Raw genomic sequence first — 56,353 nt, 5'->3', positions numbered from 1 at the left:
CAGGCCGCGCCTGCGCCCGCCGAGATTGAAGCCCTGCGCAGCCGCATCGGCTGGCCGCGCGTGCAGTTCGAAGGCGGGGGCCTGATCCAGCCGGGCGGCCTGTCCCTCGACTTGTCGGCCATCGCCAAGGGCCACGCCGTGGATCGCATCGCCGAGGCCCTGCGTGCGGCGGGCTATGTGGATCTGCTGATCGAGGTTGGCGGCGAGCTGCGCGCCCACGGCCAGCATCCGAATGGTCGACCCTGGCGCGTCGGTCTGGAGGGGCCGAGCGTGGAGGGCGCTGCCACCGGCATCGTGCTCAGCGATCAGGCCGTTGCCACCTCCGGCGACTACCGCCAGTTCTTCGAACAGGACGGACGCCGCTACTCGCACATGATCGATCCGCGCTCGGGCCAGCCGATCGCGCAGGCCGGTATCGCCGTCAGCGTGGTGCACGCGAGCTGCATGCAGGCCGATGGCCTGGCCACCACGCTGTCGGTGCTGGGGCCGGAGCAGGGCTTCGAGTGGGCCAGCGAGCGCGGCATTGCCGCCCGCTTCGTGTATCGCGCGGACGACGCATGGCAAGAGCGCCGCACGCCCGCCTTCGAAGCGCTGCAGGTCGTCGAGTGAGCCGGCTGCGACCGCTCTGGTGGCTGGCCCTGCTCGCGCTCGCCGCTTTACCCCTGCTATGGGCGCGCTGGCCTGCCGACGCAGCGCCGGCGGCCAGCACAGGCGCGCGGCCGCTGTCGGTCGAGCGCCTGATCGAGAGCTGGCGAGTCGCCGACGCCTCGACTGCGCGCGCCGACGCTCGGCATGTGCATGCGGGCCGCGCGCTCGACGCTCCCTCGACCCCTCCGATGGGCGCGCACGACCGCGGCGCGACCGGATTCAAGGCAGCCGTACCCACGCCCATCGCCTCGAATCGTCGTCCCCGCGAAGGCGGGGGCCCAGACAGCGCTGCGCCGACACAGCCCTCAGCCCATGAGGCGCACGCGCCCTCCGTCCGCGTTCTGTATGCCCGCGCCGGCGATGCCACGCGCGATGCCGAGGTCCGCTTCGAGCGTGAGGGTGTCCGCCTGCTGCAGCGTCTGGACGCCTTCAGTGGTGATTCGATCGGCCCACCAGAGCCGCTGCCCGCGCCAACGCGGATCCCACCTGAAGTCATGGCCGCGTTCGGCGGCTGCGCCTGGATCCTGCTGGCCGCCCCCTGGCTGCGCCGCCGCCTGCGCCCGACTGCGGGCCCATCGGCGAACGGTCGCGCGAGTGAGGCGTGGTGGGTGGTGCACGCCAGCCAGACCGGGCAGGCCCAGCAGCTCGCTGAACACACCGCAGTCCGTCTGCGCGCGCTCGGCGCCGAGGCCAGACTGCTTTCCATCGCCGAGCTGGACGCCGCCGGCCTGCACGCCGCGCGTCGCCTGCTGCTGGTCGCCAGCACCACGGGAGAAGGCGATGCCCCCGATACCGCCGCGGCCTTTGTGCGCCGATTGATGTCGCAGACGCCGGCGCTGCCCGATCTGCGCTTCGCCGTGCTCGCCCTGGGCGACCGCAGCTACCGCGACTACTGCGCCTTCGGGCGCGCGCTGGATGTCTGGCTGCAGCGCTGCGCGGCGCGTCCGCTCTTCGATCGCATCGAAGTCGACGACGGCGATCCGCAGGCGATCGAGGCCTGGCTGCAAGGGGTCGAGAGCGTGGCGAGGAGCGCGCTGGCCGCGGCAGCGGATGCGGTCCTGCTTGAGGCGTCATCGAGGCCGGCGCACCTCAGCGTCGGCGCAGGCCAGGGCGGGACAGCTGCCACACCATCAGTGTTGGCTCCGCTCGCCGTAGCGGGCGACAGCATGCCCGGCGTCACCCGGCAGGCGCGATCCTGGCAGCGCTGGCGCCTCCACTCGCGCAGTCGCCTGAATCCGCACAGCCTCTCACCAACCCTGTGGGAGATCGAGCTTGTACCGCTCGACGCGACGCATAGCTGGGAGCCCGGCGATGTGGCCGTGCTGCAGCCGCTGAATCCGCCCGCGGCAGTGCAGGCCTGGATCGCGGCACAGGGCCTCGATGGCGCCGAGCCGGTCGACGTCCAGGGCCGGCAGATGCTGCTGGGTGAAGCGCTGCGCGAGCGCGCGCTGGACGCGCTGCCGATGGCGGACCGCCCTGTTGCCGATGGCCACGCCCACGCGCCTGACGGTGTGCAGGCGCTCGAAGTGGAAACGATCGAGCGGATCGACCTCGACCTGCTCGAAAGGCTGCCGCGCCTGCCGCCTCGCGAGTACTCGATCGCCAGCACGCCAGCCAGCGGCCGCCTGCGCCTGATCGTGCGCCGGCAGAACCACGCCGACGGTCGACCCGGGCTCGGCTCTGGCACCCTGCTGGACAGCCCGATCGGCAGCGAACTCTCGCTGCGCGTGCGCAACAACCCCGCCTTCCGCCCGCCGCCGCCCGAGGCACCGCTGATCCTGATCGGCGCCGGCAGCGGACTCGCCGGTCTGCTCGGCCTGCTCGATGCGCGCATCGAACAGGGCCTGCACGCGAACTGGCTGCTGTTCGGTGAGCGTGATCCCAAGCTCGACCGCGTGCTGGCCGATGAACTGCAGTCTCATCTCGACGCCGGGCGCCTGCAGCACCTCGACCTGTGCTTCTCGCGCGATCCCCACGCGCCGGCCTACGTGCAGGACGCGCTGCGCGCACAGGCCACCCGATTGCAGGACTGGCTGGCCCGCGGCGCGCACCTGCGCGTCTGCGGCAGCCGCCGAGGGATGGGCGAGGGCGTGCACGCCTGTCTGATCGAGTTGCTGGGCGAAGGCGCAGTCGATGTGCTGCTGGCCGAGGGGCGGTATCGGCGGGAGGTGTTTTGACGGCCGGGATTCGGGATTGGGGAGTCGGGATTCGTGGGTCGAACCGCATCGACTGCATCATTGCAGCGCTGCGAACCGCGCCCATTGCCGGGAGCTCAATGACCCGCACTTGCGAATCCCGAATCCCGACTCCCCAATCCCGTTCACGCCGCGCAGCGGCGTGAATACGTATGCACCCCCGGGTTGGCGCCAGCCCAGCGGCTAAGCTGTCGACCGGTCGCGGCGGCCTGCTGTCGCGGCCTGGAAGGCAGCTCCCGGGGAGGGCGGGGCGCACGCGGCGCGTTCAAGAACGCTGCGGCGGCCCGGACGGGTGAACGCGAAGCGCACGTGGGTGCGCGTCGACGTGCGGCATCCCCTGGACTGCGTCTCGCCCGGGCCTGCGTGCCCTGGCACCGACCGTCGCAGCGAGGGAGCGAGATGTCGAACCGCAACACGCCGAAGCTGGGCTTCTGGCAAATCTGGAACATGTGCTTCGGCTTCCTGGGCATCCAGTTCGGATTCGCCCTGCAGGGCGGCAGCATGTCGCGCATCTTCCAGACGCTGGGCGCCGAGAAGGATGCGCTGCCCCTGCTGTGGATCGCGGCGCCGCTGACCGGCCTGATCGTGCAGCCGATCATCGGCTATCTCTCGGATCGGACCTGGCATCCCATTCTTGGCCGGCGCCGGCCCTACTTCGTGATCGGCGCGGTGCTGGCCTCGATCGCGCTGCTCGCCATGCCGCATTCGCCGACGCTGTGGATGGCGGTGGGCCTGCTGTGGGTACTGGATGCCTCGATCAACATCAGCATGGAGCCCTTCCGCGCGCTGGTCGCCGACAAGCTGCCGGAGGAGCAGCGTTCCTATGGCTTCGTGGTGCAGACGCTGATCATCGGTATCGGCACCTGGGTGGCCAGCAACCTGCCCTGGTTCGTGAGCTGGCTGGGCGTGTCCAACGAGGCCGGCCCCGGCGTGGTGCCGCCCTCGGTGCAGATCGCCTTCGCCATCGGCGCCTTCGTGTTTCTCGCCAGCATCCTGGTGACCGTGTTCACCACGACCGAAGAGCCGCCCGAGGACATGCAGCGCTTCCTGCAGGAGCGTCGCGAGGGCAATTTCTTCGTCAACATCGCGCGCGACATCCTGCAGATGCCCGGGCAGATGCTGAAGATCGGCATCGTCCAGTTCTTCAGCTGGCTGTCCTTCTTCACCATGTGGAGCATGGCCACGCCGGCGCTGACTGGCCATGTGTTCAAGGCCCCGGCGCCCGACCCCAGTGCGTTCGACATGTCAGTGCCGGCGCAGGCGCAAGCGTTCACCGAAGCCAATGCGGCCTTCCAGAATGCGGCGGATCTGGTCGGCGCCTATATGGGCTACTACGGCCTGTCCTCGATGGCGGTGGCGCTGCTGCTGGCCTTCTACGCCTCGCGCTTCGTGCTGAACCGTCGGCTGGTGCACTTCGTGTCGCTGCTGCTGGGCGGCGTGGGCTTCCTGTCGATGGCCGTGGTGTCCCAGCCGGCCTGGCTGATCGGCAGCTTCGCCCTGGTGGGTGTGGCCTGGGCCAGCATCCTGTCGATGCCGTATGCGCTGCTGTCCAGCGTGGTCGAGGCGAAGAAGATGGGCGTGTACATGGGCATCTTCAACATGTTCATCGTGATCCCGCAAATCGTCGCCGCCACCCTGCTGGGGCTTGTGCTGCGGACGTTCTTCGGTGGTGAGCCGATCTATGCGCTGATCATCGCCGGCGGCAGCCTGGTCGTCGGCGCGCTGTGTCTCGCCTTCGTCCGCGAGCCGCGCTCCTCGCCTGCCGCTGCGATGGCGGCCGCCCATTGAGGCCTCGGGCCACAGCCCCGAACAAACCTTACGTGAGTATCCAACCGGCGCCGTGCGCCCACCCTGGAGTCGCCCATGCAGATCCGTCCGCTCGTCCTCGCCCTCTCGGCCACCCTGCTGGCCGCCTGCGGCAGTGAAGCCCCTGCGCCTGAAGCTGCAGCCCCCGCGGCCCCTGCTGTTGCGCCGGTCGACCGCTTCGTCGGCACCACCGAGCCCTTCGCCTCAGAAGCGGTCTATTTCGTGGTCACCGACCGCTTCGTCAACGGCGATCCGTCGAACGATCACCGCGACCAGGGCGGCGCGAACCGTACCTTCGACATCCCGCTGAAGTGGGACGATGGCCGCACCGACAACGTCGGCTACCTTGGCGGCGACTTCAAGGGCCTGCTCGACCACGCGGGCTACATCCGCGAGATGGGCTTCTCGGCGCTGTGGATCACGCCGATCGTCGACAACCCCGATGAAGCCTTCACCGGCGGCGATCCGATCACCCAGACCAGCTTTCTGACCGACCGCGGCAAGTCGGGCTACCACGGCTACTGGGCCAAGAACTTCTACACCCTGGACGAGCACCTGCCGAGCGAGGGTTTGGACTTCCGTGCGTTCACCGCAGCGATGCAGAACGCCGGGCTCAAGATCGTGCTCGACATCGTCGCCAACCACGGTTCGCCGGGCTGGTCGATGCCGGTCGACCAGAAGGAATTCGGTCGCCTCTACGACGCCAGCGGGAACCTCATCGCCGACCACGGCAACCTGCCGCCGGAGCAGCTCGATCCGGCCAACAACCCGCTGCACGTCTTCTACAACGTCAAGCCCGATCTGGCCCAGCTGTCGGACTTCAACGAAGACAACCCGGCGGTGATGGACCACCTGGTCGGCGCCTACCTGCAGTGGATCGAGCAGGGCGCCTACGCCTTCCGCGTCGACACCGTGCGCCATGTGAAGCCGGAGTTCTGGCGCCTGTTCGCCGAGCGCATCCGTGCCAAGCATCCGGGCTTCTTCATGTTCGGCGAGGTGTTCGACTACGAAGCCGCGAAGACGGCGATCTACACGCATCCCGAGAACGGCGGCATGAGCGTGCTCGACTTCGCGCTGAAGAAGGCCTTGCTGGAAGTCTTCGAGAACGAGGGTTCGGACTTCGCCACGCTGGCGCCGGCGCTGTATCTGAAGGACGGCCCGTACGCGAACCCCTACGAGCTGATGACCTTCTACGACAACCACGACATGGCGCGGATGAACGCCAGCGATGCCGGCTTCATCAACGCCCACCACTGGCTGTTCACCGCGCGCGGCATTCCGGTCATCTACTACGGCTCGGAGATCGGCTTCGAGCGCGGCGCGGTCGAGCACAACGGCAACCGCAACTACTTCGGCGTCGAGGGCATCGAAGCCGCGCGCACCCACCCCATCCGCCAGGGCCTGATCCGAGTCGCCCAGCTGCGCGCTCGCTTGCCGGCGCTGCAGCGCGGCCTGCAGTTCAATCTCAAGCTCGAAGGCGACGAGGCCGCGTTCTACCGCGTGCTGCAGACCGACGACACGCACCAGACCGCGCTGGTGCTGCTCAACAAGTCGGCCGAGCCGCGCGCGATCGCGCTGGGCCAGCACCTGCAGCCGGGTGAGTGGAAAGATGCCGAGAGTGGCGAAGTCATCAAGCTCGGCAGCGAGGCGCGCATCGAGGTGCCGGCCAACGGCCTGCGCGTGCTGCTGTGGGAGGCGCCGTTGACCGATGCCGCTCTGCTGGAGGCGCTGCGCGCGCAGGCGGGAGTTGCTCCCCTCTCCCTTGGGAGAGGGGCTGGGGGTGAGGGCGGGGTGTTGGACTGACCCACTGACGGCCAAGCATCGCTCTTGAAGTCGCATTGAGCGGTTGAGCTTCGCCCCGCCCTCACCCCAAGCCATGCCTTCGCTTCGCTCGGGCTCTCGGGGGGCATCGGCTGCCACCGGCAGCCGATCAACGCCCCGAACCGCTCCACGGGGAGAGGGGCTTTCAGCACGTAGCCCGCTGGCTACTGGTCATCGGCTGGAGCGTTGCGATGCTGGAACGCGCCAGCGACTGATCCCAACCTGCCTGCTGCCTGACTTGATAGGAGAGTCCGGGCTCAGTGCCCGTTGCCGTTCGCGCCTTTGAAGCGATCGGCAATCGGCTGCACTGCGCCTTCGAATCGCTCCTTCAGCAGTGGCTCGGGCAGGGGCTCGAACTGGATGTCGGGTTCGGGAGCGCTGTGCGTCGGCAGGTGGTCGATGAAGTGACGGATCAGGTTGAGGCGGCCGCGCTTCTGGTCGTTGAAGTCGACCAGCCACCAGGGCGCATGCGCGGTGTGGGTGGCGCGGAACATGGCTTCGCGCGCATTGCCGTACTCGGCGTACTTGGCGCGGGCGGCGAGGTCGACCGGGCTCAGCTTCCACCGCTTCAGCGGATCGGCGGCGCGCTCGGCGAAGCGCTGCTCCTGCTTGTCCTGGTCGACCGCCAGCCAGTATTTGAACAGCAGCACGCCGTCGTCGACCAGCATCTTCTCGAAGGCCGGGGCCTGCACCAGGAAGCGCTCGTACTCGACGTCCGAGCAGTAGCCCATGACCTTCTCGACGCCGGCACGGTTGTACCAGCTGCGATCGAACAGCACGATCTCGCCGGCCGCGGGCAGCTCGGCCACATAGCGCTGGAAGTACCACTGGGTGCGCTGGCGGTCGCTGGGCTTGGGCAGCGCCACGACCCGGCAGGCGCGCGGGTTCAGAGTGTTGGCGATGGCATTGATCACCCCGCCCTTGCCGGCCGCATCGCGGCCCTCCAGCAGCACCACCACGCGGTTGCCGGTGTTCTGCAGCCAGCGCTGCACCTGCACCAGCTCGCGCTGCATCGGCTTCAGCAGCTCTTCGTAGTCTTTCTTCTTGATCTTCATCGGCGCCTCCGGTGGACGCGCGATGGTAGCCCGATGCGCGCTACTGGCCGAGCAGCTTGAGCTCGTCGACCTGGGCCTCGCGGGTGAGCGTCTGGATCAGCTCGCCCAGGTCGCCCCCCATGATCTCGGGCAGGCGATACAGGGTCAGGTTGACGCGGTGGTCGGTGACCCGGCCCTGCGGGAAATTGTAGGTGCGGATGCGCTGGCTGCGATCACCCGAGCCCACCTGCAGGCGCCGCGACTCGGCCTGGGCCTGGGTCTGCTGGCTACGCTGATCGTCGAGCAGGCGCGCCTTCAGCAGGCTCAGCGCGCGGGCGCGGTTCTTGTGCTGGCTGCGCTCGTCCTGGCACTCGACCACGATCCCGGTGGGCAGATGGGTGATGCGGATCGCCGAGTCGGTCTTGTTGACGTGCTGGCCGCCCGCGCCGGAGGCGCGGAAGGTGTCGACCTTCAGGTCGGCGTCGCGGATCTCGATGTCCTCGATCTCGTCGAGTTCGGGCAGGATCGCCACGGTCGCCGCCGAGGTGTGGATGCGGCCCTGGCTTTCGGTTTCCGGCACGCGCTGCACGCGGTGGGTGCCGCTCTCGAACTTCAGCGCCGAGAACGCGCCAGCGCCCTCGACGCGGGCGATGACTTCCTTGAAGCCGCCGTGCTCGCCCTCGCTGGCCGACAGCAGCTCCACGTTCCAGCGCCGCGCCTCGGCGTAGCGCGTGTACATGCGGAACAGGTCACCCGCGAAGATCGCCGCCTCGTCGCCGCCGGTGCCGGCGCGGATCTCAAGGAAGATGTTGGCCTCGTCGCGCGGGTCGCGCGGCAGCAGGAGCAGCCCCAGCTCGGTGTCGAGCTCGACCAGCCGGGCTTCAAGTCGTTCGACCTCTTCCTGCGCCATGTCGCGCATGTCGGGGTCGGCGAGCAGGGCGCGCGCGGCCTCAAGCTCGGCCGTCGCGCCGTCGAATTCGCGCAGGGCGCGGGTCAGCGGCTCCAGCTGGGCGTACTCGCGCGAGAGCTCGCGGAAGCGCTTGTTGTCGGCCGCGACTTCAGGCGCGGCCAGCAGCAGGCCGACCTCTTCATGGCGCTCGGCCAATGCGTCGAGTTTTCTGCGGATGCTCGGGCTCATTGCGGCTCGCGTGTGGGTTCATCGCCAGCGCTGTCGCCGGCCTCGGCGCCCTGGAACAGCTGTTCGGCGGCGCGGAACAGCTCCAGCTCGCCGCGCTGCGCGGCCTGGCGCAGGCGCGCCGAGGGGGCGTGCAGCAGCTTGTTGGTGAGTGTGTTGGCGAGATAGCGCAGGGCCTCATCCGCCGGCTTGCCCTGGGCGAGCATCTGCTGCGCACGGGCCAGCACGGCATCGCGCTCGCGCTCGGCCTGGCTGCGGATGTCGCGGATCAGGCCCTGGCGGTCGGCCGCGCGCCACCAGCCGAGGAAATGCTCGACCTGCAGGTCGATGATGGCCTCGGCCTCGCGCGCCGCGGCTTGGCGCGAGCGGCGGTTCTCCTCGATCACCTGGTCGAGGTCGTCGACGGTGTACAGGAAGACGTCTTCCAGCGTGGCCACGTCCTCGGCGATGTCGCGCGGCACCGCCAGATCCAGCAGGAACATCGGCCGGTGCCGCCGCTGGCGCAGGGCCTGGGCGAGGTCGGCGCGGTGCAGGATCGGCTCGCGTGCGGCAGTGGCCGAGATCACGATATCGGCTTCATGCAGGTGCCGCGGCAGGTCCTCCAGCGCGAGCGCATAGCCGCCGATCCGCGTCGCCAGCGTCTGCGCGTTCTCCAGCGTGCGGTTGGCGATCAGCAGGCGCTTGGCCTTCTGCTCCAGCAGGTGGCGGGCGGTCAGCTCGATGGTCTCGCCGGCGCCGATCAGCAGCACGCTGGCTTCCTTGAGATCGCTGAACACCTGCTGGGCCAGGCGCACGCCGGCGAAAGCAACCGAGACCGGGTGCGCGCCGATCTCGGTGTCGGTGCGCACCCGCTTGGCCACGGCGAAGCCGTGCTGGAACAGGCGGTCCAGGCCTGAGCGCAGGCTGCCGGCGTCGCGGGCCTGCTGCCAGGCGTCCTTGACCTGTCCCAGGATCTGCGGCTCGCCGAGCACCAGCGAGTCGAGACCGGTGGCGACGCGAAACAGATGCCGCACGGCCTCGCCATCGTGATGCTGGTACAGGCAGCCATGCAGTTCGGTGAGCTGCAGGCCGTGGCACTCGGCCAGCCAGTGCGCGGGTTCGCCTTCGTGGCCATCGCCGACGCTGCAGTAGATCTCGGTGCGGTTGCAGGTCGAGACCAGGGCGGCCTCCTCCACGCCGGGGCGCGCCAGCAGCGAGGCCAGCGCCTCGGGCAGGCGCTCGGCCGCGAACGCCACCTTCTCGCGCAGGGCGACAGGTGCGGTCTGGTGGCTCAAGCCCAGCGCCAGCAAGCGTCGCTGCGGACGGTCGGAAGGGGGGTTCGGGTACACTGCGGGGCGTTGTTCCGGCCCGGTTCGCCGCAGCCTGCGGCGGGCGCCGGACACACATAAGAAGGTCGATGAACGCGCGCGCATTCTACCCGCTGATGCTTCTTGCGTTGCTCGCGTCGGCGCCCCGTGCGCTGGCGGACGATGCCCGGCCCGCGGTGCAGCCGCTGGGCGAGGCCCTGCTGCCGCTGCTGGAGGGCGAGTTCGCCCTCCAGCAGGGCGATTCCGCCGCGGCCGCGCAGGCTTATGTCGAAGCGGCGCGACAGTCCGCCGATCCCAGCGTCGCCGAGCGCGCCGCGCGCGTAGCCCTGCTGGCGGACGAGCGCCTGCTCCTGCTCGATGCCCTCGCGCGCTGGCGCGAGCTGGATCCGGCCTCGCTGGCAGGACGTCAGTTCCAGCAGGTCGCACTGATCCGCGAGCAGCGCTTCGACGAGGCTGCGGTCGGGCTGGTCGAGCTGATGAACGAGGGCGAGGAAGGGCGTCGTCTGGCGATCCAGGCCCTGGCTGGCAGCGGCCGACCCGCCCTGGAAGTGCTGGGGCGCGTGCTGGATGCGCCCGATCTGCCTGCGGAGTTCGGGCTGTGGGTCGCGCTCGGCGGCCTGGCCCAGCAGTGGGGGGATTCCGAACTCTCGGCCCGCGTGGTCGACCGCGCGGGCGAGCGCTTCCCGCAGGACCGCAGGGTCGGCCTGTGGCGGGCCGAGGTGCTGCTGCGCCAGCAGCGCGACGAGGCCGCCGTCGAGGCGCTGGATGCCGTACTGGCACTCGGGCTGACCGATATTCCCGAGCGCCTGCGCGCGGCCTCGTTGCTGGACGGCTTGGGCCAGACCGAGCGCGCGGTCGAGCTGCTGGCCCAGGGCGAGCAGACCGACGCCACCTTCGCCGGTCGGGCTGCCTATCTCGCCCGGATCGGCAAGTCCGAGGCGCTGCAGGCGCTGTATGGACTGATCAAGGCGGATGCGGTGGCCGCGATCGGCCCCGAGGCCGATGCCGGAACGACGGTGTTCGATGCCGAGATCAGCGATGACCGGCGTTTCCTGCTCGGCCAGATCGCCGAGGTGCTGGAGTCCACCGAGGACGCGCTGCGCTGGTACGGCGCGGTCAGCGATCCGGCCCGGCGGCTGCCCGCGCAGCTGCGCATCGCGGTGCTGCACGAGGGCGCCAAGCGCCCCGAGCAGGCCATCGCGACGCTGCGCGAGGTCCAGACCAGCGACAGCGAGGATGGCGAAACCCTGCGCAACGCCTTCCTGCTGGAGGGTGAGCTGCTCAACCGTCGCGGCGATCTCGTGGCTTCGGTGGATGCGCTGAATCGCGGGCTGCAGATCTTCGAGGACGACCGCGCTCTTCTTTATGCCCGCGCCCTGACCTACGAGCGCCTGGATCGCGTGCCCGAGGCGATCATCGATCTGCAGGTGCTGGTGGCGGAGGATCCCGAGGATGCGGACGCCCTGAACGCGCTGGGCTACACCATGGCCGATCGGACCACCGACTACGAGGAAGCGCTGGGCTACATCGAACGCGCCTTGGCGCTGTCGCCCGAGCAGCCGGCCATCCTCGACAGCATGGGCTGGGTGCTGTTCAAGCTCGGCCGTGCGGAAGAAGCCCTCGATTACCTGCAGCGCGCGTTTGCGGGGCAGGAAGATGCCGAGATCGCAGCCCACCTCGCCGAGGTGCTGGCCGCCCTCGGGCGTGAAGGCGAGGCCCGCGAGATCTGGCAGAAGGGCGCCGGGCTCGACCCCGACAATCGCGCCATCCAGCGCCTGCGCGAGCAGTTCGGCCCGTGAGCGGACGCATGCCGGTGGTCCATTGGCGGCGCTTGCTGCTGCTCGTGGTCCTTCTGCTGCTGGGCGCCTGCGCACGGGCGCCGCTGCGCGCTCCCGATGACACCCTGCTCGCTGTCCAGGCGGGCCGGGAGTCGGCGCTGGCTGCTGCCGACGCGTGGCGGTTCACCGGCCGCATCGCCGTTTCCGGGGAAGGCGAGGGCGGCAGCGGTCGCATCGAGTGGCAGCAGCGCGGCGAGGCCTATGTGATCGAGCTCAGCGCGCCGGTCAGCCGGCAGAGCTGGCGCCTCAGCGGTGACGCCAACGGCGCGCGCCTTGAAGGACATGGCCACGGTGTGCTGGAGGACCGTGATGCCGAGGCGCTGCTGCGGCGTGCCGCGGGCTGGTCGATGCCGCTTGAGCCACTGCGGGCCTGGGTGCGCGGCGCGCGCGCCGGCGGCGATGCGGAGCTCGTGTTTGGCGCGGAAGGGCTGCCGGCCGTCCTGCAGCAGGCCGGCTGGCGGATCGAATACCGCAGCTGGACCGAGTCCGCCGGCGTGCCGATGCCGCAGCGGGTGTTCGCGGAGTCGGGACAGCGCCGCGTGCGGCTCGTGGTCGACCGGTGGGAGACGCCGGGTGGCTGAAGCGCCCTGGCTGCCGGCACCCGCCAAGCTGAACCTGTTCCTGCGCATCGTCGGGCGTCGCGAGGACGGCTATCACCTGCTGCAGACGGTGTTCCAGCTGATCGACCTGTGTGACCGCATCCAGCTCATTCCGCGCCAGGATGGGCGTATCGAACGCCTGGACGGACCACCGGATCTCGCGCCCGAGGCTGACCTGTGCGTGCGCGCCGCGCGCCTGCTGCAGCCGTACGCCGCCGCCAATGCCGGGGTCTCGATCCGTCTGGACAAGCGCATCCCGATGGGCGGCGGCCTCGGAGGGGGCAGCTCGGACGCGGCCACGGTGCTGCTGGGCCTGGACCGTCTGTGGGGGCTCGATCTCGGGCTCGACCGGCTGGCGCAGCTGGGCCTGCAGCTCGGCGCGGACGTGCCGGTGTTCGTGCGCGGTCATTCCGCCTGGGCCGAGGGCGTGGGCGAGCAGCTGCGGCCGATCGAGCTGGGCGCGAGCGCCTATCTGGTGCTGGATTCCGGCGTTTCGGTGCCCACGCCCGAGTTGTTCCAAGCGCCTGAATTGACACGGGATGCGCCCCCCGCGACAATTGCGGGCTTCGTCTCCGGACAGCGCTTCGGCAATGCTTTCGAACCGGTGCTGGTGGCGCGTTCGCCCAAGGTGGGCGAGGCGCTGTCGGCCCTTCACGAGGCCTCTGCCGGAACCGCGCTGCTGGTTGCGCTGAGTGGAACTGGCGGCTGCTGTTTCGCCAGGTTCGCGCAGCGGGAGCAGGCCTTTGCGGCGCAGTCTAGGCTGATGCCGACATGGCGAAGCTGGGTGTGCGGTGGGCTGGAGCGCTCGCCCCTGCAGCGCACCATGGATCAGGGTTCGAGAGCCGAAGACACACGTTTCTGAGTGCTGGGGCGTCGCCAAGTGGTAAGGCACCGGATTTTGATTCCGGCATTCGCAGGTTCGAATCCTGCCGCCCCAGCCAGAGTTCACTTTCCGATCCGTCAACGCTGCCGGCAGCGGCGCGCGACGGCGGCGGCGCGTCGGGCACGGAGCCCGCGCCCGTCCAGCAGGCAGGACGCGCCGCGGTGGCGTCGTCCGATAACGGTCGCCTACGGCGATCCACAGGTGCAATGTGAACACTGATGGCATTCTCGTTTTTACCGGCAACGCCAACCGTCCGCTGGCCAACGCGGTCTGCCGCGAGCTCGGCGTGCGTCCCGGCAAGGCTCTGGTTGGCCGCTTCTCCGATGGCGAAGTGCAGGTAGAAATCGAGGAGAACGTGCGCCGGCAGGAGGTCTTCGTGATCCAGCCGACCTGTGCGCCGACCGCCGAGAACTTCATGGAGCTGCTGGTGCTGGTGGACGCGCTGAAGCGCGCTTCGGCGGCCAGCGTCACCGCCGTGGTGCCGTACTTCGGCTATGCCCGCCAGGACCGCCGCCCGCGTTCGGCGCGCGTGCCGATCACCGCCAAGGTGGCCGCGCGCATGTTCAGCGCAGTCGGCACCGATCGCGTGCTGACGGTCGACCTGCACGCCGACCAGATCCAGGGTTTCTTCGACATCCCGGTCGACAACGTCTATGCCTCGCCCCTGCTGCTGGCCGACGTCTGGCGCACCCAGGGCACCAAGGACCTGATCGTGGTCAGCCCGGATGTCGGTGGCGTGGTGCGCGCTCGCGCCATCGCCAAGCGCCTCGACGATGCCGATCTCGCGATCATCGACAAGCGCCGCCCGCGCGCCAACGTCGCCACCGTGATGAACATCATCGGCGACGTGTCCGGCAAAACCTGCGTGCTGGTCGACGACATCGTCGACACCGCCGGCACGCTCTGTGCTGCAGCGGCTGCGCTGAAGGAGCACGGCGCGCGCAAGGTCGTCGCCTACTGCACGCACCCGGTGCTGTCAGGCGCGGCGATCAGCAACATCAACGGCAGCCAGCTCGATGAGCTGGTTGTCACCGACACCATCCCGCTGTCGGACGAGGCCCGCGCCTGCGGGCGGATCCGCCAGCTCAGCGTGGCCGAACTGCTGGCGGAAACCATCCGCCGCATCGCCTTCGGAGAATCCGTCAGTTCGCTCTACGTGGACTGACACCATCGCCCACCCTGGTCGCGGGGTCGGGCATCCAGGTCGCCGCAAGGCGGCTTACCCCAAGCAAGAAAGGCTACACACAATGGCAACCCAGCATGAAATCAAGGCCACCGTCCGTGCGGACGCAGGGAAGGGTGCGAGCCGCCGCCTGCGTCGTACGGGCCAGGTGCCTGCCGTGGTCTACGGCGGCCACGCCGAACCCACCAGCATCGAGATCCTCCACAACACCGTGTGGCTGGCCTCGGCGCACGAGTGGTTCTACAGCTCGATCATCGACCTGAACGTCGACGGCAAGGTGCAGAAGGTCATCCTGCGCGACATGCAGCGCCACCCGGTCAAGCCGCTGATCATGCACATGGACTTCATGCGCGTGTCGGCCGACGAGGCCATCCGCGTGCGCGTGCCGCTGCACTTCCTGAACCAGGACAGCTCGCCGGCCGGCAAGGCCGGTGGCGTGGTCATCACCCACGAAGTCAATGAAGTCGAAGTCTCCTGCCTGCCGGCCAACCTGCCGGAGTACATCGAGCTCGACCTGTCGAGCCTGAAGGCGGGTGACACCGTCCACCTGTCGGACATCAAGCTGCCGGCGGGCGTCGAGATTCCCGAGCTGAAGCTGGGCAAGGAGCACGACGTCGCCGTCGTGATCGCGCGCCAGTCGAAGGCCGGTGAATCCGACGAGGCGGCCGAAGAGAAGAAGTAAGACCTGCCGATCCCGCCGGCGCTCGCGCCGGCGGGATCCGCCCTGCCGCATGAGCGCGCTGAAACTGATCGTCGGCCTGGGCAATCCCGGCGGCGAGTACGCCCACACCCGCCACAACGCGGGCTTCTGGCTCGCCGACCGGCTGGCCGATAAGGCAGGCGCGCGCTTCAGTCACGAATCCAAGCTGCACGCCGAGACCGCGCGGATCGCGCTCGATGGGCACAGCCTCTGGCTGCTGAAGCCCAGCACCTTCATGAACCGCAGCGGGCAGGCAATCGCCGCGGCGCTGCGCTACTACAAGATCGAACCCGCCGAAATGCTGGTGGCCCACGACGAACTCGACCTGCCTGCCGGCACTGCGCGGCTCAAGTTCGATGGCGGCCACGGCGGCCAGAACGGACTGCGCGACACCTTCGCGCACCTCGGCCACGGCAGGTTCCACCGGCTCCGGGTCGGCATCGGCCACCCCGGCCACAAGGACAAGGTCACGCCCTGGGTGCTCGGTCGCCCCGGCCGCGACGACGAAATCGCCATCCAGCGCAGCCTGGATGCCGCCCTCGACCAGCTGCCGCTGCTGCTGCGCGGCGACTTCGCCGAGGCGATGAAGAGGCTGCATACAGCCGGGAACCGGGAGTCGGGAATCGGGAATGGGTAAGAGCGCTGCGCTCGACCTCGCCTGACCCGCTTCGACGATTCCCGACTCCCCATTCCCGATTCCCGGATTCAATCCCATGGCCATGAGATGCGGCATCGTCGGACTTCCCAACGTGGGCAAGTCCACCCTGTTCAACGCCTTGACCAAAGCGGGCATCGCCGCGGCCAACTTCCCGTTCTGCACCATCGATCCGAACGTCGGGGTGGTGCCGGTGCCCGATCCGCGGCTCGACCAGCTGGCGGCGATCGTGAAGCCGCAGAAGGTCGTGCCGACCGCCGTCGAGTTCGTCGACATCGCCGGCCTCGTGGCTGGCGCCAGCAAGGGCGAAGGCCTGGGCAACAAGTTCCTGGCCAACATCCGTGAGACCGACGCGATCGCGCATGTGGTGCGCTGCTTCGAGCACGGCGATATCGTCCACGTCGCCGGCAAGGTCGACCCGATCGCCGACATCGAGACGATCGACACCGAGCTTGCGCTGGCCGACCTGGAAAGCGTCGACAAGGCCCTGAACCGCTACGAGCGCGCCGCGAGGGCGGGCGACAAGGACGCAGCCCTGCGGCGTGACCTGCTGACCCGCGTGCGCGCGCAACTCGACCAGGGCAAGCCGGTGCGGGGCATGGGCCTGGATGCCGACGAGCGCGGCCTGCTGCGTGAGCTCTACCTGCTGACCGCCAAGCCGGTCATGTACATCGCCAACGTCCGCGAGGACGGCTTCGAGAGCAATCCGCACCTCGACCGCGTGCGCGAGCGGGCGGCGGGTGAGGGCGCCGAGGTCGTTCCGGTCTGCGCCGCGATCGAGGAAGAGCTGTCCCAGCTCGACGACGCCGATCGCGACATCTTCCTTGCCGACCTCGGTATCGGCGAGCCCGGGCTGAACCGGGTGATCCGCGCCGGCTACAAGCTGCTCGGCCTGCAGACCTATTTCACCGCCGGCGTGAAGGAGGTCCGCGCCTGGACCATCCACAAGGGCGACACTGCGCCAAAGGCGGCGGGCGTCATCCACACCGATTTCGAGCGGGGCTTCATCCGCGCCCAGACGATCGGCTTCGATGACTTCATCGCCTACAAGGGCGAGCAGGGTGCCAAGGAGGCCGGCAAGCAGCGTGCGGAAGGCAAGGACTACGTGGTCAAGGACGGCGACGTCCTCAACTTCCTGTTCAACGTCTGAGCCCGGGCGGGCGACCTGCAAACTTTTTCTCGATCCGGCATTGACAGACGCCCTTTCGACGTTGAAAATGCGGGGCTCTCTGTTGGAGGGATACCCAAGCGGCCAACGGGGGCAGACTGTAAATCTGCTGGCTTACGCCTTCGGTGGTTCGAATCCACCTCCCTCCACCAGTTTCATGTTGTGGCGGTTTTCCCGGTGCGGGAGTAGTTCAATGGTAGAACCTCAGCCTTCCAAGCTGATGGTGCGGGTTCGATTCCCGTCTCCCGCTCCACGCTGGCAAGGGTGAGGCAAGGGCTGCAGGCAGTGCTTCCGCGCTGCACCAGGCCGGAGGATACAGGCGCTTGCCGAACGCCTGGTCCGCAAAAAAATCGCGTGCTCATGTAGCTCAGTCGGTAGAGCACTTCCTTGGTAAGGAAGAGGTCGCTGGTTCGATTCCAGTCATGAGCACCATCTCTTGAAGCGGCACCCATCCACACCTTTCCGAATCTTGAGTTCACCGGGATACCAAAGTCATGGCCAAGGGTAAGTTCGAGCGCACCAAGCCGCACGTGAACGTGGGCACGATCGGTCACGTTGACCACGGCAAGACGACGCTGACGGCGGCGCTGACGAAGGTGGGCGCGGAGCGTTTCGGCGGTGAGTTCAAGGGCTATGACGCGATCGACGCGGCGCCGGAAGAGAAGGCGCGCGGCATCACGATCTCGACGGCGCACGTCGAGTACGAGAGCCCGACGCGCCACTACGCGCACGTGGACTGCCCGGGCCACGCCGACTACGTGAAGAACATGATCACGGGTGCGGCGCAGATGGACGGCGCGATCCTGGTGTGCTCGGCGGCTGACGGCCCGATGCCGCAGACCCGCGAGCACATCCTGCTGGCCCGCCAGGTGGGCGTGCCCTACATCGTGGTCTACCTGAACAAGGCGGACATGGTGGACGACGCGGAGCTGCTGGAGCTGGTCGAGCTGGAAGTGCGCGAACTGCTGTCGAAGTACGACTTCCCGGGCGACGACACGCCGATCGTGAAGGGATCGGCGCTGAAGGCGCTGGAAGGCGACCAGTCGGAGATCGGCGTGCCGTCGATCATCGCCCTGGTGGAAGCGCTGGACACCTACATCCCGGAGCCGCAGCGCGACGTGGACAAGACCTTCCTGATGCCGGTGGAAGACGTGTTCTCGATCTCGGGTCGCGGCACCGTGGTGACCGGTCGAATCGAGCGCGGCATCATCAAGGTGGGTGACGAAGTCGAGATCGTGGGCATCCGCCCGACGGCCAAGACCACGGTGACCGGCATCGAGATGTTCCGCAAGCTGCTGGACCAGGGCCAGGCGGGCGACAACGCGGGTCTGCTGCTGCGCGGCACCAAGCGTGACGACGTCGAGCGCGGCCAGGTGCTGTGCAAGCCGGGCACGATCAAGCCGCACACCCAGTTCGAGGCCGAGGTGTACGTGCTGTCGAAGGACGAGGGCGGCCGTCACACGCCGTTCTTCAAGGGCTACCGTCCGCAGTTCTACTTCCGCACGACCGACGTGACGGGCGCCTGCGAGCTGCCCGAGGGCGTCGAGATGGTGATGCCGGGCGACAACATCAAGATGGTGGTGACGCTGATCGCCCCGATCGCGATGGAAGAAGGCCTGCGCTTCGCGATCCGCGAAGGCGGTCGTACCGTCGGCGCCGGTGTCGTTGCCAAGATCGTGCAGTAAGATACTGTTTTCCCCTCGCGGGAAGGCACGGCCAAGGCGAGTCGTACACGGCTCGCCTTCGGCCTTTTCGGAGTTAACGCTTCGTAACCTCGTGTACGCCAGTAGCTCAATTGGCAGAGCAGCGGTCTCCAAAACCGCAGGTTGGGGGTTCGAGTCCCTCCTGGCGTGCCATCTCAGAAGACCCGGATGAACGCAAAGGTCGCACAGAACGAAGCGGTGTCTACCAGCGACATCGTCAAATATGTCCTCGCCGTGCTGCTCGTGGTGGCCTCGCTGGCGGGCTTCTACTGGTTCTCCACGGCGCCCACTGCCCTGCGCGTGCTCGGCATGCTGGTTGGTTTCGGTGTCGCTGCGGGCGTGTTCATGCTCAGCGCCAAGGGCCGTGATGCGCGTGAGTTCTTCGCCGAGACCCGTTTCGAGCTGCGCAAGGTGGTCTGGCCGACGCGCCAGGAAACCACCCGCACCACCGGTCTGATCATCGTCGTGGTGATCATCATCAGCCTGATCCTGGCGCTGTTCGACCTGATCATTTCCACCGGCGTCCGCGCCCTTCTTGGCGCCTGAGGTCCGGACATGAGCAAGCGTTGGTATGTGGTCCAGGCGTACTCGGGGTTCGAGCAGCAGGTCAAGAAGGCTCTGATCGACCGTATCGCGCGCTCGGGTATCGAGGAGCGCTTCGGCGATGTCCTGGTGCCGACCGAGGAAATCATCGAAATGCGCGCGGGCCAGAAGCGCCGCAGCGAACGCAAGTTCTTTCCCGGCTATGTGCTTGTCCAGATCGAGACGAGCGGCGAGGGCGGCGGGCTGCGCATCGACGATGAGTGCTGGCACCTCGTCAAGACCACCCCCAAAGTGCTCGGCTTCATCGGCGGCACGGCCGACAAGCCCCTGCCGATCAAGGACAGTGAAGCCGAACGCATTCTCCAGCGCGTTCAGGACGGCGTCGAGAAGCCGCGTCCCAAGGTGCTGTTCGAGCCGGGCGAGATGGTCCGAGTCGTCGACGGCCCGTTCAACGACTTCAACGGCACGGTCGAGGAAGTCAACTACGACAAGAGCCGCCTGCGCGTGGCGGTCCTGATTTTCGGTCGCTCAACGCCGGTGGAACTCGAGTTCACGCAGGTGGAGAAGGCCTGAGAGGCCGGGAGTCGGGATTCGGGAATGGGGAATCGCCACGAGCACGCTGCTCTCCGATCCTCCATTCCCGATTCCCGTTTCCCGAAACAAGCAACCAGACGGGGAGCCATACCGGTGCAATGCACCGCGCGGCGCTTGAACCCGAGGAGTCAATGAAATGGCAAAGAAAGTCGTTGGTTACATCAAGCTGCAGGTGAAGGCCGGTCAGGCCAACCCCAGCCCCCCCGTCGGCCCGGCCCTGGGTCAGCGTGGCCTGAACATCATGGAGTTCTGCAAGGCATTCAACGCCGCGACCGCCAAGATGGAGCCGGGTCTGCCCACGCCGGTCATCATCACCGCGTACTCCGACCGCACCTTTACCTTCGTCACCAAGAGCACGCCTGCAACGGTGCTGCTGAAGAAGGCCGCCGGCATCAGCTCCGGCAGCAAGCGCCCGAACACCGACAAGGTCGGCAAGGTCACGCGCGCCCAGCTTGAAGAGATCGTCAAGGCCAAGCAGGCCGATCTGACGGCCGCTGACATCGAGGCGGGTGTGCGCACGATTGCGGGCTCCGCCCGCAGCATGGGTCTGGTGGTGGAGGGCTAAGTCATGGCAAAGATCACGAAGCGTTTCAAGGCGATGCAGAGCCTGGTCGAGCCGGGCAAGACCTATGCCATCGATGATGTTCTTCGCATCTTGAAGGACAACAGCAAAGTCAAGTTCGTCGAGTCCGTCGACGTCGCCGTGCGACTCGGCGTGGATGCCCGCAAGTCGGACCAGCAGGTGCGTGGCTCCACCGTGCTGCCGAATGGCACCGGCAAGTCGGTTCGCGTCGCCGTGTTCTGCCCCCCGGGCGCCAAGGCTGACGAGGCCGTGGCCGCTGGCGCGGAAGCGATCGGCATGGACGACCTGGCCGAGAAGATGCAGGCCGGCGATCTGAACTATGACGTCGTCATCGCCACCCCGGACGCCATGCGCGTCGTTGGCAAGCTGGGTCAGGTCCTCGGCCCGCGTGGCCTGATGCCGAACCCCAAGGTCGGCACCGTCAGCGCCAATCCGGCCGAAGCCGTGCGCAATGCCAAGGCTGGTCAGGTGCGCTACCGCACCGACAAGGCCGGCATCATCCACTGCACGATCGGCAAGGCCAGCTTCGACGCCGAAGCGCTGAAGGGCAACCTGCATGCGCTGCTGGGCGACCTGCTGAAGGCCAAGCCCTCGGCTGCCAAGGGCCAGTACCTGCAGAAGGTGTCGCTGTCCACCACCATGGGTATCGGCATCACGGTCGACCAGTCGAGCCTCTCGCTCAAGGTCTGATCTGCTTTCGCCCCGCGCGCATGACGCGCAGGGCACTCGATTTGGAGGCAGCCACGCGAGTGGCCGCCGTCAAAGACCGCAGGTGTCACTCAGGGAGGAGGGCGATCCGGGGCGCAAGCCGCGGCTGTCCTCCTTCTTGCGTGGCTTAAACCACCGGCAGCTGCCGGAGGGCCTGCGTAGATGGTGCCGACCTTCTGGAATTCTCGAAGCCGGCTACCAACGGGGCGTCGTCGACGCCCCCGGTGACCAGGGAAGGCCACCGCCAGGGACCACGCTCGGCCCACACGGCGCGCGTGGAAGTTCATACGGAGGAGTGCAATGGCTCTCAATCTGACTCAGAAGCAAGAAGTGGTCGCCGAGCTGGCGGAGATTGCCGCCAAGGCCCACTCCTTGGTCGCAGCCGAGTACGCAGGCATCACCGTCGCCAAGATGACGGAGATGCGCAAGAAGGCTCGCGAAACCGGCGTGTACTTGAAGGTTGTCAAGAACACCCTGGCCTCGCGCGCCGTGGCAGGAACCGAGTTCGAGTGCGTCCAGGACGCGCTGGTCGGCCCCCTGCTGTATGCGTTCTCGCTGGAGGAACCCGGCTCCGCCGGGCGCCTGATCAAGGAGTTCGCCAAGGGCAATGACAAGCTGCAGCCCAAGGTGGTCTCGATGGGCGGCAAGCTGCTGCCCGCAGCGCACGTCGACGTGTTGGCATCGCTGCCGACCCGCGAGCAGGCGCTGGCCATGTTCCTGAACCTGCTGATGGAGCCGGCCACGCGCGTTGCTCGCGTGTTCAAGGCCATCGGCGATCAGAAGGAACAGGCGGCCTGACCGTCCGCGGCTGTCCCCAGCCGCTTCGATTCCACAGTTTCCAGAACAATTCCAGAGGTAGGAAAAAATGTCTCTCACCCACGAGCAGATCCTCGAAGCAATCGGCGGCATGACCCTTCTTGAGGTCATGGACCTGGTCAAGGCCGCCGAAGAGAAGTTCGGCGTCACCGCTGCTGCCCCGGTCATGGTTGCCGGCCCTGCCGCCGCCGCCGCGCCGGTCGAGGAGCAGACCGAGTTCAACGTGATCCTGGCCGAAGCCGGCGCCAACAAGGTCAACGCGATCAAGGCCATCCGCACCATCACCGGCCTGGGCCTGAAGGAAGCCAAGGACCTGGTGGAAAGTGCTCCGGCCGTGGTCAAGGAAGCCGTCAGCAAGGAAGACGCCGCCAAGTTCAAGAAGGAACTGGAAGACGCCGGCGCCAAGGTCGAAATCAAGTAAGCGACGCTTTGCGTCGCGCGCTTGCAGTTCGCGCGAACGAGCCTGGGGGCGCAAGCCCCCGGGCTTTCGTCCGTCTCCACCGCTTTCACATCGCAGTGCAATGATCCGCGGCCCTGATTGGACCTGTGCCTTCGTGAGGGCACAGCTCCAATCCCGGCCTGCAAGGGCTGCATCACACGCTTACTTTCCCGGATCGGCGCCTAGACGCGGTCGCTCCAGCACAACCAGGGTGGTACTTCGGCCATGACCTACTCCTTCACCGAAAAAAAGCGCATCCGCAAGGACTTCGGCAAGCGTTCCTCGATCATCGAGGTGCCTTTTCTGCTTGCGATCCAGGTGGATTCCTACCGCGAGTTCCTGCAGGAGCACATCGCACCCGCGCAACGGAGCGAGCAGGGCCTGCACGGCGCCCTGAAGTCGGTCTTCCCGATCAGCAGCTACAGCGGCAACGCAGCGCTGGAGTACGTCAGCTACAAGCTGGGTGAACCCGCATTCGACGAGCGCGAGTGCCGCAATCGCGGCATGAGCTACGGCGCGCCGCTGCGCGTGACCGTGCGCCTGGTCATCTACGACAAGGACAGCCCGGCTTCGAACAAGGCCGTGAAGTATGTGAAGGAGCAGGAGGTCTACATGGGCGAATTGCCGCTCATGACCGACAACGGCACCTTCATCATCAATGGCACCGAGCGCGTCATCGTCTCCCAGCTGCACCGCTCGCCGGGCGTGTTCTTCGACCACGACCGCGGCAAGACCCACAGCTCGGGCAAGCTGCTGTACAGCGCCCGCATCATTCCCTACCGCGGCTCCTGGCTGGACTTCGAATTCGATCCGAAGGATGCGCTGTTCACCCGCATCGACCGCCGCCGCAAGCTGCCGGTCACCGTGCTGCTGCGCGCGCTCGGCTTCTCGAACCCGGAGATCCTCGAGACCTTCTTCGAGATCAACCGCTTCAGCCTGCTGCCGGAAGGCGTTGAGCTCGAGCTGGTCGCCGAGCGCCTCCGCGGCGAGACTCTGAACTTCGATCTGGTCGCTGACGGGAAGGTCATCGTCGAAGCCGGCAAGCGCATCACCGCGCGCCACGTGAAGCAGCTGGAGCAGGCCAAGATCAGCGCACTGGAAGTGCCGGACGAGTACCTGCTCGGCCGCATCCTTGCGCATGACGTGGTCGACCCGAATTCCGGAGAACTGCTCGCGACCGCCAATGACGAGCTGCACGAGGACCACCTCGCCAAGTTCCGCAAGGCCGGCGTGCAGAGCCTCGGCACCATCTGGGTCAATGACCTGGATCGTGGCGCCTACATCTCGAACACCCTGCGCATCGACCCGACCCGCACCCAGCTGGAGGCCTTGGTCGAGATCTATCGCATGATGCGTCCGGGCGAGCCGCCCACCAAGGACGCCGCGCAGAACCTCTTCCAGAACCTGTTCTTCTCCTCGGACCGCTACGACCTGTCGGGCGTCGGCCGCATGAAGTTCAACCGCCGCGTCGGGCGCAAGGAAGTCGAGGGCTCGGGCGTCCTGAGCAACGACGACATCCTCGCGGTGATGAAGGTGCTCATCGACATCCGCAACGGCAAGGGCACGGTCGACGATATCGACCACCTGGGCAACCGTCGCGTGCGTTCCGTCGGTGAAATGGCCGAGAACACCTTCCGCGTGGGCCTGGTGCGCGTCGAGCGCGCCGTCAAGGAGCGCCTGTCGCTGGCAGAAAGCGAAGGCCTGACCCCGCAGGAGCTGATCAATGCCAAGCCGGTGGCGGCGGCGATCAAGGAGTTCTTCGGCTCCTCGCAGCTGTCGCAGTTCATGGACCAGAACAATCCGCTGTCGGAAGTCACCCACAAGCGCCGCGTTTCTGCGCTGGGCCCGGGCGGCCTGACCCGCGAGCGTGCAGGCTTCGAAGTGCGCGACGTGCACCCGACCCACTACGGCCGCGTCTGCACCATCGAGACCCCGGAAGGCCCGAACATCGGCCTGATCAACTCGCTGGCCGTGTACGCCCGCTCGAACAAGTACGGTTTCCTCGAAACCCCGTACCGCAAGGTCGTGGACGGCAAGGTCACCGACCAGGTCGAGTTCCTGTCGGCCATCGAGGAGCACGAGTACGCCATCGCCCAGGCCAACGCCGAGCTCAACAAGGACGGCAGCTTCCAGGCCCCGTTCGTGCCCTGCCGCTTCCAGGCCGAGACCCTGCTCAAGCCGCCGAGCGAGATCCAGTACATGGACGTCTCGCCGATGCAGTCGGTGTCGGTCGCGGCCGCGCTGGTGCCCTTCATCGAGCACGACGACGCCAACCGCGCCCTGATGGGCGCGAACATGCAGCGCCAGGCCGTCCCGACCCTGCGCGCCCAGAAGCCGCTGGTCGGCACCGGCATCGAGCGCGCCGTGGCGCGTGACTCGGGCGTCACCGTCAACGCCCTGCGCGGCGGCGTGATCGACCAGGTCGACGCGGGCCGCATCGTGGTGCGCGTCAACGAGAGCGAGATCCACGGCAACGACGCCGGCGTCGACATCTACACGCTGGTCAAGTACACCCGCTCGAACCAGAACACCTGCATCAACCAGCGTCCGCTGGTGAACGTGGGCGACGTGATCGCCCGCGGCGACGTGCTGGCCGACGGCCCGTCGACCGACATCGGCGAGCTGGCCCTGGGCCAGAACATGCTGATCGCGTTCATGCCGTGGAACGGCTACAACTTCGAAGACTCCATCCTGCTCTCCGAGCGCGTGGTGGAGGAGGATCGCTACACCACGATCCACATCGAAGAGCTGACCTGCGTCGCGCGCGACACCAAGCTGGGGCCGGAGGAAATCTCGGCCGACATCCCGAACGTCTCCGAGCAGGCGCTGAACCGCCTGGACGAGAGCGGCGTGGTGTACATCGGTGCGGAAGTCCGCGCCGGCGACATCCTGGTGGGCAAGGTCACGCCGAAGGGCGAGAGCCAGCTGACCCCGGAAGAGAAGCTGCTGCGCGCGATCTTCGGCGAGAAGGCCTCCGACGTGAAGGACAGCTCGCTGCGCGTGCCGCCGGGCATGGACGGCACGGTCATCGACGTGCAGGTCTTCACCCGCGATGGCATCGAGAAGGACAAGCGCGCCAAGCAGATCGAGGAGATGGAGATCCGTCGGGTCAAGAAGGACTTCGACGACCAGTTCCGCATCCTTGAGAGCGCGATCTTCGCGCGTCTGCGCACCCAGATCGTGGGTCGCGTGGCCAACGGCGGGCCGGCGGGCCTGAAGAAGGGCGCCGAGATCACCGACGAGTACCTGAGCAGCCTGAAGAAGGACGAGTGGTTCTCGATCCGCATGAAGGACGAGGACGCCGCCGATTTCATCGAGCGCGCGCAGAAGCAGATCGAAGCGCACAAGAAGGAATTCGAGAAGCGCTTCGCCGACAAGCGCGCCAAGATCACCGCCGGCGACGACCTTGCTCCGGGCGTGCTGAAGATGGTCAAGGTGTTCCTTGCCGTGAAGCGCCGCATCCAGCCGGGCGACAAGATGGCCGGCCGCCACGGCAACAAGGGCGTGATCTCGATGATCCAGCCGGTCGAGGACATGCCCTACATGGCCGACGGCCGCCCGGTCGACATCGTGCTGAACCCTCTGGGCGTGCCCTCGCGCATGAACATCGGGCAGGTGCTGGAAACCCATCTGGGCTGGGCCGCCAAGGGCCTGGGCGAGAAGATCCAGCGCATGCTCGACGAGCAGCGCAAGGTCAAGGAGCTGCGTGACTTCCTCGACCAGATCTACAACCACGACAAGGCCATCCGCGGCTCGCTGCGTGAGGACCTGTCGCAGCTGACGGACGACGAGATCCTCGCGCTGTCGAAGAACCTGACCACGGGCGTGCCGATGGCGACGCCGGTGTTCGACGGTGCCGACGAGGCCGAGCTGAAGTCCATGCTGAAGCTGGCGGACCTGCCCGAGTCGGGCCAGACCACGCTGTTCGACGGCCGCACCGGCGAGGCTTTCGATCGTCCGGTCACCGTGGGCTACATGTACATGCTGAAGCTGAACCACCTCGTCGACGACAAGATGCATGCGCGCTCGACCGGCCCGTACTCGCTCGTCACCCAGCAGCCGCTGGGCGGCAAGGCGCAGTTCGGCGGCCAGCGCTTCGGCGAAATGGAAGTCTGGGCGCTGGAAGCCTACGGCGCGGCCTACACCCTGCAGGAAATGCTGACGGTGAAGTCCGACGACGTGCAGGGCCGCAACCAGATGTACAAGAACATCGTCGACGGCAACCACGAGATGGCCGCGGGCATGCCCGAGTCCTTCAACGTGCTGGTCAAGGAAATCCGTTCGCTGGCGATCAACATCGAGCTGGAAGAGCACTGAGGAACGGGATTGGGGATTCGGGATTCGGGATTCGCAAAGGCGCAACCCTTGCAGTCCTGGCTACCGAGTCCCCGTTCTGACGAATCCCGAATCCCGACTCCCGAATCCCGGAGACTGCAATGAAAGACCTGCTTAACCTCTTCAACCAGCAGCGCCAGACGCTCGATTTCGACGCCATCAAGATCGCGCTGGCTTCGCCGGACCTGATCCGTTCCTGGTCCTACGGCGAGGTGAAGAAGCCCGAGACCATCAACTACCGCACCTTCAAGCCGGAGCGCGATGGTCTGTTCTGCGCGGCCATCTTCGGCCCGATCAAGGACTACGAGTGCCTGTGCGGCAAGTACAAGCGCATGAAGCACCGCGGCGTGGTCTGCGAGAAGTGCGGCACCGAAGTGACGCTGGCCAAGGTGCGCCGCGAGCGCATGGGCCATATCGATCTCGCCAGCCCGGTCGCCCACATCTGGTTCCTCAAGTCGCTGCCCTCGCGCATCGGCCTGATGCTGGACATGACCCTGCGTGACATCGAGCGCATCCTGTACTTCGAAGCCTACTGCGTGATCGAGCCGGGCATGACCCCGCTTGAACGCGGCCAGCTGCTGACCGAAGAGCAGTACCTGCAGGCGGTGACCGAGCACGGCGACGACTTCGACGCGCGCATGGGCGCGGAAGCTGTTTATGAGCTGCTGAAGTCGATCGACCTCAACGCCGAGCTGGCCCAGCTGAAGGAAGAAATCGCCTCCACCAACAGCGAGACCAAGCTGAAGCGCCTGTCCAAGCGCATCAAGCTGATGGAAGCCTTCATCGAGTCCGGCAACCGTCCCGAGTGGATGGTCATGACCGTGCTGCCGGTGCTGCCGCCGGATCTGCGCCCGCTGGTGCCGCTGGATGGCGGCCGCTTCGCGACCTCGGATCTGAACGATCTGTACCGCCGCGTCATCAACCGCAACAACCGCCTGAAGCGCCTGCTCGAACTCGCTGCGCCCGACATCATCGTGCGCAACGAGAAGCGCATGCTGCAGGAGTCGGTGGACGCGCTGATGGACAACGGCCGCCGCGGCCGCGCCATCACCGGCACCAACAAGCGCCCGCTGAAGTCGCTGGCCGACATGATCAAGGGCAAGCAGGGCCGCTTCCGCCAGAACCTGCTGGGCAAGCGCGTCGACTACTCGGGCCGCTCGGTCATCGTGGTCGGCCCGACCCTGCGCCTGCACGAGTGCGGCCTGCCCAAGAAGATGGCGCTGGAGCTGTTCAAGCCCTTCATCTTCTCCAAGCTGCAGCGCCGCGGCCTCGCCACGACCATCAAGGCGGCCAAGAAGCTGGTCGAGCGCGAGTCGGCGGAAGTGTGGGACATCCTCGAAGAGGTGATCCGCGAGCATCCGGTGATGCTGAACCGCGCGCCCACCCTGCATCGTCTCGGCATCCAGGCGTTCGAGCCGGTGCTGGTGGAAGGCAAGGCGATCCAGCTGCACCCACTGGTGTGTACCGCGTTCAACGCCGACTTCGACGGCGATCAGATGGCCGTGCACGTGCCGCTCTCGCTGGAAGCCCAGCTCGAAGCGCGCGCGCTGATGATGTCGACGAACAACATCTTGAGCCCGGCCAACGGCGAGCCGATCATCGTGCCGACCCAGGACGTCGTGCTTGGCCTGTACTACATGACCCGCGCGCTCGAGAACAAGAAGGGCGAGGGCATGGTCTTCGCAAATCTGGCGGAAGTGCAGCGCGCCTACGACAACCGCATGGTCGAGATCCACGCGAAGATCAAACTGCGCCTGAAGCAGACGATCATTGCCGAGGACCGCAGCCGCACCGAGAGCACCTCGATCCTCGATACGACAGTCGGACGTGCGCTGCTGGCCGAGATCCTCCCCGAGGGCCTGCCCTTCGACCTGGTCAACTGCGAGCTCAACAAGAAGTCCATCAGCCGCCTGATCAACGCCTGCTACCGCCACCTTGGCCTCAAGGAAACGGTGATTTTCGCTGACCAGCTGATGTACACCGGCTTCCGCAACGCCACCCGTGCGGGCGTGTCGATCGGCATCGATGACATGGTCATCCCCGATGCCAAGCGCCAGATCCTGGCGGGCGCCGAGCGCGAAGTGCTGGAGATCCAGGAGCAGTACCAGGGCGGCCTGGTCACCGCCGGCGAGCGCTACAACAAGGTCGTCGACATCTGGTCGCGCACCAACGAACAGGTCGCCAAGGCGATGATGGAAGGCATCGGCACCGAGAAGGTGCAGAACGCCAAGGGCGAAACCATCGACCAGAAGTCGATGAACTCGATCTACATCATGGCCGACTCCGGCGCCCGTGGTTCCGCGGCCCAGATCCGTCAGCTGGCCGGTATGCGCGGCCTGATGGCGAAGCCCGACGGCTCGATCATCGAGACGCCCATCAAGGCGAACTTCCGCGAGGGCCTGGACGTCCTGCAGTACTTCATCTCGACCCACGGTGCCCGTAAGGGTCTGGCCGATACCGCGCTGAAGACCGCGAACTCGGGTTACCTGACCCGCCGTCTGGTCGACGTTGCCCAGGACGTGGTGATCACCGAGGTCGACTGCGGAACCAGCAATGGTCTGACCATGACGCCGATCGTCGAAGGTGGCGACGTGGTCGAGCCGCTGCGCGAGCGCGTGCTCGGCCGCATCGTGGCCGAGGACGTGTACCTGCCGGGCAACGACGAGGATCCCTTCGTCACCCGCAACACCCTGCTCGACGAAAAGTGGGTGCAGAAGCTCGAAGACGCCAGCGTGCAGCTGATCAAGGTGCGTTCGACCATCACCTGCGAGTCCAGCTTTGGCGTGTGCGCGCATTGCTACGGCCGCGACCTTGCGCGCGGCCACGTGGTCAACATCGGTGAAGCAGTCGGCGTGATTGCCGCGCAGTCCATCGGTGAGCCGGGTACCCAGCTGACCATGCGTACCTTCCACATCGGTGGTGCGGCTTCGCGTGCGGCCGCGGTCGACAATGTCGCCGTGCGCACCAGCGGTACGGTCAAGTTCAACAACCTGAAGTCGGTCCAGCACGCCGCCGGCCATCTCGTGGCGGTGTCACGCTCGGGCGAAATCTCGGTGATGGACGGTCACGGCCGCGAGCGCGAGCGCTACAAGTTGCCCTACGGCGCGGTGCTGAACTTCAAGGACGGTGCGGCCATCAAGGCTGGCGAGGTCGCTGCGAACTGGGATCCGCACAACCACCCGATTGTGTCGGAAGTGGCTGGTTTCGTCCGCTACGTCGATCTGGTGGAGGGCATCACCGCCATCGAGAAGACCGACGAGCTGACCGGTCTGGCCAGCATCGAGATCACCGATCCGAAGCGTCGTGGCTCGATGGGCAAGGACCTGCGCCCGATCATCCGCATCGTCGATGGCAACGGCAAGGACCTGTCGATTCCGGGCACCGATCTGCCGGCCCAGTACCTGCTGCCGCCGCGCTCGGTCGTCAACCTGCAGGACGGAGCACCCGTCGGCGTGGGCGACGTGGTCGCCAAGATCCCGCAGGAGGCCTCCAAGACCCGCGACATCACCGGTGGTCTGCCGCGCGTGGCCGACCTGTTCGAAGCGCGCAAGCCGAAGGATCCGGCGATCCTGGCCGAGCGCTCGGGCATCGTCAGCTTCGGCAAGGACACCAAGGGCAAGCAGCGCCTCATCATCAAGGATGCCGACGGCGGCGAGCACGAAGAGCTGATTCCGAAATACCGCCAGATCATCGTGTTCGAGGGTGAGCACGTGGAGAAGGGCGAGACCGTGGTCGACGGCGAGCCCAACCCGCAGGACATCCTGCGCCTGCTGGGCGTCGAGCCCCTGGCGGCTTACCTGGTCAAGGAAATCCAGGATGTCTACCGCCTGCAGGGCGTGAAGATCAACGACAAGCACATCGAGACGATCATCCGGCAGATGCTGCGCAAAGTCGAAGTCACCGACACTGGCGACAGCAAGTTCCTGCGCGGTGAGCAGCTGGAGCGCGTGCGCGTCATCGAGGAGAACCAGAAGATCCATGCCCGCAACGGCATTCCCGCCAAGACCGATCCGGTGCTGCTGGGCATCACCAAGGCGTCGCTGGCAACTGAGAGCTTCATCTCCGCGGCCTCGTTCCAGGAAACCACCCGCGTCCTCACTGAGGCGGCGGTCCGCGGCACGCGCGACACCTTGCGGGGTCTGAAGGAGAATGTTATCGTGGGCCGCTTGATTCCGGCCGGCACCGGCCTTGCTTACCACAGCAAGCGCCGCCGCCGCGACACGGAGCTCACCGATGCCGAGCTTGATATTCTGCGCAGCTCCGCCGTTGGCGTGACCGAGGATGTCTCCGACTCCGGCGACAACGCCTGATAAACCGATGACCGCCGTTAACGCGGCGGTCATCATCCGCTCGTCGACGCTTGGATGAGCTGGCCGGGCCCAGGGCCCAGAACCAACGAAATGAGGCGCAGGACGCGCCTCGTGTTCGCGGACACGAAGTCCGAGCGCATGTGCCGTCATTCGTTGACGGTCCCTGTGCGTACACGTTAAACTTCTCGGTCTTGACGGGCCCGGGTTGGCTCGTCCTTGTTTTCTAGAGGCTTTCTGCAATGGCAACCATCAACCAGCTGGTGCGCAAGCCCCGGCAACCGAAGACCTACAAGAGCGCCTCGCCGGCGCTTGCCAGCTGCCCGCAGAAGCGCGGCGTCTGCACCCGCGTCTACACGACCACGCCCAAGAAGCCGAACTCTGCGCTCCGCAAGGTTGCGAAGGTGCGTCTGACCAATGGGTTCGAGGTCATCAGCTATATCGGCGGCGAAGGTCACAATCTTCAGGAGCACTCGGTGGTCCTGATTCGCGGCGGTCGCGTCAAGGATCTGCCGGGCGTGCGCTACCACACCGTGCGTGGCTCGCTTGACGCTGTTGGCGTCGCCAAGCGTCGCCAGGGCCGTTCGAAGTACGGCGCGAAGCGTCCCAAGAAGTAACCACAGGCAAGTGCGCCGCGATGGCGGTGCGCGTTCCACCCGATCTTTTCAAATCAGGTTCGCATCATGTCCCGTAAAGGTTCGCCCGGTACCCGCTCCGTCCTGCCCGACCCCAAGCACGGCAGTGAAATGGTCGCCCGCTTCATCAATATGGTGATGAAGAGTGGCAAGAAGTCCGTCGCCGAGAGCATTGTCTATGGCGCGATGGAGGTCATCGGCGAGAAGTCCGGCAATCCGCTGGAGCTTGTCGAGAAGGCGCTGGGCAACGTTGCTCCGGCGGTCGAGGTTAAGTCCCGCCGCGTCGGTGGTGCGACCTACCAGGTGCCGGTTGAAGTGCGCAGCTCGCGCCGCTCGGCCCTCGCCATGCGCTGGGTCATCGAGTCCGCTCGCAAGCGCGGCGAAACCTCGATGCCGCGCAAGCTCGCCGGCGAACTGTTGGATGCGGCCGAGAGCCGCGGTGGCGCTGTCAAGAAGCGCGAAGAAACCCACCGCATGGCGGAAGCCAACAAGGCCTTCTCGCACTACCGCTGGTAAGAGCTGCTGGGCTGCGCCGTTGTTCGGCGCGGCCCTGTTGCTTTGCCGCCAACAGATTTGAAAGGAATTCCCGTGGCTCGCAAGACCCCAATCGAGCGCTATCGCAATTTCGGCATCATGGCCCACATCGATGCCGGCAAGACCACCACGACCGAGCGCATCCTGTTCTACACCGGTGTGAACCACAAGATCGGTGAAGTGCATGATGGCGCGGCCACCATGGACTGGATGGAGCAGGAGCAGGAGCGCGGCATCACCATCACCTCGGCTGCGACCACTGCCTTCTGGAAGGGCATGGACAAATCGCTGCCCGAGTATCGCTTCAACATCATCGACACCCCCGGCCACGTCGACTTCACCATCGAAGTCGAGCGGTCGCTGCGCGTGCTCGACGGCGCTGTGTTCGTGCTGTGTGCGGTCGGTGGCGTGCAGCCGCAGTCCGAGACGGTCTGGCGCCAGGCCAACAAATACAACGTGCCGCGCTTGGCGTTCGTCAACAAGATGGACCGTACCGGCGCCAACTTCGGCAAGGTCATCGAGCAGCTGCGGTCGCGCCTCGGTGCCTACCCGGTGCCGATGCAGGTTGCCATCGGCGCCGAGGACACGTTCGAGGGCGTGGTCGACCTGCTCAAGATGAAGGCGATCCAGTGGGACATGGCCACCAATGGCACGACCTTCACCTACGGCGAAGTGCCTGCACACCTGAAGGAGCAGGCGGAAGCCGCGCGCGCCTTCATGGTCGAAGCGGCCGCCGAGGCCTCCGAAGAGCTGATGAACAAGTACCTCGAGGGTGGCGAGCTGTCGGAGGCCGAGATCGTTGACGGCATCCGCGAGCGCACCTTGAAGTGCGAAATCATTCCGGCGTTTTGCGGCACCGCGTTCAAGAACAAGGGCGTGCAGGCCATGCTCGACGCGGTGGTGCAGTACCTGCCGTCGCCCGCCGACCGTCCGCCGGTCAAGGGCATCGACGAGAACGAGGCCGAGGCGTCCCGCAAGGCGGGTGACGCCGAGCCGTTCTCCGCACTTGCGTTCAAGATCATGACGGACCCCTTCGTCGGTTCGCTCACGTTCTTCCGCGTGTACTCCGGCTCACTCAATTCGGGTGACCAGGTGTACAACCCGGTGAAGAGCAAGAAGGAGCGCATCGGCCGCATCCTGCAGATGCACGCCAACAACCGTGACGAGATCAAGGAAGTGCTGGCGGGCGATATCGCTGCCGCAGTCGGCCTGAAGGACGTCACCACCGGCGACACCCTGTGCGATCTGAACAACGTCATCACCCTGGAGCGCATGGTGTTCCCGGAGCCCGTCATTTCGATGGCGGTGGAGCCGAAGACCAAGGCGGATCAGGAGAAGATGGGCATCGCGCTCGGTCGACTGGCGCAGGAAGATCCCTCCTTCCGCGTCCGCACGGATGAAGAGTCGGGCCAGACCATCATCTCCGGCATGGGCGAGCTGCACCTGGAAATCCTCGTTGACCGCATGAAGCGCGAGTTCAACGTCGAGGCCAACACCGGCAAGCCGCAGGTAGCCTACCGCGAGACCATCCGCAAGCCGATCAAGCAGGAAGGCAAGTTCGTCCGTCAGTCCGGTGGCCGCGGCCAGTACGGCCACATCGTCATCGAGATGGAGCCGCAGGAGCGTGGCGCCGGCTACAGCTTCGAGAACGCCATCGTCGGTGGTGTGGTCCCGAAGGAGTACGTCGCTGCGTCCGACAAGGGCATCCAGGATGCGATGACCACCGGTCCGCTGGCGGGCTATCCGGTCGTCGACATCAAGATCCGCGCGGTGGACGGCAGCTACCACGACGTCGACTCGAACGAAATGGCGTTCAAGGTGGCCGGATCGATGGCCTTCAAGGAGGCCTTCGCGAAGGCGAACCCGGTTCTGCTGGAGCCGATCATGAAGGTCGAGATCGTCACTCCCGAGGATTACCTCGGTGACGTGATGGGCGACGTGAGTCGTCGTCGCGGCATCCTGCAGGGTTCTGACGACAGCCCCTCGGGCAAGGTCATCAATGCGATGGTTCCGCTCGGCGAGATGTTCGGTTACGCCACCACCCTGCGCTCCATGAGCCAGGGCCGCGCGACCTACACGATGGAATTCGACCACTACGCTGAGGCGCCGGCGAATATCGCTGATGCCGTCACCAAGAAAGGCTGAGTGAGCGCCTGACGCTCCTGCCAAACACATACACGACATAACAAGAGGTTTGCATCATGGCCAAGGGTAAGTTCGAGCGCACCAAGCCGCACGTGAACGTGGGCACGATCGGTCACGTTGACCACGGCAAGACGACGCTGACGGCGGCGCTGACGAAGGTGGGCGCGGAGCGTTTCGGCGGTGAGTTCAAGGGCTATGACGCGATCGACGCGGCGCCGGAAGAGAAGGCGCGCGGCATCACGATCTCGACGGCGCACGTCGAGTACGAGAGCCCGACGCGCCACTACGCGCACGTGGACTGCCCGGGCCACGCCGACTACGTGAAGAACATGATCACGGGTGCGGCGCAGATGGACGGCGCGATCCTGGTGTGCTCGGCGGCTGACGGCCCGATGCCGCAGACCCGCGAGCACATCCTGCTGGCCCGCCAGGTGGGCGTGCCCTACATCGTGGTCTACCTGAACAAGGCGGACATGGTGGACGACGCGGAGCTGCTGGAGCTGGTCGAGCTGGAAGTGCGCGAACTGCTGTCGAAGTACGACTTCCCGGGCGACGACACGCCGATCGTGAAGGGATCGGCGCTGAAGGCGCTGGAAGGCGACCAGTCGGAGATCGGCGTGCCGTCGATCATCGCCCTGGTGGAAGCGCTGGACACCTACATCCCGGAGCCGCAGCGCGACGTGGACAAGACCTTCCTGATGCCGGTGGAAGACGTGTTCTCGATCTCGGGTCGCGGCACCGTGGTGACCGGTCGAATCGAGCGCGGCATCATCAAGGTGGGTGACGAAGTCGAGATCGTGGGCATCCGCCCGACGGCCAAGACCACGGTGACCGGCATCGAGATGTTCCGCAAGCTGCTGGACCAGGGCCAGGCGGGCGACAACGCGGGTCTGCTGCTGCGCGGCACCAAGCGTGACGACGTCGAGCGCGGCCAGGTGCTGTGCAAGCCGGGCACGATCAAGCCGCACACCCAGTTCGAGGCCGAGGTGTACGTGCTGTCGAAGGACGAGGGCGGCCGTCACACGCCGTTCTTCAAGGGCTACCGTCCGCAGTTCTACTTCCGCACGACCGACGTGACGGGCGCCTGCGAGCTGCCCGAGGGCGTCGAGATGGTGATGCCGGGCGACAACATCAAGATGGTGGTGACGCTGATCGCCCCGATCGCGATGGAAGAAGGCCTGCGCTTCGCGATCCGCGAAGGCGGTCGTACCGTCGGCGCCGGTGTTGTCGCCAAGATCATCCAGTGATACGATAGCGGGCTTGCACCCGGGGGGTGGGACATACGCTCCCACCCCCGACGCTCTTTAACGAAAACCAAGGACCAGGCCCATGGCGGACCAGAAGATTCGGATTCGGCTCAAGGCGTTCGATCATCGTTTGATCGACCGATCCGCGAGCGAGATCGTGGAGACGGCCAAGAGGACCGGCGCGCAGGTGCGCGGCCCGATCCCGCTGCCCACGAAGACCGAACGCTACACCGTGCTCGTGTCGCCGCACGTCGACAAAGACGCCCGCGACCAGTACGAGACCCGCACGCACAAGCGCGTGCTCGATATCGTGGATCCGAACGACAAGACCGTTGACGCGCTCATGAAGCTCGAGCTCGCAGCCGGCGTCGACGTTCAGATCAAGCTGTACTGAGGCATTCCCCATGAGCATCGGAATCGTAGGCCGCAAGTGCGGCATGAGCCGGATCTTCACCGAGTCGGGTGAGTCGGTGCCGGTCACCCTGATCGAAGCCACCCCCAATCGCGTGGTTCAGGTCAAGACCCCTGAGTCGGACGGCTACGCCGCCGTCCAGGTTACCGCTGGCACCAAGCGCGCCGCCCTGCTGAACAAGCCGGAAGCGGGCCACTTCGCCAAGGCGAATGTCGAGGGTGGTCGTGGTCTTTGGGAGTTTCGTGTTGCCGCCGACAAGGTGGGCGACTACGCCGTCGGCAGCGAAATCCGCGCCGACATCTTCGCGGCGGGTCAGGTTGTCGATGTGGCGGGCGTGACCCGCGGCAAGGGCTTCGCTGGCACCATCAAGCGCCATGGCTTCACCATGGGTGACGCCACCCACGGTAACTCGCTGTCGCATCGTTCGCCGGGCTCCATCGGCCAGCGCCAGACGCCGGGTCGCGTGTTTCCCGGCAAGAAGATGTCTGGCCACATGGGCGCGGTCAACCAGACCTCGCAGAACCTCGTGGTGATGAAGGTGGATGCCGAGCGTGGCTTGATCGCCGTGCGTGGGTCGATCCCCGGCGCCCCCGGCGGCGACGTCATCGTCCGCCCTGCGGCCAAAGCGTAAAGGAGCTCAGTCATGGAACTTGCAGTCGTGGGGAGCCCCAATACGCTGGCCGTCTCCGATGAGGTGTTCGGCCGTGATTACCGCCAGGATCTCGTGCATCAGGTCGTCGTTGCCTATCGCAACGCCGGTCGCGCGGGCACCAAGGCGCAGAAGACCCGCTCGGAAGTGAGCGGCACCACCAAGAAGTTCAAGAAGCAGAAGGGCGGCGGCGCCCGTCACGGCGATTACCGCGCTCCGATTTTCATCGGCGGTGGCGTCAGTTTCGCCGCGCGTCCGCGCAGCTTCGCCCAGAAGATCAACCGCAAGATGTACCGCGGTGCGCTCCGCTCGATCCTGTCAGAACTCAATCGCCACGGCCGTCTGCTGGTGGTCGAGTCGTTCGACCTCGATCAGCCCAAGACCCAGGCCTTGGTCGCCAAGCTGGCGGAGCTGAAAGTGGGCAAGCGGCCGCTGATCGTGACCGAGAACGGCTCCGAGGCGCTGTACCTGTCTGCACGCAATATCCCCTACGTCGAAGTCCGCGACGTGCAGGGCCTGGATCCCGTGTCCCTGGTGGGCGCGGATCACGTCGTTGTGACCGTGGACGCGGTCAAGAAGATCGAGGAGTGGCTGGCATGAGCACCGAGCACATCCTGAGCGTGCTGCGTGCGCCCCTGATTTCCGAAAAGGGTGCGCGCCTCCAGGAAGTTTCCAACCAGTACGTCTTCGAGATCGCCGCCACGGCGACCAAGGCCGACGTGAAGGCTGCCGTCGAGCAGTTGTTCTCGGTCAAGGTCGAAGGGGTGAACGTCGTCAACGTCAAGGGCAAGAGCAAGTCCTTCCGTTCCCGCGCGGGTCGTCGCGGTGATTGGCGCAAAGCCTACGTCAAGCTGGCCGAAGGCCAGACCATTGACGTGATGGCTCGGGCCTGAGGTAAGCAGACATGGCAGTGATCACTTACAAGCCCACGTCGCCGGGCCGCCGCTCCAAGGTGAGCGTCAGTCGCGACCACCTGTACAAGGGTGCCCCGCACGCAGCCTTGGTCGAGGCGCAGTCGCGCACCGGTGGCCGCAACAATGCCGGCCGCATCACCACCCGTCACATCGGTGGTGGCCACAAGCAGCACTACCGCATCATCGATTTCAAGCGCGACAAGGAAGGCATCGCCTCCAAGGTCGAGCGGATCGAGTACGACCCCAACCGCACCGCGCACATCGCGCTGCTCTGCTACGCCGACGGTGAGCGCCGCTACATCATCGCGCCCAAGGGCATCCAGGTGGGCGACCAGCTGATGTCCGGCCGCGATGCGCCGATCAAGGTCGGCAACACGCTGCCGCTGCGCAACATCCCGATCGGCACCACAGTGCACTGCATCGAGATGAAGCCTGGCAAGAAGGCCCAGATCGCGCGCAGCGCCGGTGCATCCGCACAGCTGATCGCCCGCGAACAGGGCTATGCGACCCTGCGCCTCCGCTCCGGTGAGATGCGCAAGGTGCCGGCGGACTGCCGCGCAACCATCGGCGAAGTCGGCAACAGCGAGCACAACCTCACCAAGATCGGCAAGGCCGGTGCAAAGCGCTGGGTTGGCGTCCGCCCGACCGTCCGCGGCGTGGTGATGAACCCGGTCGACCATCCGCACGGCGGTGGTGAAGGCCGTACTTCGGGTGGTCGCCACCCGGTCACCCCCTGGGGTGTGCCGACCAAGGGCTACAAGACCCGCAACAACAAGCGCACCGAGCAGTTCATCGTGCGGCGCCGGAAGTAATAGGAATAGGTCATGGCACGTTCACTCAAGAAAGGCCCGTTCATTGATCTGCACCTCGCCAAGAAGGTGGAGACCGCTGCGGCCACGAATAACAAGCGCCCGATCAAGACCTGGTCCCGTCGCTCGATGGTGCTGCCGGAAATGATCGGCCTGACCATCGCGATCCACAACGGTCGCCAGCACGTTCCCGTGCTTATCAACGAGAACATGGTCGGCCACAAGCTGGGCGAGTTCGCCGTCACCCGGACCTTCAAGGGTCACGGTGGCGACAAGAAGTCCGGCCGCTAAGGAGAGATGGCAATGGAAACCAAGGCAATCCTCCGCGGCGCAAGCATCTCCGCCCAGAAGGTCCGACTGGTCGCCGACCAGGTCCGTGGCCTCCCGGTTGGTCGCGCCGACAACTTGCTGAAGTTCAGCGAGAAGAAGGCCGCCCACATCGTCCGCAAGGTCCTGCTCTCGGCAGTTGCGAACGCCGAGAACAACGACGGCGCTGACGTCGACGAGCTCAAGGTCGCCCGCATCTTCGTTGATGAGGGTCCGACCATGAAGCGCTTCCACGCCCGCGCCAAGGGCCGCGGAGCTCGCATCCTGAAACGCACCAGCCACATCACTGTGGTTGTGGGCACCGGCCAGTAATCGGGGACGCACGATGGGTCACAAAGTTCATCCGATCGGAATTCGCCTTGGTATCTCCAAGGACTGGAATTCCAAGTGGTACGCCAACAAGCGCGACTTCGCCGGTTACCTGGCGGGCGACCTCAAGGTCCGCGAGATGCTGCGCAAGCGCCTGGCTGCCGCCGGCGTCTCCCGCATCCAGATCGAGCGCCCGGCGAAGACCGCCCGCGTGACGATCCACACCGCCCGTCCGGGCGTGGTGATCGGCAAGAAGGGCGAGGACATCGAGAAGCTGCGTCGCGACGTCAGCGCGATCATGGGCGTCCCGGTGCACATCAACGTCGCCGAGGTTCGCAAGCCGGAGCTCGACGCTCAGCTGGTGGCCGAGTCGATCGCGCAGCAGCTGGAGCGCCGCATCATGTTCCGTCGCGCGATGAAGCGCGCTGTCGGCAACGCCATGCGTCTTGGTGCGCTTGGGATCAAGGTCAACGTCGCCGGGCGCCTCAACGGCGCCGAGATTGCACGTTCGGAGTGGTACCGCGAAGGACGCGTACCCCTGCACACGCTGCGCGCCGACGTTGACTACGGCTTCGCTGAAGCGCACACCACCTACGGCGTCATCGGCATCAAGACCTGGATCTACAAGGGCGAGATCTTCGATTACTCGCAGGTGGGCCAGGAGAAGGCCGAAGAGCAGCGCCCCGAGCGCGCGCCCCGCCAGGCCAAGTAAGGAACCACTGTCATGTTGCAGCCCAAAAGAACCAAGTACCGCAAGGTACACAAGGGCCGGAACACCGGCCTTTCCTGGAACGGCGCGCTGGTCAGCTTCGGCGAGTACGGCCTGAAGGCCACGACCTACGGTCAGCTCACCGCCCGCCAGATCGAGTCCGCGCGCCGCACCATCAGCCGCTATGTCAAGCGCGGCGGCAAGCTCTGGATCCGCGTGTTCCCCGACAAGCCGATCACCCAGAAGCCCATCGAGGTCCGCATGGGTAGCGGTAAAGGTAACGTCGAGTACTGGGTGGCCCTGATCCAGCCCGGCCGCGTTCTCTACGAAATCGAGGGTGTGCCCGAAGAGACCGCCCGCGAAGCCTTCCGTCTGGCCGCTGCCAAGCTGTCGGTCCAGACCACTTTCGTGACCCGGACGGTGCGCTGATGGACATCAAGGAACTCCGCCAGAAGTCGGCCGTTGAACTCAAGGCCCACCTCCTCGATCTGCGCCGCGAGCAGTTCAACCTTCGCATGCAGAAGGGAAGCGGCCAGTTGACCCAGAGCCATCAGCTCAAGAACGTGCGCCGCGAGATCGCGCAGGTGAAGATGCTGCTGGGCTCCAACGCGTAAGGCGACCGACATGAGTGACAACACCCAAACCCCGCGCACCGTCGAAGGCCGCGTGGTCAGCAACAAGATGGATAAGACCGTCACCGTGCTCGTTGAGCGTGCCGTCAAGCACGAGCTCTACGGGAAGTACCTGCGCCGCTCCACCAAGCTGCATGCGCACGACGAGAACAACAGCTGTCAGGAAGGGGACATCGTCCGCGTGGTGGAGTGCCGCCCGCTGTCGAAGACCAAGACCTGGCGCGTTGTCGAAGTCGTGAGTCGCGACGCCTGATCGCTCAAGGAGAAGATCCATGATTCAGATGCAGTCTTTTCTTGATGCGGCAGACAACTCCGGTGCCAAGGAGCTGATGTGCATCAAGGTGCTCGGCGGCTCCAAGCGCCGCTATGCGCACATTGGCGACATCATCAAGGTGTCCGTCAAGGACGCCATCCCCCGCGGCAAGGTCAAGAAGGGCGAGGTCTATGACGCCGTCGTCGTGCGCACCCGCAAGGGCGTCCGTCGTGCCGATGGTTCGCTGATCCGTTTCGATGGCAACGCCGCCGTCCTGCTGAACAACAAGCACGAGCCGATCGGCACGCGCATCTTCGGGCCGGTCACGCGCGAGCTGCGCGGCGAGAAGTTCATGAAGATCGTCTCGCTGGCTCCCGAAGTGCTGTAAAGGAAGAACCCATGAGCCGTATTCGCAAGGGTGACCAGGTTCTGGTGATCACCGGGAAGAACAAGGGTCAGAAGGGTGAGGTGGTGCGCGTGGTCGGTGACCGGCTCGTCGTCTCCAACATCAATCTGATCAAGCGCCACACCAAGGCGAACCCGCAGGCCAACCAGCCGGGCGGGATCGTCGAGCGCGAGGCGCCGATCCATATCTCCAACGTGTTGTTGTTCAACCCGGCGACGGGCAAGGGCGATCGCGTTGGCTTCAAGGTGCTGGAGGATGGACGCAAGCTGCGTGTGTTCCGCTCCAGCGGTGAGGCGGTTGACGCCTGAGGAATGCAGTGATGACCACCCGTCTGGAACAGTTCTACAAAGACCAGGTCGTGCCCAAGCTGATGGAGCGCTTCGGCTACGCCAATGTCATGCAGGTGCCGCGCTTGACCAAGATCACGCTCAACATGGGCGTGGGCGAAGCTGTCGGCAACAAGAAGATCCTAGAGAATGCCGTCGCTGAAATGGCCAAGATCTCCGGCCAGAAGCCGGTGACCACCAAGGCCCGCGTGTCGGTGGCGAGCTTCAAGATCCGTGACGGCTGGCCGATCGGCTGCAAGGTCACCCTGCGCCGCGCCAAGATGTTCGAGTTCCTCGATCGTCTCGTGAACATCTCGCTGCCCCGCGTCCGCGACTTCCGCGGCGTGTCCGGTCGCTCGTTCGATGGTCGCGGCAACTACAACATGGGCGTGAAGGAACAGATCATCTTCCCCGAGATCGACTTCGACCAGGTCGACGCGATCCGCGGCATGGACATCGCCATCACCACCACGGCCAAGACCGACGCGGAAGCCAAGGCGCTGCTCGAAGCCTTCCGTTTCCCGTTCCGCAACTGATCCCGAAGGACCCAAGACATGGCCAAGACCTCCATGGTCAACCGCGAGATCAAGCGGGCCAAGATCGCCAAGAAGTTCGCGTCCAAGCGCGCCGAGCTCAAGGCGATCATCGCGAACCCCAAGGCTTCGTATGAAGAGAAGGCGGTTGCACAGACCCAGCTGCAGAAGCTGCCCCGTGACGCCAGCCCCTGCCGTCAACGCAATCGCTGCGAGCTGACCGGCCGTTCGCGCGGCGTGTACCGCAAGTTCGGGCTCGGTCGCAACAAGCTGCGCGAAGCGACCATGCGCGGCGACGTGCCTGGCCTTCGCAAGGCAAGCTGGTAAACTACTGCGCTTGCTGATTTCCGGGCCGGCCCCGCAAGGGGTCGGCTCTTCCACGTGAACCGTTCGCGAAAGCGGATATCGGTGCGACTCAAAGGTGCCACTCAATGAGCATGACTGATCCCATCGCCGACATGTTTGTCCGCATCAAGAATGCGGCGGCCGTCGGCAAGAAAACCGTCAAGATGCCGTCCTCCAAGCTGAAGGTCGCCATCGCCAACCTGCTGAAGAACGAGGGTTACCTCGCCGACGCGCAGGTTCAGACCATCGAGAACAAGCCTGTTCTCGAGATCGCCCTCAAGTACTACCAGGGGCGTCCGGTCATCGAGAAGCTGGAGCGTTTTTCGCGCTCGGGCCTGCGCCAGTATCGTGGCAAGGCAGAGCTCCCGCGCGTGCTGGGCGGCCTCGGCATCGCCATCATCTCCACCTCCAAGGGCATCATGACCGATTCGCAGGCGCGGGCTGAAGGCCTGGGCGGCGAGGTCCTGGGTCTGGTGGCATAAGAGGAGATCGACATGTCCCGCGTTGCCAAGAAGCCAATCGCCCTCCCGAAGGGCGTCGAACTGTCCCAGGATGCCGCAAAGCTCACCATCAAGGGGCCCAAGGGCAGTCTGACCCAGGCCAAGCCGGCCGGCCTCGACGTCGCTGTCGTTGACGGCGAGCTGCGTGTCCAGGCCGCAAACGATGATCTGATCGCCATGGCCGGCACCCTGCGTGCCCTGCTCGCGAACATGGTCGCCGGAGTTTCCGAGGGCTACACCCGTAAGCTCGAACTCGTCGGCGTCGGCTACCGCGCTTCGGTTGCCGGCCGCGACCTGAACCTGAGCCTCGGCTTCAGTCACCCGGTGGTGTTCAACGCCCCCGAGGGCATCACCATCGAGACGCCGAGCCAGACCGAAATTCTGGTCAAGGGCGCCGACAAGCAGGTGGTGGGTCAGGTGGCTGCCAAGATTCGCGCCTTCCGCCCGCCGGAGCCCTACAAGGGCAAGGGTGTGCGTTACTCGGGCGAGAAGATCGTGATGAAGGAAGCCAAGAAGGCCTGATCGGGAGCTCCCATGGAGTCCGCCCAGCGGACTTCACCCCAAGCCTTCTGCTTCCCCAAGGAAAGACCATGGAAAAGAAAATCGCTCGTCTCCGTCGCGCCAAGACCACCCGTTCGCATATCCGCGAGCTGGGCGCCGCGCGCCTGTCCGTGTCTCGCACCGGCCAGCACATCTACGCTCAGCTGTTCACGTCCGACGGGTCGAAGGTCCTGGCTGCGGCCTCGACGCTCGAGTCCGAGGTTCGCGACGGCCTGGAAGGCACCAAGAACAAGGATGCCGCGGCCAAGGTGGGTCAGGTGATCGCCAAGCGCGCCCTCGCTGCTGGCGTTGAGGCGGTTGCCTTTGACCGCTCGGGTTTCCGTTATCACGGTCGCATCAAGGCGCTTGCCGATGCCGCTCGTGAGGCGGGCCTGAAGTTCTGATCGCTCTGCGATCCCTTCGCTGCACCACAACTACAAGCGACCCGAAGGGTCGTAAGCAATCGAGAGAATCGCAATGAGCACGAACGATCGTGACAACAGCGACGGCATGCTGGAAAAGCTGGTTGCCGTCAATCGCGTGTCGAAGACGGTCAAGGGCGGCCGCCAGTTCACCTTCACCGCCTTGACCGTGGTGGGTGATGGCGCCGGCCGCGTCGGTTTCGGTTACGGCAAGGCGCGCGAAGTGCCTGTGGCCATCCAGAAGTCGATGGAGTACGCCCGCAAGGCCATGGTCAGCGTCGAGCTGAACGGCGGCACGGTGTGGTACCCGATCAAGGCCAACCACGGCGCTGCGCGCGTCTACATGCAGCCCGCTTCCGAGGGTACCGGCGTGATCGCCGGAGGTGCCATGCGCGCCGTGCTGGAAGCGGCCGGTGTGAAGAACATCCTTGCCAAGGCGGTGGGTTCGCGCAACCCCATCAACCTTGTTCGCGCCACCATCAAGGGCCTGCAGGCAATGCACTCGCCTTCCAAGATCGCGGCGAAGCGCGGCAAGAAGCTGGAGGAGATCAGCCATGGCTAATGAAGGCAAGACCATCAAGGTCCGTCTGGTCAAGGGTCTGCGTGGTACCCAGTCGCGTCACCGCCTGTCGGTGAAGGCGCTCGGTCTGCGCAAGTTGAATGACGTGCGTGAGCTGCCGGACAACCCTAGCGTGCGCGGTCTGATCAACACCGTCTATTACCTGGTCCGCGTCGAGCAGTAAGCGGAATCTCCGGAGAACACCATGCGTCTCAATACACTCAAGCCCGCTGACGGCGCTCGCAAGGATCGCGTTCGCGTTGGCCGCGGCATCGGTTCCGGCCTCGGCAAGACCTGCGGTCGTGGCCACAAGGGTCAGTTCGCGCGTACCGGCAAGGGCAAGGTCAAGGCAGGCTTCGAAGGTGGCCAGATGCCGCTGCAGCGTCGCCTTCCCAAGGTCGGTTTCCGCTCCAAGCTCAAGGACGACGTGGCGCAGGTCTTCCTGTACCAGCTGGCCCTTGTCGAGGGTGACGTGATCGACTTCCCTGCGCTGCAGGCTGCCGCTCTCGTGTCGACTCGCGCGCGCACCGCCAAGATCGTCAAGAAGGGCGAGCTCGATCGCAAGGTCACCGTTCGCGGCCTGACTGCGACCGCCGGCGCCAAGGCGGCGATCGAAGCGGCCGGCGGGTCGGTGGAGTAAATCGTGGCCCAGTCGAACGTGGGTGCAAGTTCCATCGCGGCACTTGGCAAGCTCACCGAGCTGCGCCAGCGCCTGCTGTTCGTGCTCGGGGCGCTGATCGTCTACCGGTTCGGCACCTTCGTGCCTGTGCCGGGCGTCAATCCGGATGCCATGACGTCCCTCATGCAGCAGCAGGGGGGCGTCGTCCAGATGTTCAACCTGTTCTCCGGTGGCGCGCTTGAGCGTCTGAGTGTGTTCGCGCTCAACGTCATGCCGTACATCTCCGCCTCGATCATCATCCAGCTCGCATCGCAGATCTTTCCAAGCCTGCAGCAGCTGCGAAAGGAAGGGGAAAGCGGCCGCCGCAAGATCACCCAGTACACGCGCATCGGTACCGTGCTGCTTGCGGTCTTCCAGGCCTTCGGTATCGCAATGGCGCTCCAGGGGCAGAACAGCCCTGTTGGCCCGGTCGTGTTCAATCCGGGGCCAGGGTTCGTGTTTACTGCGGTCGTCGCCTTGACTGCCGGAACGCTGTTCCTGATGTGGCTCGGTGAGCAGGTGACCGAGCGCGGCGTCGGCAACGGCATCTCCCTGATCATCTTCGCGGGCATTGTTGCGACGCTGCCCGGAGCCATCATCACCACGCTGACCCAGGTCAGTCAGGGCGAGATGAATCCGCTGACGGTGATCGTGTTGTTTGCCATCGTCCTGTCGGTTACTGCTTTCGTCGTCTTCGTCGAGCGCGGGCAGCGCAGGATCACGGTCAACTATGCGCGTCGCCAGGGGGGCCGTCAGGCCTACATGAACCAGAGCTCGCATTTGCCGCTGAAGCTCAACATGGCTGGCGTCATCCCTGCGATCTTTGCATCCAGCCTCATCCTGTTCCCCGGGACTGCGGCCACCTGGTTCGGTGAGGCTGGCGGGGTAGGTTGGCTGACCGACCTGTCGGTTGCGCTGGCCCCCGGGCAGCCCCTGCACATGGTGCTGTATGGCGCCTTGATCATCGGTTTCGCGTTCTTCTACACCGCCCTGGTCTTCAACTCGCAGGAGACTGCCGAGAATCTGAAGAAGTCCGGTGCCTTGATTCCCGGTATCCGTCCGGGCAAGGCAACGGCCGACTACGTCGACGGCGTGCTGACGCGTCTCACGCTCGCTGGTTCGCTCTACCTCGTGGCGGTGTGTCTGCTGCCCGAAGCCCTGCAACTCGGAATGAATGTTCCCGCTGCTGTGGCCCACCTGTTTGGCGGCACCTCGCTGCTGATCGTGGTGGTTGTTGTCATGGATTTCATGGCCCAGATCCAGGCGCACCTGATGTCGCATCAGTACGACAGCCTGCTCAAGAAGGCCAATCTGAAGGGCGGCTCGCGCGCCGGCTTCTCGCGCGGGTAGTCGAGCTCCCGGTTTGGCGCGGCATGCGTCCAAGCCGGGGGTGACAACGCCGGAGCACGGGCACCATCTCCCCGTGCCCTCAGGGGTGCTGTGGCCTTAGCACCCTGGGACTTTATTTGTCCTCGAAGCCAACGTATACTTTCCGATTCACCGCGCAATACCTTGTTGGAGATCGCCTCATGGCGCGCATCGCAGGTGTCAACCTTCCCGTCCAGAAGCATGTCTGGGTGGGGCTTCAGAGCATTTACGGCATCGGCCGTACCCGTTCGCAGAAAGTCTGTGAGACTGCCGGGGTCACCCCGAGCACCAAGATCAAGGACCTGACGGAGGCCGAGGTCGACCGCCTCCGCGCCGAAGTCGCAAAGTTTGTCGTCGAGGGCGACCTCCGTCGCGAAGTCGGCATCAGCATCAAGCGCCTGATGGACCTGGGCTGCTACCGCGGTCTTCGTCACCGTCGTGGCCTGCCGCTGCGTGGCCAGCGCACCCGCACCAACGCCCGTACCCGCAAGGGTCCGCGCAAGCAGATCAAGAAGTAAGGACCGGCCATGAGCAAGCAGGCGCCCGCCAAGGGCAAGAAGAAGATCCGCCGTGTCGTTACCGACGGCATCGCCCACGTCCAAGCGTCCTTCAACAACACGATCATCACGATCACCGACCGCCAGGGCAATGCTCTGAGCTGGGCCACCTCGGGTGGCGCTGGTTTCCGTGGCTCGCGCAAGTCGACTCCATTCGCTGCCCAGGTCGCCGCCGAGAAGGCGGGTCGCGTGGCTCTGGAGTACGGCCTGAAGACCCTCGAAGTCCGCATCAAGGGCCCCGGTCCGGGTCGCGAGTCCGCCGTGCGTTCGCTGAACGCTGTCGGCTACAAGGTCACCAACATCATCGACGTCACGCCGATTCCGCACAACGGCTGCCGTCCGCCGAAGAAGCGTCGCGTCTGACGCACGGCTAGGAGCTCATACCCATGGCACGTTACATCGGCCCCACCTGCAAACTCGCCCGTCGCGAAGGCGCAGATCTCAGCCTCAAGAGCCCGGCCCGCGCGCTGGATTCCAAGTGCAAGCTGGAGCAGAAGCCCGGCCAGCACGGCGCCGCCCGCAAGGGTCGTCTGTCCGATTACGCGGTGCAGCTGCGCGAGAAGCAGAAAGTCAAGCGCATCTACGGTCTGCTGGAGCGTCAGTTCCGCAACGTCTACCGCAAGGCGTCCACCCGTCGCGGCAACACCGGCGAGAACCTGCTGCAGATTCTCGAGTCCCGTCTGGACAATGTGGTCTACCGCATGGGTTTCGCGGTGACGCGTCCGCAAGCCCGACAGCTCGTCAGCCATTGCGGCGTCCTGGTCAACGGCAAGGCGGTCAACCTCGCCTCCTTCCAGGTCAAGCCCGGTGATGCCATCGCGCTCACCGAGCGTGCCCAGCGTCAGCTGCGCGTCCAGGAGGCTTCGGCCCTGGCCCAGCAGATGGACCTCGTCCCGAACTGGATCGACGTCGACAGCAAGAAGTTCAGCGGTGTCTTCAAGGCGCTGCCCGAGCGCTCGGATCTGCCCTCGGACATCAACGAGAACCTGATCATCGAGCTGTACTCGAAGTAATCCACGGAGAACCGCCGAATGTCCGTTTCCGCCACCCAGGTGCTGCGTCCGCGCGGCATCGGCATCGAACGTATCGCCGACAATCGCGCAAAGGTGGTTGTCGAACCGCTTGAGCGTGGCTACGGCCATACGCTCGGCAATGCGCTGCGTCGCGTCCTCCTGTCGTCGATTCCCGGTTTCGCCATCACTGAAGTCGAGATCGACGGTGTGCTGCACGAATACACCACGGTCGAGGGCATCCAGGAAGACGTTCTGGAAATCCTGCTGAACCTGAAGGACGTCGCGCTCCGCATGCACAACGTCGATCAGGCCACGGTCACCCTGAGCAAGCAGGGCGCCGGCGTGGTTCTCGCCGGTGACATCCGCACCGATCACAACGTCGAGATCCTCAACCCCGAGCATGTGATCTGCCATCTCACCAAGGACGTGTCGCTGAACATGCGTCTCAAGGTGGAGCGGGGCTTGGGCTACCAGCCGGCGTCCGCGCGTCGTCGCCCGGATGAAGAGTCGCGCGCGATCGGCCGCCTGATGCTGGATGCCTCGTTCTCGCCCGTGCGTCGCGTTGCGTTCGCAGTAGAGAGCGCGCGCGTCGAGCAGCGCACCAACCTCGACAAGCTGGTGCTTGACATCGAGACCAACGGAACGATCGATGCAGAAGAAGCGGTGCGTACTGCCGCCGACATCCTCACCGACCAGCTGTCCGTGTTCGGCGATTTCACGCAGCGCCAGCGCGGCGAGTCGAAGCAGGCCACCGCCGGCGTCGACCCGGTGCTGCTGCGCCCGATCGACGACCTCGAGCTGACCGTGCGTTCGGCCAACTGCCTCAAGGCCGAGAACATCTACTACATCGGTGATCTGATCCAGCGCACCGAAGTGGAGCTGCTCAAGACGCCGAACCTCGGCAAGAAGTCGCTCACCGAGATCAAGGAAGTGCTGGCCCAGCGCGGTCTGTCGCTTGGCATGAAGCTGGAGAACTGGCCGCCGGCCGGTCTGCAGCAGGGCATGCTCGGCTGATCCATTGATCCACCCTGTCGACGGGCGTATTTGCCCGCGACTGTCGGCCAAGGACGGCCGACCCGGACCATCCGCAGTCCAATGTTGCAACGCCAGGACGGCGACAGCGAAATCCAACAGCTGCAGCATTCAACCAGGAATTTCCCATGCGCCATCAGAAGTCGGGTCGCAAGCTCAACCGCGACAGCTCCCATCGCAAAGCCATGTTCAGCAACATGGTCGCCTCGCTCATCAAGCATGAGCTGATCCGCACCACCCTGCCGAAGGCCAAGGAGCTGCGTCGCTTCGCCGAGCCGCTCATCACCCTGGCCAAGGTCGACAGCGTGGCCAACCGCCGCCTGGCGTTTGCGCGCCTGCGCGACAAGGTTGCGGTCGGCAAGCTCTTTGTCGAGATCGGTCCGCGCTACGTGTCCCGCCCGGGCGGCTACCTGCGTCTGTTGAAGTGCGGCTTCCGCGCTGGCGACAGCGCGCCGATGGCGTACGTCGAACTGGTCGATCGCCCGCAGGTCGACGCCGAGCCGTCCGCCGAGTGATCGCGGCGAAATGATTCTTCGAAAGCCCCGGCCTTGTGCCGGGGTTTTCGTTTGGGCGGAACCCTTTGCCGCCGCTGCAGTCCTTGGCGGGGCAGCTCAGCCTGTAAGCTCTGGCCTGCCGCGATGCGCCCGACCTGGTGCGACCGCGCCGACCCACCGCACGAGAGCCACGATGAATCCATTCGCCTGGAGTTTCCGCGCCCAGTTCTTCGCCGGCTTCGTCTGCTGCGCAGCGCTGCTTGGCTATGCGCTGTACGTCGAGCACGGCATGCTGATGATGCCGTGCCCGCTGTGCATCCTGCAGCGCATCGCCTTCGTCTTCATGGGCGTGTTCTTCCTGCTCGGTGCGATCATCGGGCCTCGACCCGGGTGGCTGCGGATCGTCAACGCGAGCCTCGTCGGCCTTGGGGCAGTGGTGGGGGGCGGAATCGCCGGCTGGCATGTCCGCATGCAGCACCTGCCGGCCGATGAGGTGCCAAGCTGCGGCGGCATGGAGCTTGGCTACATGCTCGATGCATTTCCGCTGCAGACGGTGATCGAGAGGGTGTTCACCGGCTCGGGCGACTGCGCCAAGATCGACTGGACCTTTCTGGGTCTGTCGATGCCGGTCTGGACCTTGGTCTGGTTTGTCGGTCTTGGCGTCGGCGCGCTCTGGGCTGGGCTGCGTCGCCGCGCGTGAAGTTGCACCGGTGTGACGGATTGGACCTAGGGCTTGCCTGCACCTTGGCTTCGTTGACCCTGTGGCATGATCGCTGACGCATTGCAGCAAGCCCCTGGAGTCGTGTCATGCCGTCCGAACGCAGTCTTGAAGCCGTGAATCTGCCTGTCGACTGGAGCCCGTCCTCGTGGCGTGCGCGCCCCGCTCTGCAGCAGCCGCGCTACCCGGACCGAACAGCGCTGGACGCCACGCTGGGCGAGCTGAGTCGGCTGCCGCCGCTGGTGACCTCGCTGGAGATCCTGGCGCTCAAGAAGCAGCTCGCTGAGGCTCAGGATGGCCAACGCTTCCTGCTGCAGGGCGGCGACTGCGCGGAGAGCTTCTCAGACTGCGAGTCCGGCCTGATCTCAAACCGTCTCAAGGTCCTGCTGCAGATGAGCGTGGTGCTGGTTTATGGTCTGCGCATGCCTGTGATCCGCGTCGGTCGCTTCGCTGGCCAGTACGCCAAGCCGCGTTCGGCGGACACCGAGATCAAGGACGGTGTCGAGTTGCCCAGCTACCGCGGCGACATCATCAATTCGCCGGCCTTCACGCCCGAGTCGCGCCTGCCGGATCCCCGGCGCCTGATCGAAGCGCACTCGCGATCCGCCTTGACGATGAACTTCGTGCGGGCGCTGATCGATGGCGGTTTCGCCGATCTGCACCACCCGGAGTACTGGGACCTGGGCTGGGTCAGCCACTCACCGCTGGCCGAGGAGTACCACCGCATGGTGCGCGCCATCGGCGATGGCGTGCGCTTCATGGAGACCCTCTCGGGCGAGGCCTCGCAGGGCGTGCGCCGGGTCGACTTCTACACCTCGCACGAGGCGCTCCTGCTCGACTACGAGGAATCGCTGACCCGACAGGTGCCACGCAACTGGGGCTGGTTCAATCTCTCCACCCACTACCCGTGGATCGGCATGCGTACTGCCGCACTGGACGGTGCGCACACCGAGTACATGCGCGGCATCCGCAACCCGGTGGCGGTCAAGGTCGGACCCGGCGTCAAGCCCGAAGCCCTGCTGCGCCTGGCCGATGCCCTGAACCCGGACAACGAGGCCGGGCGCCTCACCTTCATCCACCGCATGGGTGCGGCCAAGATCGCCGCCGAACTTCCGCCGCATCTGGAGCTGATGCGCCGCGAGGGCCGTCGCGTGCTTTGGGTTGCTGATCCCATGCACGGCAACACCGAGTCGACCAGCAACGGTTTCAAGACGCGCCGCTTCGACAACATCCGCAGCGAACTGGAGCAGGCCTTCGACCTGCACGCCGCGGCCGGCACGCGCCTCGGCGGCGTGCATCTGGAGCTCACCGGCGAGAACGTCACCGAGTGCACGGGCGGCGCGCGCGATCTGACCGATGTCGATCTCGAGCGCGCCTACCGCTCCACGGTCGACCCGCGGCTCAACTACGAGCAGTCACTCGAACTTGCCCTGCTGATCGTGCGCAAGCGCGGCGTGCAGTCGCTGCCCTTGTGATCCGAAGCGCGCGGGTGCATCGCGCCCGCGCGTGACTTCTGGGCTGCGCTGGAATCCGCGCCCGCCACTACCGTCCCCCATGGCCCCGGGTGGGCCCATGGGGAATCGAATGTCCAGATCCATCGTCCGGCCGCTGGCCCGGACCTGTCTCTTCGTGCTGCCGCTGGTCGCCGCCGTTGCGGCCGCCCAGCAGCGCACCCTGCCCAGTGAGGGCGTCGCCGATCGGCCAGCGCGCAGCGTTGCTCTGACCAACGCGCGCGTGGTCCCCGAGCCGGGCCGCGTCATCGAGAACGCCACGGTGCTGCTGCGCGACGGTCGCATCGAGTCGGTGGGATCGGGCCTGCGCATTCCCGCCGGCTTCGAGATTCGTGACCTCGGCGGCGCCACCGTCTTTGCGGGCTTCGTCGAGCCGATCACTACGCTAGGGCTGCCGGCCGACCACCAGCGCGGCGGCATCAAGGGCGGGCAAGCGGGACAGGCACCGCCGCATGACCAGCAGGCCAGCCAGCCAGGAACGCCGCACTGGAATCGCAGCGCCCAGCCCGAGCGCTCCGCGGCCCGCGTGCTCGACTACAAACCGGCGGACGCCAAGCCGCTGCGCGAGCTGGGCTTCGCGGCCGCACATGTGGCTCCGCAGGCCGGGATCCTGGCCGGGCAGGGCGCGCTGATCAGCCTGATCGATACCGGCCCGCGCCGCGATGCGGTGCTGGCCCCCGAGGTCTCGCAGGTGTTCGGCTTCGACTTCCAGTTCGGCTCCGACTATCCCGGTTCGCTGATGGGCAGCATCGCCCTGATCCGTCAGAGCCTGTTCGACGCGCGGTGGTATGGCGGCGCGCAGTCGTCCACCTCGCGTCGCGCCACCACCGATGCACGCCTTCAGCACAGCCAGAGCCTGCAGGCGCTGGCGCCGGTGCTGGGCGGCCAGCAGCGCGTGTTCATGCTGATGGACGACGAGCTCGATGCCGGCCGTTTCCACGCCATCGCCGCCGAGTTCAAGCTCGACGGCGTGCTGGTCGGCAGCGGTCATGAGTACCGCCTTCTGCCCCAGCTCAAGACCTGGAACAGGCCGTTGGTGCTGCCGCTCAATTTCCCCGAAGCGCCCGCCGTCGAGCAGCCCGGCGTGGCCCTGCAGACCGCACTGGCCGATCTGCAGCACTGGGAGCAGGCGCCCGCCAATGCCGCGCGCGTTGCCGAAGCGGGTCTTCCGTTCGCGCTGTCCACCCGGGGCCTGAAGGAGCCGGCCAAGCAGTTCTGGCCGGCCCTGCGTCGTGCGGTCGCGGCTGGACTCCCGGAAGACGCCGCGCTGCGCGCGCTCACCGTGACCCCGGCCGAGCTGCTGAAGTCCGGCGACCGGCTGGGCCGCGTGGCGCCGGGCCAGCTCGCCAACCTGGTGATCGCCGATGCCGGCCTGTTCCGCGAGGACAAGGCCAAGCTCTACGAGGTCTGGGTCGAGGGCGAGCGCTTCGAGCTGGCGGCGATCGCGCCGCGTCTGCCGGGCGATGCGCTGAGCCTGCGTTGGCATGCCGATGGCCGCAGCGAGACCTGGTCGCTGAGCGGCAGCGGCGACAGTCGCGAGCTCAGCCTGGGCGAGTCCCGATTGAAACTCAAGCAGGTCGATGGTCGCTGGGTGGCACTGCCAGAATCCAGCCCCGCCGGTTGGCCGGCACGCACCGCGCGGGTCGACTTCGTGATCGGCGAGGCTGGCGCGGTGGAGGGCTTCGCGGAGACCGTCGATGGTCGCCGCTACGGCTTTTCCGGCACCAGCAGCGCGGCCTCGACGGCGCCAGACAAGGACGCCAATCCCGCCGAGCCGCCGCGCGCGATCCCGGCGCACAGTGGTTATCCGGCCGGCGAGTACGCCCGCACGGCGCTGCCGCCGCAGGCCGAGGAACTGCTGATCCGCGGCGCCACCGTCTGGAGCAATACCGAACAGGGCGTGCTGGAAGACGCGGACGTGCGCGTGCGCCGCGGCCGCATCGTCGAGCTGGGGCAGGGCTTGAGTGCCGGCCGCGCCGAGGTGGTCGAGGCACAAGGTCGGCACCTGACCGCTGGCATCGTCGACGCGCATTCCCACACCGCGATCGCGCGCAACGTCAATGAGCCCTCGCACGCCGTCACCACCGAGGTTCGGGTGGGCGACGTGCTCGATCCGACCGACATCAACCTGTATCGCCAGCTGGCCGGCGGCGTGACCTCGGCCAATCTGCTGCACGGCTCGGCCAATCCGATGGGCGGGCAGAACGCGGTGATCAAGCTGCGCTGGGGCGCGGATGCCGCGGGCCTCGTCTTCGAGGGCGCCCCCACCGGCGTGAAGTTCGCGCTGGGCGAGAACGTCAAGCAGTCGAACTGGGGCGAGAGCATGACCGTGCGCTATCCGCAGACGCGGATGGGCGTGGAGCAGATCATGCGCGACCACTTCCTCGCCGCCCGCGCCTACGACGCTTCGTTGAAACGCGGCGAGCCCGTGCGGCGTGACCTGCGCCTTGAAGCCCTGGCCGAGATCCTGCGCGGCGAGCGTCTGGTGCATATCCACTCCTACCGGCAGGACGAGATCCTGATGTTCGTGCGCCTGTCGCAGGAGTTCGGCTTCAAGGTCGCGAGCTTCCAGCACGTGCTCGAGGGCTACAAGGTCGCCCGGGAGATGGCCGAGATCGGCGCCGGCGCCTCGACCTTCGCCGACTGGTGGGGCTTCAAGATGGAGGTCATCGACGGCATCCCGCACAACGGTGCGCTGATGACCCGCGCCGGCGTGGTCAGTTCGTTCAATTCCGACAGCGATGAGATGGCGCGGCGCCTCAACATGGAAGCCGCCAAGGCCCTGCGCCACGGTGGCCTGAGCGACGAGGAGGCCTGGAAGCTGGTGACCCTGAACCCGGCGATCCAGCTCGGCATCGCCGACCGCGTCGGCGCGATCAAGCCGGGTCTGGACGCCGACCTCGTGCTGTGGAGCGCGCATCCGTTGTCGAACTATGCGCGGGCCGAGACCACCTGGATCGACGGCCGCCGCTACTTCGACCGCAGCGAGGACGCCCAGCTACAGGCGCAGATCCTCGCCGAGCGCGAACGCCTGCTGGCGCTGGCCGCCGCCGAGCGGCGCAAGTCGCAGTCGATGACGGCCGAGGCGAAAGCGGAGGACGAAAAGCCCGCGCGCATCGATCCGGCCCTGCTGCGGCTGGTGCAGAGCGATGTGCGCTGGCTGGCCCACTTCGGCGCTCTGCGCGGCCTGTATCACGACGGCACCGACCTCAACAGCTGCGGGATCAATGACCATGTCCACTAAGTCCCGACTGTTTGGCGTCGCCGCCCTGCTGTCGCTGGGCCTCGGCCCCGCCTTCGCCCAACCCGGTCCGCCGGCGCGCCCGGCCGAGCGGCCGATCGTGATCGACGGCGGCACCGTCCACACGGTCAGCGGTGCGCGCATCGAGGGCGGCCGCGTGCGCATCGAGGGCGAGCGCATCGTCGCCGTGGGCGGCAGCGAGGTCTCGCTCGACGGCGCGGATCGCATCGACGCCACCGGCAAGCAGGTCTACCCCGGCCTGATCGCTGCCCACAGCGTGCTGGGGCTGACCGAGATCGGTGCGGTGCGCGCCACCAATGACATGGCCGAGGTCGGCCTGAATGCCGCCAACGTGCGCGCCGAAGTCGCGATCAATCCGGAAAGCGAGCTGATTCCGGTGACCCGCGCCAACGGCGTGCTGCTGGCCCTGAGTGCGCCGCAGGCCAGCGCCAGCAGCGTCATCACCGGCACCTCGGCGCTGATCCAGCTGGACGGCTGGACCTGGGAAGAGCTGACGCTCAAGTCCCCGATCGGCCTGCACGTGGTCTGGCCTGGCGGCGAAGTGCCGCCCTGGTTGCCGGCCGAGGTGGCTGAAGCCGCGAAAAAGGCAGTGGCCGAGAAGCAGCGCGGCCTGCGCCGCGCCTTCGAGCAGGCGCGCGCCTATGGCGTGGCAGAGCAGGCCGGCACGGTCGCTGTACCGGATCTGCGCCTGGCCGCAATGCAGCCGGCGCTGAAGAGTGAGCAGGCGGTATTCCTGCACGCCGACGATGCGGTCTCGATCGGTGCGGCGCTGGACTTCGCCGCCGAGTTCAAGCTGCGCGCCGTGCTGGTCGGGGGCGCAGAAGCCTGGCGCCTCGCCGATCGCCTGCGCGCGCAGGAGGTTCCGGTCATCCTCGGCGGTACCCATGTACTGCCGCAGCGCCGCTTTGATGCGGTCGATGCGATCTACGCGCAGGCCGCCAAGCTCAAGGCCGCCGGCGTGCGCTTCGCCATCGCCTCGCCCGGCGACAGCTTCGACACCAGCAACCTGCGCAACCTGCCGTATCAGGCTGCGAGCGCGGTGGCCTTCGGCCTGAGCTTCGAGGAGGCCCTCCGCGCGATAACCTTGAGCCCGGCAGAGATCCTCGGCGTCGCCGACCAAGTGGGCTCACTCGATGCCGGCAAGCTCGCGACCCTGGTGATCGCTGACGGCGACCCGCTGGAGGCGCGCACCAACGTCGAACGCGCCTTGATCCGCGGCCGCGAGGTGGATCTCACGAGTCGGCATACGCGCTTGTACGAGAAGTACCGCGGGCGCTGATGCGCCCGCGGTACTTTGGGATTGGGGATTGGGGATTGGGGATTGGGGATTCGGGATTCGGGATTGGGGATTCGGGATTGGGGATTCGGGATTCGTTAGAAGCCGCAGCCCTCAAGCTTCACGCACGTGTTGATCGCGCTATTGCTTGCCGGATCCCCACAAGGCAGATGCAGCGCCGAGCCTCAACGCTTCTGCTCTTAGGACCCTCTGATTTATCCCTCGCGCCCGCTACCATAGCGCACCCTCCGCAGAATG

58 protein-coding genes and 5 tRNA genes (1 of these 63 cut by a window edge) are annotated in these 56,353 nt (G+C 66.2%); 60 read left to right on the top strand and 3 right to left on the bottom strand.

Annotated elements, in window-relative coordinates:
* From Q0654_RS04820 to Q0654_RS04805, 4 genes are all read left to right on the top strand, one after another.
* Positions 1-609, top strand: partial view of an FAD:protein FMN transferase gene (locus Q0654_RS04820; protein ID WP_298851032.1) — the 3' portion only. Its footprint begins 453 nt before the window's first position; the window shows 609 of its 1,062 coding nt (coding positions 454-1,062); its start codon lies off the left edge, out of view; its stop codon occupies positions 607-609.
* Complete coding sequence (locus tag Q0654_RS04815) at positions 606-2,825, top strand: sulfite reductase flavoprotein subunit alpha (protein ID WP_298851030.1); 2,220 nt, start codon at positions 606-608, stop codon at positions 2,823-2,825. Before Q0654_RS04820 ends, Q0654_RS04815 begins: the two co-directional genes overlap by 4 nt.
* Positions 2,826-3,242: 417 nt before the next feature.
* Positions 3,243-4,631, top strand: a complete 1,389-nt coding sequence (locus Q0654_RS04810) for an MFS transporter (RefSeq protein ID WP_298851028.1) — start codon at positions 3,243-3,245, stop codon at positions 4,629-4,631.
* Positions 4,632-4,706: 75 nt separating this feature from the next.
* Positions 4,707-6,452, top strand: a complete 1,746-nt coding sequence (locus Q0654_RS04805; protein WP_298851027.1) for an alpha-amylase family glycosyl hydrolase — start codon at positions 4,707-4,709, stop codon at positions 6,450-6,452.
* 275 nt (positions 6,453-6,727) lie between these two features.
* Here Q0654_RS04805 and ppk2 read toward each other — a convergent pair whose 3' ends face one another.
* From ppk2 to hemA, 3 genes are read right to left on the bottom strand one after another with little or no spacing between them, the layout of a single operon-like run.
* Complete coding sequence (gene ppk2 / locus Q0654_RS04800) at positions 6,728-7,525, bottom strand: polyphosphate kinase 2 (protein ID WP_298851026.1); 798 nt, start codon at positions 7,523-7,525, stop codon at positions 6,728-6,730.
* Positions 7,526-7,565: 40 nt separating this feature from the next.
* Positions 7,566-8,642 (bottom strand): peptide chain release factor 1, encoded by a 1,077-nt coding sequence (prfA, locus tag Q0654_RS04795; protein WP_298851024.1) that lies wholly within the window; start codon positions 8,640-8,642, stop codon positions 7,566-7,568.
* A complete protein-coding gene (hemA, locus tag Q0654_RS04790; protein ID WP_298851322.1) occupies positions 8,639-9,919 on the bottom strand; it encodes a glutamyl-tRNA reductase in 1,281 nt (426 codons plus the stop codon). The genes prfA and hemA overlap by 4 nt, the downstream gene beginning before the upstream one ends.
* A 116-nt stretch (positions 9,920-10,035) precedes the next feature.
* On the opposite strand from hemA, the gene Q0654_RS04785 reads away from it, so the two are divergent.
* From Q0654_RS04785 to Q0654_RS04510, 56 genes are all read left to right on the top strand, one after another.
* Entirely contained in the window at positions 10,036-11,745 is a 1,710-nt protein-coding gene (locus Q0654_RS04785; protein ID WP_298851023.1) for a tetratricopeptide repeat protein, read from the top strand.
* Positions 11,742-12,365, top strand: a complete 624-nt coding sequence (gene lolB / locus Q0654_RS04780; RefSeq protein ID WP_298851021.1) for a lipoprotein insertase outer membrane protein LolB — start codon at positions 11,742-11,744, stop codon at positions 12,363-12,365. The genes Q0654_RS04785 and lolB overlap by 4 nt, the downstream gene beginning before the upstream one ends.
* A complete protein-coding gene (ispE, locus tag Q0654_RS04775; protein ID WP_298851019.1) occupies positions 12,358-13,245 on the top strand; it encodes a 4-(cytidine 5'-diphospho)-2-C-methyl-D-erythritol kinase in 888 nt (295 codons plus the stop codon). Before lolB ends, ispE begins: the two co-directional genes overlap by 8 nt.
* Before the next feature lie 4 nt (positions 13,246-13,249).
* A tRNA-Gln gene (locus Q0654_RS04770) sits at positions 13,250-13,324 on the top strand.
* 150 nt (positions 13,325-13,474) lie between these two features.
* Positions 13,475-14,431, top strand: a complete 957-nt coding sequence (locus Q0654_RS04765) for a ribose-phosphate diphosphokinase (RefSeq protein ID WP_298851017.1) — start codon at positions 13,475-13,477, stop codon at positions 14,429-14,431.
* An 82-nt stretch (positions 14,432-14,513) separates the two neighbouring features.
* Entirely contained in the window at positions 14,514-15,131 is a 618-nt protein-coding gene (locus tag Q0654_RS04760; protein ID WP_298851015.1) for a 50S ribosomal protein L25/general stress protein Ctc, read from the top strand.
* A gap of 49 nt (positions 15,132-15,180) precedes the next feature.
* Positions 15,181-15,786 (top strand): aminoacyl-tRNA hydrolase, encoded by a 606-nt coding sequence (gene pth / locus Q0654_RS04755; RefSeq protein WP_298851014.1) that lies wholly within the window; start codon positions 15,181-15,183, stop codon positions 15,784-15,786.
* Positions 15,787-15,862: 76 nt separating this feature from the next.
* Positions 15,863-16,954 carry a redox-regulated ATPase YchF gene (gene ychF / locus Q0654_RS04750; protein WP_298851013.1) on the top strand — a complete coding sequence of 364 codons (1,092 nt, stop codon included), beginning with the start codon at positions 15,863-15,865 and terminating at the stop codon, positions 16,952-16,954.
* Positions 16,955-17,038: 84 nt separating this feature from the next.
* Positions 17,039-17,124: transfer RNA gene (locus Q0654_RS04745), tRNA-Tyr, on the top strand.
* 27 nt (positions 17,125-17,151) lie between these two features.
* Positions 17,152-17,225, top strand: a tRNA-Gly gene (locus Q0654_RS04740).
* Positions 17,226-17,328: 103 nt separating this feature from the next.
* A tRNA-Thr gene (locus tag Q0654_RS04735) sits at positions 17,329-17,404 on the top strand.
* A gap of 62 nt (positions 17,405-17,466) precedes the next feature.
* Positions 17,467-18,657, top strand: a complete 1,191-nt coding sequence (tuf, locus tag Q0654_RS04730; RefSeq protein ID WP_298851012.1) for an elongation factor Tu — start codon at positions 17,467-17,469, stop codon at positions 18,655-18,657.
* Between the two features lie 95 nt (positions 18,658-18,752).
* Positions 18,753-18,828: transfer RNA gene (locus Q0654_RS04725), tRNA-Trp, on the top strand.
* A 15-nt stretch (positions 18,829-18,843) separates the two neighbouring features.
* Entirely contained in the window at positions 18,844-19,221 is a 378-nt protein-coding gene (gene secE, locus Q0654_RS04720; RefSeq protein WP_027591685.1) for a preprotein translocase subunit SecE, read from the top strand.
* 9 nt (positions 19,222-19,230) lie between these two features.
* Positions 19,231-19,791: a transcription termination/antitermination protein NusG gene (gene nusG, locus Q0654_RS04715; RefSeq protein WP_298851007.1), complete on the top strand. Its 561-nt coding sequence runs from the start codon at positions 19,231-19,233 to the stop codon at positions 19,789-19,791.
* Between the two features lie 157 nt (positions 19,792-19,948).
* Positions 19,949-20,377 (top strand): 50S ribosomal protein L11, encoded by a 429-nt coding sequence (rplK, locus tag Q0654_RS04710; protein ID WP_298851006.1) that lies wholly within the window; start codon positions 19,949-19,951, stop codon positions 20,375-20,377.
* Between the two features lie 3 nt (positions 20,378-20,380).
* Complete coding sequence (gene rplA / locus Q0654_RS04705) at positions 20,381-21,085, top strand: 50S ribosomal protein L1 (RefSeq protein WP_298851004.1); 705 nt, start codon at positions 20,381-20,383, stop codon at positions 21,083-21,085.
* A gap of 318 nt (positions 21,086-21,403) precedes the next feature.
* Complete coding sequence (rplJ, locus tag Q0654_RS04700; protein WP_298851002.1) at positions 21,404-21,901, top strand: 50S ribosomal protein L10; 498 nt, start codon at positions 21,404-21,406, stop codon at positions 21,899-21,901.
* Positions 21,902-21,968: 67 nt separating this feature from the next.
* Positions 21,969-22,340, top strand: a complete 372-nt coding sequence (rplL, locus tag Q0654_RS04695; protein WP_298851000.1) for a 50S ribosomal protein L7/L12 — start codon at positions 21,969-21,971, stop codon at positions 22,338-22,340.
* Positions 22,341-22,583: 243 nt separating this feature from the next.
* Complete coding sequence (gene rpoB, locus Q0654_RS04690) at positions 22,584-26,675, top strand: DNA-directed RNA polymerase subunit beta (protein WP_298850998.1); 4,092 nt, start codon at positions 22,584-22,586, stop codon at positions 26,673-26,675.
* A gap of 119 nt (positions 26,676-26,794) precedes the next feature.
* Positions 26,795-31,003 carry a DNA-directed RNA polymerase subunit beta' gene (gene rpoC / locus Q0654_RS04685; RefSeq protein WP_298850995.1) on the top strand — a complete coding sequence of 1,403 codons (4,209 nt, stop codon included), beginning with the start codon at positions 26,795-26,797 and terminating at the stop codon, positions 31,001-31,003.
* Positions 31,004-31,242: 239 nt separating this feature from the next.
* Positions 31,243-31,617, top strand: coding sequence for a 30S ribosomal protein S12 (rpsL, locus tag Q0654_RS04680; RefSeq protein WP_298850993.1), 375 nt, complete (start codon positions 31,243-31,245; stop codon positions 31,615-31,617).
* A 66-nt stretch (positions 31,618-31,683) separates the two neighbouring features.
* Positions 31,684-32,151, top strand: a complete 468-nt coding sequence (gene rpsG / locus Q0654_RS04675) for a 30S ribosomal protein S7 (protein ID WP_298850990.1) — start codon at positions 31,684-31,686, stop codon at positions 32,149-32,151.
* Between the two features lie 72 nt (positions 32,152-32,223).
* Positions 32,224-34,314, top strand: a complete 2,091-nt coding sequence (gene fusA, locus Q0654_RS04670; RefSeq protein ID WP_298850987.1) for an elongation factor G — start codon at positions 32,224-32,226, stop codon at positions 34,312-34,314.
* Positions 34,315-34,370: 56 nt separating this feature from the next.
* Positions 34,371-35,561 carry an elongation factor Tu gene (tuf, locus tag Q0654_RS04665; protein ID WP_298850984.1) on the top strand — a complete coding sequence of 397 codons (1,191 nt, stop codon included), beginning with the start codon at positions 34,371-34,373 and terminating at the stop codon, positions 35,559-35,561.
* An 82-nt stretch (positions 35,562-35,643) separates the two neighbouring features.
* Positions 35,644-35,955 (top strand): 30S ribosomal protein S10, encoded by a 312-nt coding sequence (gene rpsJ / locus Q0654_RS04660; protein WP_091244219.1) that lies wholly within the window; start codon positions 35,644-35,646, stop codon positions 35,953-35,955.
* A 10-nt stretch (positions 35,956-35,965) separates the two neighbouring features.
* Complete coding sequence (rplC, locus tag Q0654_RS04655; RefSeq protein WP_298850980.1) at positions 35,966-36,604, top strand: 50S ribosomal protein L3; 639 nt, start codon at positions 35,966-35,968, stop codon at positions 36,602-36,604.
* A 12-nt stretch (positions 36,605-36,616) separates the two neighbouring features.
* Positions 36,617-37,222, top strand: a complete 606-nt coding sequence (gene rplD / locus Q0654_RS04650; RefSeq protein ID WP_298850978.1) for a 50S ribosomal protein L4 — start codon at positions 36,617-36,619, stop codon at positions 37,220-37,222.
* Positions 37,219-37,515, top strand: coding sequence for a 50S ribosomal protein L23 (rplW, locus tag Q0654_RS04645; RefSeq protein WP_298850976.1), 297 nt, complete (start codon positions 37,219-37,221; stop codon positions 37,513-37,515). The genes rplD and rplW overlap by 4 nt, the downstream gene beginning before the upstream one ends.
* 11 nt (positions 37,516-37,526) lie before the next feature.
* Positions 37,527-38,348 (top strand): 50S ribosomal protein L2, encoded by an 822-nt coding sequence (gene rplB / locus Q0654_RS04640; protein ID WP_298850974.1) that lies wholly within the window; start codon positions 37,527-37,529, stop codon positions 38,346-38,348.
* Positions 38,349-38,360: 12 nt separating this feature from the next.
* The gene (gene rpsS / locus Q0654_RS04635; RefSeq protein ID WP_091244232.1) at positions 38,361-38,636 is read left to right on the top strand and encodes a 30S ribosomal protein S19; all 276 of its coding nucleotides are present in this window, start codon (positions 38,361-38,363) and stop codon (positions 38,634-38,636) included.
* Between the two features lie 12 nt (positions 38,637-38,648).
* Complete coding sequence (gene rplV / locus Q0654_RS04630) at positions 38,649-38,984, top strand: 50S ribosomal protein L22 (protein WP_298850971.1); 336 nt, start codon at positions 38,649-38,651, stop codon at positions 38,982-38,984.
* A 13-nt stretch (positions 38,985-38,997) separates the two neighbouring features.
* Complete coding sequence (rpsC, locus tag Q0654_RS04625; protein WP_298850969.1) at positions 38,998-39,693, top strand: 30S ribosomal protein S3; 696 nt, start codon at positions 38,998-39,000, stop codon at positions 39,691-39,693.
* Positions 39,694-39,705: 12 nt separating this feature from the next.
* Entirely contained in the window at positions 39,706-40,119 is a 414-nt protein-coding gene (rplP, locus tag Q0654_RS04620; RefSeq protein WP_298850968.1) for a 50S ribosomal protein L16, read from the top strand.
* Positions 40,119-40,304, top strand: a complete 186-nt coding sequence (gene rpmC, locus Q0654_RS04615) for a 50S ribosomal protein L29 (protein ID WP_091244240.1) — start codon at positions 40,119-40,121, stop codon at positions 40,302-40,304. Before rplP ends, rpmC begins: the two co-directional genes overlap by 1 nt.
* A gap of 10 nt (positions 40,305-40,314) precedes the next feature.
* Positions 40,315-40,575 (top strand): 30S ribosomal protein S17, encoded by a 261-nt coding sequence (rpsQ, locus tag Q0654_RS04610; protein ID WP_298850964.1) that lies wholly within the window; start codon positions 40,315-40,317, stop codon positions 40,573-40,575.
* Between the two features lie 19 nt (positions 40,576-40,594).
* Positions 40,595-40,963 (top strand): 50S ribosomal protein L14, encoded by a 369-nt coding sequence (rplN, locus tag Q0654_RS04605; protein ID WP_091244246.1) that lies wholly within the window; start codon positions 40,595-40,597, stop codon positions 40,961-40,963.
* 11 nt (positions 40,964-40,974) lie between these two features.
* A complete protein-coding gene (gene rplX, locus Q0654_RS04600) occupies positions 40,975-41,289 on the top strand; it encodes a 50S ribosomal protein L24 (protein ID WP_298850957.1) in 315 nt (104 codons plus the stop codon).
* 11 nt (positions 41,290-41,300) lie between these two features.
* Positions 41,301-41,843 (top strand): 50S ribosomal protein L5, encoded by a 543-nt coding sequence (gene rplE, locus Q0654_RS04595; RefSeq protein ID WP_298850955.1) that lies wholly within the window; start codon positions 41,301-41,303, stop codon positions 41,841-41,843.
* 18 nt (positions 41,844-41,861) lie between these two features.
* Entirely contained in the window at positions 41,862-42,167 is a 306-nt protein-coding gene (gene rpsN / locus Q0654_RS04590) for a 30S ribosomal protein S14 (RefSeq protein WP_298850952.1), read from the top strand.
* Between the two features lie 104 nt (positions 42,168-42,271).
* Entirely contained in the window at positions 42,272-42,667 is a 396-nt protein-coding gene (gene rpsH, locus Q0654_RS04585) for a 30S ribosomal protein S8 (protein WP_298850949.1), read from the top strand.
* A gap of 12 nt (positions 42,668-42,679) precedes the next feature.
* Positions 42,680-43,207, top strand: a complete 528-nt coding sequence (gene rplF / locus Q0654_RS04580) for a 50S ribosomal protein L6 (protein WP_298850947.1) — start codon at positions 42,680-42,682, stop codon at positions 43,205-43,207.
* A gap of 68 nt (positions 43,208-43,275) precedes the next feature.
* Positions 43,276-43,629 carry a 50S ribosomal protein L18 gene (gene rplR, locus Q0654_RS04575; protein WP_298850945.1) on the top strand — a complete coding sequence of 118 codons (354 nt, stop codon included), beginning with the start codon at positions 43,276-43,278 and terminating at the stop codon, positions 43,627-43,629.
* Between the two features lie 73 nt (positions 43,630-43,702).
* Positions 43,703-44,209, top strand: coding sequence for a 30S ribosomal protein S5 (rpsE, locus tag Q0654_RS04570; protein WP_298850943.1), 507 nt, complete (start codon positions 43,703-43,705; stop codon positions 44,207-44,209).
* Positions 44,202-44,390, top strand: a complete 189-nt coding sequence (rpmD, locus tag Q0654_RS04565; RefSeq protein WP_298850941.1) for a 50S ribosomal protein L30 — start codon at positions 44,202-44,204, stop codon at positions 44,388-44,390. The genes rpsE and rpmD overlap by 8 nt, the downstream gene beginning before the upstream one ends.
* Before the next feature lie 21 nt (positions 44,391-44,411).
* Positions 44,412-44,846 (top strand): 50S ribosomal protein L15, encoded by a 435-nt coding sequence (gene rplO, locus Q0654_RS04560; RefSeq protein ID WP_298850938.1) that lies wholly within the window; start codon positions 44,412-44,414, stop codon positions 44,844-44,846.
* 3 nt (positions 44,847-44,849) lie between these two features.
* A complete protein-coding gene (secY, locus tag Q0654_RS04555) occupies positions 44,850-46,214 on the top strand; it encodes a preprotein translocase subunit SecY (protein WP_298850936.1) in 1,365 nt (454 codons plus the stop codon).
* 179 nt (positions 46,215-46,393) lie between these two features.
* Complete coding sequence (gene rpsM / locus Q0654_RS04550; protein ID WP_298850935.1) at positions 46,394-46,750, top strand: 30S ribosomal protein S13; 357 nt, start codon at positions 46,394-46,396, stop codon at positions 46,748-46,750.
* 9 nt (positions 46,751-46,759) lie between these two features.
* A complete protein-coding gene (gene rpsK / locus Q0654_RS04545) occupies positions 46,760-47,152 on the top strand; it encodes a 30S ribosomal protein S11 (RefSeq protein ID WP_298850931.1) in 393 nt (130 codons plus the stop codon).
* Between the two features lie 23 nt (positions 47,153-47,175).
* Positions 47,176-47,802 (top strand): 30S ribosomal protein S4, encoded by a 627-nt coding sequence (gene rpsD, locus Q0654_RS04540; protein ID WP_298850929.1) that lies wholly within the window; start codon positions 47,176-47,178, stop codon positions 47,800-47,802.
* A gap of 18 nt (positions 47,803-47,820) precedes the next feature.
* Complete coding sequence (gene rpoA / locus Q0654_RS04535) at positions 47,821-48,816, top strand: DNA-directed RNA polymerase subunit alpha (RefSeq protein ID WP_298850927.1); 996 nt, start codon at positions 47,821-47,823, stop codon at positions 48,814-48,816.
* Positions 48,817-48,962: 146 nt separating this feature from the next.
* On the top strand, positions 48,963-49,349 hold the full coding sequence (gene rplQ, locus Q0654_RS04530; protein WP_298850925.1) for a 50S ribosomal protein L17: 387 nt from the start codon (positions 48,963-48,965) through the stop codon (positions 49,347-49,349).
* Between the two features lie 172 nt (positions 49,350-49,521).
* Complete coding sequence (locus Q0654_RS04525) at positions 49,522-50,028, top strand: disulfide bond formation protein B (protein WP_298850924.1); 507 nt, start codon at positions 49,522-49,524, stop codon at positions 50,026-50,028.
* A gap of 107 nt (positions 50,029-50,135) precedes the next feature.
* Positions 50,136-51,521, top strand: coding sequence for a 3-deoxy-7-phosphoheptulonate synthase class II (locus tag Q0654_RS04520; protein ID WP_298850922.1), 1,386 nt, complete (start codon positions 50,136-50,138; stop codon positions 51,519-51,521).
* A 109-nt stretch (positions 51,522-51,630) separates the two neighbouring features.
* A complete protein-coding gene (locus tag Q0654_RS04515; protein WP_298850919.1) occupies positions 51,631-54,801 on the top strand; it encodes an amidohydrolase family protein in 3,171 nt (1,056 codons plus the stop codon).
* Positions 54,791-56,098, top strand: coding sequence for an amidohydrolase family protein (locus tag Q0654_RS04510; protein WP_298850917.1), 1,308 nt, complete (start codon positions 54,791-54,793; stop codon positions 56,096-56,098). The genes Q0654_RS04515 and Q0654_RS04510 overlap by 11 nt, the downstream gene beginning before the upstream one ends.
* Positions 56,099-56,353: the final 255 nt, after the last annotated feature.

The sequence above is a fragment of the uncultured Aquimonas sp. genome (genome assembly GCF_937888285.1).
In the GTDB taxonomy this organism is placed as follows: domain Bacteria; phylum Pseudomonadota; class Gammaproteobacteria; order Xanthomonadales; family Xanthomonadaceae; genus Aquimonas.
Note: the sequence above shows the minus strand (reverse complement) of the source record. Positions and strands in the feature narration are given on the sequence as shown.

Coding starts and splice junctions, on each gene's coding strand:
- Q0654_RS04810 (WP_298851028.1), top strand. CDS start 3,243: ATGTCGAACCGCAACACGCCGAAGCTGGGCTTCTGGCAAATCTGGAAC.
- Q0654_RS04805 (WP_298851027.1), top strand. CDS start 4,707: ATGCAGATCCGTCCGCTCGTCCTCGCCCTCTCGGCCACCCTGCTGGCC.
- ppk2 (WP_298851026.1), bottom strand. CDS start 7,525: ATGAAGATCAAGAAGAAAGACTACGAAGAGCTGCTGAAGCCGATGCAG.
- prfA (WP_298851024.1), bottom strand. CDS start 8,642: ATGAGCCCGAGCATCCGCAGAAAACTCGACGCATTGGCCGAGCGCCAT.
- Q0654_RS04785 (WP_298851023.1), top strand. CDS start 10,036: ATGAACGCGCGCGCATTCTACCCGCTGATGCTTCTTGCGTTGCTCGCG.
- Q0654_RS04760 (WP_298851015.1), top strand. CDS start 14,514: ATGGCAACCCAGCATGAAATCAAGGCCACCGTCCGTGCGGACGCAGGG.
- pth (WP_298851014.1), top strand. CDS start 15,181: ATGAGCGCGCTGAAACTGATCGTCGGCCTGGGCAATCCCGGCGGCGAG.
- ychF (WP_298851013.1), top strand. CDS start 15,863: ATGGCCATGAGATGCGGCATCGTCGGACTTCCCAACGTGGGCAAGTCC.
- tuf (WP_298851012.1), top strand. CDS start 17,467: ATGGCCAAGGGTAAGTTCGAGCGCACCAAGCCGCACGTGAACGTGGGC.
- secE (WP_027591685.1), top strand. CDS start 18,844: ATGAACGCAAAGGTCGCACAGAACGAAGCGGTGTCTACCAGCGACATC.
- nusG (WP_298851007.1), top strand. CDS start 19,231: ATGAGCAAGCGTTGGTATGTGGTCCAGGCGTACTCGGGGTTCGAGCAG.
- rplK (WP_298851006.1), top strand. CDS start 19,949: ATGGCAAAGAAAGTCGTTGGTTACATCAAGCTGCAGGTGAAGGCCGGT.
- rplA (WP_298851004.1), top strand. CDS start 20,381: ATGGCAAAGATCACGAAGCGTTTCAAGGCGATGCAGAGCCTGGTCGAG.
- rplJ (WP_298851002.1), top strand. CDS start 21,404: ATGGCTCTCAATCTGACTCAGAAGCAAGAAGTGGTCGCCGAGCTGGCG.
- rplL (WP_298851000.1), top strand. CDS start 21,969: ATGTCTCTCACCCACGAGCAGATCCTCGAAGCAATCGGCGGCATGACC.
- rpoB (WP_298850998.1), top strand. CDS start 22,584: ATGACCTACTCCTTCACCGAAAAAAAGCGCATCCGCAAGGACTTCGGC.
- rpoC (WP_298850995.1), top strand. CDS start 26,795: ATGAAAGACCTGCTTAACCTCTTCAACCAGCAGCGCCAGACGCTCGAT.
- rpsL (WP_298850993.1), top strand. CDS start 31,243: ATGGCAACCATCAACCAGCTGGTGCGCAAGCCCCGGCAACCGAAGACC.
- rpsG (WP_298850990.1), top strand. CDS start 31,684: ATGTCCCGTAAAGGTTCGCCCGGTACCCGCTCCGTCCTGCCCGACCCC.
- tuf (WP_298850984.1), top strand. CDS start 34,371: ATGGCCAAGGGTAAGTTCGAGCGCACCAAGCCGCACGTGAACGTGGGC.
- rpsJ (WP_091244219.1), top strand. CDS start 35,644: ATGGCGGACCAGAAGATTCGGATTCGGCTCAAGGCGTTCGATCATCGT.
- rplC (WP_298850980.1), top strand. CDS start 35,966: ATGAGCATCGGAATCGTAGGCCGCAAGTGCGGCATGAGCCGGATCTTC.
- rplD (WP_298850978.1), top strand. CDS start 36,617: ATGGAACTTGCAGTCGTGGGGAGCCCCAATACGCTGGCCGTCTCCGAT.
- rplW (WP_298850976.1), top strand. CDS start 37,219: ATGAGCACCGAGCACATCCTGAGCGTGCTGCGTGCGCCCCTGATTTCC.
- rplB (WP_298850974.1), top strand. CDS start 37,527: ATGGCAGTGATCACTTACAAGCCCACGTCGCCGGGCCGCCGCTCCAAG.
- rpsS (WP_091244232.1), top strand. CDS start 38,361: ATGGCACGTTCACTCAAGAAAGGCCCGTTCATTGATCTGCACCTCGCC.
- rplV (WP_298850971.1), top strand. CDS start 38,649: ATGGAAACCAAGGCAATCCTCCGCGGCGCAAGCATCTCCGCCCAGAAG.
- rpsC (WP_298850969.1), top strand. CDS start 38,998: ATGGGTCACAAAGTTCATCCGATCGGAATTCGCCTTGGTATCTCCAAG.
- rplP (WP_298850968.1), top strand. CDS start 39,706: ATGTTGCAGCCCAAAAGAACCAAGTACCGCAAGGTACACAAGGGCCGG.
- rpmC (WP_091244240.1), top strand. CDS start 40,119: ATGGACATCAAGGAACTCCGCCAGAAGTCGGCCGTTGAACTCAAGGCC.
- rpsQ (WP_298850964.1), top strand. CDS start 40,315: ATGAGTGACAACACCCAAACCCCGCGCACCGTCGAAGGCCGCGTGGTC.
- rplN (WP_091244246.1), top strand. CDS start 40,595: ATGATTCAGATGCAGTCTTTTCTTGATGCGGCAGACAACTCCGGTGCC.
- rplX (WP_298850957.1), top strand. CDS start 40,975: ATGAGCCGTATTCGCAAGGGTGACCAGGTTCTGGTGATCACCGGGAAG.
- rplE (WP_298850955.1), top strand. CDS start 41,301: ATGACCACCCGTCTGGAACAGTTCTACAAAGACCAGGTCGTGCCCAAG.
- rpsN (WP_298850952.1), top strand. CDS start 41,862: ATGGCCAAGACCTCCATGGTCAACCGCGAGATCAAGCGGGCCAAGATC.
- rpsH (WP_298850949.1), top strand. CDS start 42,272: ATGAGCATGACTGATCCCATCGCCGACATGTTTGTCCGCATCAAGAAT.
- rplF (WP_298850947.1), top strand. CDS start 42,680: ATGTCCCGCGTTGCCAAGAAGCCAATCGCCCTCCCGAAGGGCGTCGAA.
- rplR (WP_298850945.1), top strand. CDS start 43,276: ATGGAAAAGAAAATCGCTCGTCTCCGTCGCGCCAAGACCACCCGTTCG.
- rpsE (WP_298850943.1), top strand. CDS start 43,703: ATGAGCACGAACGATCGTGACAACAGCGACGGCATGCTGGAAAAGCTG.
- rpmD (WP_298850941.1), top strand. CDS start 44,202: ATGGCTAATGAAGGCAAGACCATCAAGGTCCGTCTGGTCAAGGGTCTG.
- rplO (WP_298850938.1), top strand. CDS start 44,412: ATGCGTCTCAATACACTCAAGCCCGCTGACGGCGCTCGCAAGGATCGC.
- rpsM (WP_298850935.1), top strand. CDS start 46,394: ATGGCGCGCATCGCAGGTGTCAACCTTCCCGTCCAGAAGCATGTCTGG.
- rpsK (WP_298850931.1), top strand. CDS start 46,760: ATGAGCAAGCAGGCGCCCGCCAAGGGCAAGAAGAAGATCCGCCGTGTC.
- rpsD (WP_298850929.1), top strand. CDS start 47,176: ATGGCACGTTACATCGGCCCCACCTGCAAACTCGCCCGTCGCGAAGGC.
- rpoA (WP_298850927.1), top strand. CDS start 47,821: ATGTCCGTTTCCGCCACCCAGGTGCTGCGTCCGCGCGGCATCGGCATC.
- rplQ (WP_298850925.1), top strand. CDS start 48,963: ATGCGCCATCAGAAGTCGGGTCGCAAGCTCAACCGCGACAGCTCCCAT.
- Q0654_RS04525 (WP_298850924.1), top strand. CDS start 49,522: ATGAATCCATTCGCCTGGAGTTTCCGCGCCCAGTTCTTCGCCGGCTTC.
- Q0654_RS04520 (WP_298850922.1), top strand. CDS start 50,136: ATGCCGTCCGAACGCAGTCTTGAAGCCGTGAATCTGCCTGTCGACTGG.
- Q0654_RS04515 (WP_298850919.1), top strand. CDS start 51,631: ATGTCCAGATCCATCGTCCGGCCGCTGGCCCGGACCTGTCTCTTCGTG.
- Q0654_RS04510 (WP_298850917.1), top strand. CDS start 54,791: ATGTCCACTAAGTCCCGACTGTTTGGCGTCGCCGCCCTGCTGTCGCTG.